The following is a 57,671-nucleotide window of genomic DNA, read 5'->3' on the forward strand; positions in this document are numbered from 1 at the left end:
CTATATATAGAGGACCCAATAGAGATAAACCAAGCAATTAGTATAGCTGATAACCTACTCTATCGTGGTAAAAATCAAGGCAAGAACCAAGTTGTATCGGAAAAATATGAACCTAATCAAAGATAACCTAACCTTTAATTTTAAATTTATAATAACCCTATTTTTAGTTGTAACACTTCTATATTCTATAGTATTTTATCTAATTGGTATGAGTGAACTATCAGTTATATCATTTCTTGGAATTTTTATCTATTTTATCTCACTTAAGGCTATAGATGATAATAATTATGATAGAGCATTTTTCTTAGCACATCTTCATATAGTAATCTCATCGATGCTTGCTACTACTATACTTGGATGGGATTATGGATTTTACCTTATTATTATTGCAATTGCTTCGACTACATATCTAAATATTTTTAGAAAACGTATCATAAACTATCTATTAGCTGGATTTGATTTTATTGGTTTTATAATTGTCTATATGATCTCAAATGTATATTTTCCAAAAGAGCCAGGCGACTTTTCACAAATATTTTATCTTAGCAATCTTACTTTTTTATTGTTTTTGTTTATGATAATTTTTAAAATTTACAATACTGTAAATCAGATAAATATCAAAGAACTTCACAAGCACAAAAATGAATTACGAACTGCTTCACAAACAGATCATCTAACTGGTCTAATTAATAAACGAGCTTTGCACTCTATTTTAACTAGAAAAAATAATAAAACAATTACAATTGCTATGTGTGATATTGATAATTTTAAAAGTATAAATGATAAATTTGGTCATAACATCGGCGATGAGGTTCTAAAAACTTTAGCTAAAATATTCACAGATAACGCTAATAAATCTGATATAGTCTGTCGCTGGGGTGGCGAAGAATTTGTCATTGTAGCTACAAATACTAGTCGTAATAACTTTATTACTCAAATTCAAAATATCAGATTTATTATAAATAAAACACCAGTTAAAGTCTCTACCGATCGCTCAATTCACTTTACTGTGACATTTGGGATTTCTGATAGTGGAACTGACCCAGACAAACTCACTGACCAAGCTGATAAACGCTTATATAAAGGCAAACGAAGTGTCAAAAATTGTATAATCACAAAATAAAAGCAAATTTCTAAAAGCTTTTATAATTTCAATCAAATGCCCAAAGAGCAAAAATATTAAATTTGACTAAATTTATCTAGCGTCGCTGCTTTGAGCTTAGCAGCGACAAATATAAATTTATTTTTTCATACTACCTGTTTTGTTAAATCTATCATGCCAACTTAGAGCTTCGCTTAATATATGTGGCGTGTGGCCTGGTTTTGGCTGAGCGCACGCTCTATCGAAGTAGTCTTGTAGCATATCTCTATAATCTGGATGAGCTATAGCTATCATTTTTTGTGCCCTTTCTCTTGGACTACAACCCCTTAAATCAGCATATCCATACTCGGTTACTACCACCATAGTATCATGCTCAGTGTGATCTACATGGCTCACAAAAGGCACAATAGCTGATATCGCCCCACCCTTTGCTACTGAAGGAGTCAAAAACAAAGATAGATAGCCATTTCTAGCAAAATCCCCGCTACCGCCGATTCCATTCATCATCTGAGTACCCATAACATTAGTTGAGTTTATATTGCCATAGATATCGGCTTCTAACATACCATTCATAGCTACAACCCCAAGGCGTCTTACTAATTCTGGGCTATTTGATATCTCTTGTGGGCGAAGAATTATATGCTCTTTATAGAAATCAACATTTTTCCTAAATTCCTCCACAGCAGTTGGACTAAGTGAGAGAGCTGAAGCCGAAGCTAGATCGACTGTGCCATCTTTAACAAGGTCTAGCATACCATCTTGGATAACTTCTGAGTAACACTCAAGTCCTTTATATCCAGCCTTGCTAAGAGCGGCTAAAACAGCGTTAGCTACATTGCCGATACCACTTTGAAGTGGTAGCAATTTACCCTTTGGTAATCTACCAGCAGCCTCTTCAGCAGCGAAAAATTTAGCCACATTATCACCAATGGCTATTGAAACCTCATCAAGTGGAGTAAATCTATTTAGCCTATCTTCAGTAGAGCTTAATACCACACCTACAACCTTATCAAAATCCACGCTCATATATGGAGTTCCTATGCGATCTCTAGCAGTTTTAAGTGGAATTGGTTCACGAAATGGCGGTTTGGCTTGGACATATATATCATGAAATCCCTCTAGCTCTTTTGGTTGATGGATATTTAACTCCAAAATCACCTTTTTAGCAGCATTTAACCAAGCTTGGTTATTGCCTACTGAGGTGGTAGGGATTAATTTGCCATCTTCTGTGATACCTGAAATTTCAATCACAGCAAAATCCATATCACCAAAATATCCACACTCTACTTGCCACGCAAGAGATGAGAGATGGACATCTAAATATCTAGTTTCACCAGCATTAATACGGCCTCTCATATTTGGGTCTGTATTAAATGGAGTTCTAAACTCAACACAATTAGCCTTAGCCAAAATACCATCTAAATCCACATCAGTACTAGCACCAGAATATATACTAATCTTATATTCTTGACCAGCTTCATGTAGCTTTTGAGCTCTATTGGCAATTGCGATTGGGATATATAAAGGGCTTCCAGCGCCGACAAATCCACTAAATCCTATTTGAGCCTTATGCGGGATGAGAGCTGCTGCTTCATCTGCTTTGATAACCTTAGATAGATATCTAGCGTCTTTGATACGACTAGTATCATTTATAGTATTGTCAATCATTTTTATCCTTTAATTAAAATTTAGCTTGATTATAGGCAAAATTTCTATAATTTCTCTTATAATATTAATAGTAGAAATTTATTTTAAGCAAAATTTAAAATTTAAATTAAAGGCTTCACCATACCAGCCTCAGCTAAAAAACAGCTTGGCTGATACTCGACTTTTCTTATCTTGTCATATTTGGCATAGCTTAGCACCAATTCATCCTTTGCCCTTGTTACAGCGACATAAAATAGCCTTCTTTCTTCTTCTATATCACTCATTAATCTTGAATTTGGAAATCTACCTTGAGCTAGATCCACTATAAAAACAAGGCTAAACTCAAGCCCCTTACTAGCATGGATTGTGAGCAAATTCACCCCTTCGCCCTCGCTCATTTCGCTCTTGCCAAGGGTTAAAAAGTTGTAAAAATTATCAATATTATTGTGTCTTTTACTAATCTCTAAAAGCACCTTAGCCTTAGATATTATCCGCTCTATTGCGTTGCTTTTAAGCTCATTATCTATATTACCATTTTTTAGGGTTGCTCTTTTGGTTGCTAAGATATCAACTATAATATTATAAATTTGAGATTTTATCACCTTATCTATAATTTGATATGGCGAGCTATTTTTATCTAAATTCAATATCAAATTCCTAAGCTCATACAAAAATATCGCACCATTTTGATTTAAATTTGAGTAGTTTAAAACAGGAGATTTCATAAACTCATCATCAAATCCAAGCTCACAAAATCTATTTGATGGCATAAATTCACTAAAATCATCAAATAACCCAAGCTGATGATTATGCCTTTTGGGGGCTAATTTAGCGCTATTTTTATCCGGATTTATAAGGCCTTTTATGATGCTACCATCCCCAGATGAGATTAAAATTTCAAAAATCTCCTTAGCATGAGCGTTGCCAACTCCTTTAGCATACTCTAAAATATGTATAAATGACATAATATCTTTAGGATTTACCAAAATCGATATCAAATCTATAAGTGCCTTAATCTCACGAGCCTCAAAAAAGCTCACTCCGCCTTTTCTTTTACAGCTTATACCATACTCTTTTAAGGCTATCTCTAGTCCATCAGCACTTGAGTTATTACGAAAGATTATAGCGATATCATTTTTATTATATCTGCTATTTGAGATTAACTCTGCTACTGCGTTATACTGGATAAAAAGCTCATCATAAACAAGTAAAATAGGCGATTTAAACTCCCCCTCACGGCTTACTTCAAGCGATTTTGGATATAATCTAGGATTATTAGATATAACTTTATTTGCCAAAGCCAGGATTTTAGCACTTGAGCGGTAATTTGTATTTAATGAAAATATATTAGCATCCAAATATCTATCTTTAAAGCTACCAATTATCCCTATATTTGCCCCATTAAAGGCATAAATACTCTGATCAAAATCCCCCACGCAAAATAGACTTTTGGTATTAAAAGCATCTATGAGTGAGCCTTGAAGTGAATTTGTATCTTGATACTCATCAACCAAAATTTCATCAAAATAAATTCTAGCACCCTTTTTAAGCTCATTTCTCATCTTAATTAATAGATCATTGAAATCAGCATAGTTAAAATTGCTCTTAGTCTCTTCAAACTCACGCAAAATATCATCATAAATTTCAGCAAATTCCACCTGATCTGGATAATTAACACTAAACCAATCTACAAAGCTCTCGCCACCTACACAGCTATTACAAAATAAAGAGTATATATCATACAAATACGCCCCGCTATATCCTTTAATATCGCTAATTCTATAAAATTGTCTTCTATCTGTGATACTCTTTAATAGTGTTTTTAACTCGCTAGGTTGCTTTAAAATCACCCCTTTATCAAGGGATTTTAGAAGTGAATTTGATACAGAGTGAAATGTCCCGGCTGTGATTTGAGATACTATATCACTATCAAAGTAACGCCCCAATCTCTCTATCATCTCACTAGCGGCTTTATTGGTAAATGTTAATAACAAAATTTTATTAGCCTTTATCCCTGAGTTTAGAAGATGGGCTATCCTAGCTACAATTGTGCTTGTTTTGCCTGTCCCTGCGCTAGCTATGATGAGATTATGCCCCATAGACGCTGTGGCTGCTCTATACTGCTCTTTATTTAGCTTTGAAAGTGGCATTATTTAGCCTTATTAGAGCGATCAATTGCTTTTGTATGCGCTTCATAAGTAGAGCTAAATATATGAGCACCTGTGCTTTTATCTCTTACAAAATATAGATAGTTTGTCTTTTTAGGAAAAATTGCTGCTTTTATCGCATCAAAGCTGACATTACAAACGGCATTTGGTGGTAGCCCTGCGTATTTATATGTGTTATACCTAGTGTTGTCTTTAGCTATTCTTTGTGGGGTAATCTTCTCGTGAGAATATAGATCATAATTTAGCGTACCATCCATTTGGAGTTTCATACCAATTTTTAACCTATTGTATATAACAGAAGCTACTAAAGCCATCTCGTCTTTGTTAGCAGCCTCTTTTTGCACTATAGAAGCTACAGTGATAAACTCATACCATCGTCTCTCATCCCATTCGCCAAAAATCTTTCTACTTAGGCTCTCATGCTGTTTTTTAGATGTGTTAATTAGATAATAAACTAAATGTGCCTCCCCAATTCCAACTGGAACTTTATATGTCTCAGGGATTAAAAACCCCTCTTTTATAGGTGCATTTTCTAAGTAGCTTTTCATTAATTCATTATAATTTAGCCCTAAATTTTTAGAAATTTCATAGAAAAAATATGCTGTAGTTTCACCAGGAATGAGTGTAATATCTCTCATTGCAGCTTTAGCAGTTGTAAGCTTGTACAAAAAATCAAATTTGCTAAGGCTAGTCTGCCCAATTTCAATCCATCCAGATTGTGGAAATCCCATCAAAACTAAAATATATTTATCAAATTCATCAACCTTAAAATTTAGCTTAGCTAAATAAGATATAATTTCGCCTACACTTCCCTTTGGCAAATATACCGCCTTGCTGGTATTCATCGTTTGAGATAGTGAAGCAAAAATCGATAGGAAAAATATGAGTACAATTTCACAAATGATAAACAAAAACCGCTTTTTAGCTCTGTTTTTAATGCTATTTATTTCCATTTTTGTTGCCCTTTTTATATGGTTAAAAATTGGTATCAAGATAGAAAGTTTAAATTTTAGCCAATTTAAAATTTCGCAATTATATATAAAATTAGATAACAAAATTACACTAAGAGTAAAAAATATCGATATTTTACCATTGACTAATGAAAAAAATAACACTAAACCATCCTTAGAACTTTTACATTATCTAAGCTGGATTGATATGCTTTTTGAGACAATTGAACTTACAAATATTACAAATGGTGAGTATAAATCATACTTTATCTATGCTGATAATAAATTTAATCTAAATAATAAAGATTTATATATAAATGCAAATTTTGCTAGACAAAATCACAATCTAAATGTTGCCGTAAATGAGATTAAATTAAAAGATTTTAACACTACAATTAATGGATATTTAGAGCTAAATTTCTATAATGATAGACATAAATTTAGTGGAAAATTTAATTCCTATGAGCTTAGCGGAAATCTAGGACTAAACATAGAAAATGATATTTTAACCTATGAACTTAGCGATGTGAGTGCTAGTACTATTGAGCAGTTTATGAACGCTTTAGCTAATATTACTGGGCTTGATAATGAGATTAAAAACTGGATTTATGGGTATATAAAAGCTAAAGATTATAGGGTTGAGATTTTACGTGGTAAATTTGATTTAAACTCCAATGATCCGCTAATCTCAAAGCTCTATGGTAAAGCTACAGCAGTATCGCCAGTAGTAAAATTTCACCCAAATCTCCCAGCAGCCACTGCTAGTAGCGTAGATGTGATATTTGAGAATTCTGGACTTAAATTTGATATAAAAGATCCAAAATATCAAGGTTCTAGCGCTATAATAAATTTAAGCATAAATGAGTTAATTAATAAACCAAATTTAATACTAGATATTTATACTAAAACATTATATAGTAATGATATAAATAATATACTAAAAGCCTACAATATAAATATCCCAATCACGCAAAATAGTGGCAATATGAACGCAAAGCTTCGCTTAATCATAGACCTAAGCAATATAATTGTACAAGCCAATGGGGAGTTTATACTTGATGGCGATATTGATATCTCTGGGGCAAAATTTAATACCAATCATGCTAAAATAATTTTAAAAAACGATAAACTCACTATAGAAAATAGCCATGTAAAAAATAGTATTTTTGATGCAAATTTTAGTGCTTTTATTGATGCAAATACACAACAAGCATGGTTTGATACTAAATTTAACTCTATTGCTATTCCAAATCTACTTGATATTAAAAATCTAGATGATAATATCACACTCGAATTTAGCAAAGCCCCAAAAATCAACTCCAAAACTTTAGGATATGAACTAAATATTACCAATCCAATTACGCTAAATATACCTAGCATAGAACCGCTTAAGCCCTACTCTACGCTTATAAATGATTTAAATATCACTAAAGCTGCAATTAACATCACAACTAATAATTTTATAGATATCAATGCAAGAGTTAATGATGCTAAATTTAATATTCCAATGCTAGCTAAAAAGGATGGAAATTACACCAATGATAACTTTACCATTAATGTTAGCAATATTATTAATGTAAAAAGCGATAGTGGCATAGTAGAGGCTAGCATAATTAATGATGAGGTAAATATATTTTTAAATTCAGCCAAAATTACTATAAATTCTAATGCTGCCAAAGGTGATTTTGATAAAAATCTAAACTTTATAGCCAATGATACTATATTAAATATAGCCGATGTTAATAAAAGTGTATCGTTTGATCATTTTAGCGGAAATAAAACTAGCGATACTATTAAATTTGATGGGGAATTTGATGGAGGATATATATCTATTACCGAAGGTAAAGATATATTAAAGATAAAAGGAAATGGTATATCAGCTACAGCTGTCAATGGTATTTTAGATTTAAATACATTTAGCGAAGGGGTTTTTGGATTAAAAGTTATAGGAAAAAATAGCAAAAATTTTAAAGCTGACCTAGAATTAAAAGATACATATCTAAAAGATTATAAAATTTACAATCAACTTCTAGCATTTTTAGACTCTATTCCGAGCTTGCTTATTTTTAAGGTACCTGATTTTAATAATAAAGGCTTTAGTGTTAAAGATGGAATTATAAGGATTGGACGAATCGATGATAATCTAACAATTCATGCTATTGATATCGAAGGTGCAACCGCTGATATAATTGGCAATGGAACGATAAATCTAGCCACAAATCTCATTGATATAACTTTGGAATTAAAATTATTAAAAGATGCTAGCTCAATCATTGATAAAATTCCATTAGTCAACCACATACTATTAGGCAAAGATAAAAGCATATCTACAATTATAAAAATTAGCGGAACAATTGATGAGCCAATTATTAAAACACAAGTAGTGACTGATGTCTTAAAAACCCCATTTAGTATAATCAAAAATACACTAACCTTACCATTTGTGATTTTTGAATGATGATTAAATTTAGTTAGTTATAATATCAAGACAAAGGAGAAAATATGCAAAAACATCAATTTCAAACACAAGTGAGCGATCTTTTAAATTTAATGATCCACTCACTCTACTCTAATAAAGAGATATTCTTAAGAGAGTTAATCTCAAACGCAAGCGACGCACTAGATAAGCTAAATTATCTATGCTTAACTAATGATGATTATAAATCACTTCAATACACCCCTAGAATTGATATCAAACTAGATAAAGAGGCCAAAACATTAGTAATCACAGATAATGGCATAGGCATGGATGAAGATGATCTAATCAACAATCTAGGTACCATCGCAAGAAGTGGAACAAAAGGCTTTATAGAATCTATGAGCGGAGATGCGAAAAAAGATAGCTCATTAATAGGTCAATTTGGGGTTGGATTTTACTCAGCATTTATGGTGGCAAACAAAATAGAAGTTATCAGTCGCAAAGCCCTAAGTAGCGATGCATATAAATGGAGTAGCGATACAAATGGATATGAAATTTCAAAATCCACGCTAGATAGCTACGGCACACAGATCACTCTATACCTTAATGATGATGAGTTTACAGATAGTTTTAGAATAGAAAATATCATTACAAAATACTCAAATCACATTCCATATCCTATCTATATGGATAGAGATGAGTGGGTAGCCCCACAAGATGAGAACAAAGAGGGGCATTATGAGAGCAAAAACTCTCAAATCAATAAAGCAAGCGCCCTATGGAGAATGAGTAAATCTACTTTAAAAGATAGCGATTACAATGACTTTTATAAGCAAATAAGCCACGATAGTAGCGATCCACTACTCCATATCCATACAAAAGCAGAGGGCAAAATAGAGTATTCTACCCTATTTTATATCCCATCAACTCAACCATTTGATCTATTTAGAGTAGATTATCAAAGTGGTGTAAAACTCTATGTTAAGCGTGTATTTATCACTGATGACGCTAAAGAGCTTCTACCGCCATATCTTAGATTTGTGCGTGGGGTTATGGATGTAGAAGATATCCCATTAAATGTAAGCCGTGAAATTTTACAAGAGAATAAAATTCTAACCGCAGTCAAAGACCAAAGCGTCAAAAAAATCCTAAGCGAATTAGAAAAACTACTAAATAACGATAAAGAAAAATACTCCAAGCTCTACTCTCTTTTTGGTAATGTTATCAAAGAGGGCCTATATGGATTTAATGCTAATAAAGATAATATCTTAAATTTATGCCTATTTAAATCCACTCTAAACGACAAGCCAATCACGCTAAAAGAGTATAAAGCCGCAATGAAAGAAGATCAAAAATCGATATATTATATCAGCGGCCAAAATGAGAGTATGCTACGAAACTCACCACTTTTAGAAGGGTTTAAATCCAAAGGGATAAATGTCCTAATCTGTGATGAAGAGATAGATACAATAGTCTTGCCTATGGTAAATGAGTATGACTCCACACCATTTAAGAGTATAAATAGCTCTGATATAGATAGCGAGATAACTAGCAGTGAAATTTCAACTAGTGATGAGACAAACGCCCTAATAAGCAAAATCAAAGAGATCTTAAAAGATGAAGTCAAAGATGTCAAAATATCAAATCGCCTAAGCGACTCCGTAGCGTGCCTAATCTATGACAAAAACGACCCAGATTATGCTATGCAAACTCTATTAAAACAGATGGGTCAAGAAGCACCAAAAATCAAGCCAATCTTAGAGATCAATCCAAATCACGAAATCATCACCAAATTAGCTAATAACGAATTGATGATAAACGATGTTGCTATACTGATCCTAAATATGGCTAAAATCAGCGAAGGTATGAGCATAGAAAATCCAAGCGAATTTAGCTCTAAACTCGCTAAAATTATATCCAAAGCTCTATAAATTTACTCTGCCCTACTCTGGGCGGAGATACTCTATCAAACTGAAATTTATAAATAAAATTAATTATAATGTTACGATTATACACACCCAAACGATTTTTTAAACAATTTTTATAATTTATCTTAAATTTAATAATAATTTACGCTAAAATGAAATTTCAAAAAATTTTTATCGATAGGAGTCTATATGCAATGGACACAGGTATATGATCCACTTGGCAATATATGGCTAAGTGCGTTGGTGGCGTTTTTGCCAATTTTATGTTTTTTGGTTTCGCTTTTAGTTTTTAAGCTAAAAGGCTATATGGCTGCTTTTTTAACAGTTATTTTGGCTTCTGTTTTGGCGTTATTTGTATATGATATGCCTTTTTCTCTCATCGGTGCTAGCTTCGTTCAAGGCTTCGCACAAGGTATGTGGCCGATCGCTTGGATTATCATCGCTGCGATATTCTTATACAAACTTTCAGTTAAATCAGGCTCATTTGAAGTTATCAAACAAAGCGTTATTAGCATTACTCCAGATCACAGAATTCAAGTTATCTTAATTGGATTTTGTTTTGGCTCATTCTTAGAAGGTGCTATCGGTTTTGGTGGCCCAGTTGCTATCACTGCTGCGCTTTTAGTTGGTCTTGGACTTAAGCCTTTATATGCTGCTGGATTGTGTCTGATAGCCAATACTGCTCCTGTTGCCTTTGGTGCTGTGGGTATTCCTATTATTGCGATGGCAAATTTAGTTGGTGTAGAACAATATGAAGTCTCAGCAATGGTTGGTAGAATGCTAGTTCCACTTAGCCTTACTGTTCCATTTTTCATTGTATTTTTAATGGATGGATTTAAAGGTGTTAAAGAGACATTTCCTGCAATTTTAGTAGCTGCAATTAGCTTCACTGCTACACAATTTATCAGCTCAAACTACCTTGGTGCCGAGCTTCCTGATATTGTTTCTGCTGTTGTATCTCTTATTTGTACTACTGCATTTTTGAAAATTTGGAAACCATCTAATATATTTAGACTTGATGACCAAACAGACTTTACAAGCAAAACCGAACTTAGTAACGGCCAAATATTCAAAGCTTGGCTACCATTTATCCTATTAATCGCTTGTATAATTCTATGGACTCAACCATGGTTTAAAGCACTATTTGCTAAAGGTGGAATATTTGATTACACAGTTGTAACTCTAGCTGCCAACAATGTAGGCACAAGCATAGTTGATGCTACTGGTAAGGCTATTGGGTTAAATTTAAATATCAGCTTTGTAGGCCTTCAAGCTGGCACCGCTATATTACTAGCTGCTTTCTTATCAATTTGGTTTTTAAAAATCAAAGCCAACGACGCTGCAGATTGCTTCTGGGATACACTAAAAGAGATGGCGATTCCTTGTATTACAATCGGTCTTGTTGTATCATTTGCCTTTATCGCTAAAAACGCTGCTATGAGTACAACTCTAGGTCTTGCCTTTGCTCAAACTGGCGATGCTTTTGCTTTCTTTAGCCCTGTGATTGGTTGGATAGGCGTATTCTTAACAGGTTCAGATACAAGCTCAAATCTTCTATTTGGCCCACTTCAACAAGTTAGCGCTAGAGAGCTTGGTGTTGGTGAAGCACTATTTTTGGCAGCTAACTCTGTTGGTGGTGTCGTAGGTAAGATGATAAGCCCACAAAGTATCGCTATAGCGTGCGCTGCTGTTGGTTTAGTAGGTCGTGAGAGTGAGCTATTTAAATTCACACTTAAATACTCAGTTGCTTTCATTATCTTAATTGGTATTTGGACTTTAATCATCGCATTCTTTATGCAAGGAATTATCCCAGATATCGTACTTAAGGGTTAATATCTATGAGAAAAGTATATTTTTTCGCTACTTGCCTTGGTAGTGCTGCTATGCAAGATAGCGTTTTAAATGCTATTAAACTTCTACGCCGCCAGGGCGTGGAGGTGATTTTCAAAAAAAATCAAACCTGTTGCTCTCAACCATCTTTTAATAGCGGATATTTTGATGAGAGTAGAGCTGTAGCTATGCATAATATAAATTTATTTGATGAAGATATCCCGATTATCGTCCCTAGCGGCTCTTGCGCTGGTATGATGGGGCATGATTATTTAGAGCTTTTTGAAGGAAGTAGCGAATTTGACAAGATTCAAAAATTCGCCGCTAGAGTATATGATCTAAGTCAATACTTAGATGAAATTCTAAAAGTAGATTACCAAGATAAAGGCGATAAAATCAAAGTCGCATGGCACTCTAATTGCCACGCTTTAAGAGTAGCTAAAAGCGTAGAATCTAGCAAAAATTTAATCCGCAAACTATCAAATGTAGAGCTAATCGAGCTTGAACATGAAGAGGAGTGCTGTGGATTTGGTGGGACATTCTCAATCAAAGAGAGCGATATCTCAAACGCAATGGCACTAGCCAAAATAGAAGATATCAAAAATACAGGTGCTAGCTACTTGATAAGTGGCGATGGTGGTTGCTTATTAAATATTTCAGGCACAATGAAACGAAATGGCGTAGATATCAAATGTCTTCATCTATATGATTTCTTGATTAAACGCTTAGAAGGAGTATCCCTATGAGTAAAAAAATGCCACACAAACAAATCGTAAAAATCAAGCTTGGCGATACTCAATTAAGACAAAATCTCACAATCGCTATGCACACCTTACAAAAAAACCGCCTAAATGTGATAAATGCGAAATTTAATAATTGGCAAGGATTAAGAGATAAGGCTAAAAAAGCTAAAAATAACGCCCTAATGTCTCTTAGTGATAGATTAATTGAATTCGAAAAAAACGCCACAAAAAACGGCATTAAAGTCCATTGGGCTAGCTCAGCTACTGATGCTTGTGAGATAATATATGAGTTAATGCGCCAAAACAATATCAAAAAGATATTAAAAGGCAAATCTATGGCTAGTGAAGAGATAGGACTAAATCACTATCTAGCTAATAAGGGATTAAATGCTGTTGAGACTGACCTTGGTGAGCTAATAATACAATTAAATGATGAAGCACCAGTCCATATAGTCGTCCCAGCAATCCATAAAAATCGCAATGAAATAGGCAAAATTTTTCAAGAAAAATTAGGCTCAAATTTAGAAAGCGAACCAGAAAAACTAAATCAAATAGCTAGAAAACATTTAAGAGATCAGTTTGAAGGCTTAGAGATGGGGCTTAGTGGTGTAAATTTCGCTATGTCTAAAGAGGGCGCATTTTGGCTCATTGAAAATGAAGGAAATGGTAGAATGTGTACTACCGCTCCTAAAATTCATGTTGCACTTTGTGGGATTGAGAAGGTTATGGAGAGCTTTGAAGATGCTGCTACTATGGTTCATCTACTCACACCATCAGCCACGGGACAATTCATCCCTACATATAACAATATAATCACAGCCCCAAGAAATGATGAATTTGATGGGCCAAAAGAGGTTCATTTGATACTATTTGATCATCACAGAAGTGATATGCTAGCTCATCATGACTACTATGAGGCTCTTAGATGTATTAGATGTGGGGCGTGTATGAATTTCTGCCCTGTATATGACAAAATCGGCGGCCATAGCTACCAAACTGTATATCCTGGGCCTATTGGCGAGGTTATTAGTCCAAATATCTTTGGCATGGAAACAACCGGTGATATACTTACATTTTGTTCGCTTTGTGGTAGATGTAGTGAGGTTTGTCCTGTTAGAATCCCACTAGCTGATCTAATTAGAAAGCTAAGAGCAAATAAAGTTGGCCAAGGCAAAAATCCACCACTTAGCACGCAAAATAGCCATAAAAATAGAGCCGAAGCATTTGCGATGAAGCAGTTTGCTAAGATCGCTACAAATGGCGCTTTATGGAGATTTAGCCTTAGTCAAACTCATCTATTTAACTCAGTTTTACATAAATTCCAAAACTCAATCCCAGTTATAAAAAGCTGGAGCCAATACAAAGAGCTACCACAGATTAAAAAAAATCTATATAAAGAGCTTGAAAATATGGAAGGAGTTCGCTATGAATAGAATAGATGAAATTTCAGCTAAATCCAAAGAGATGATCCTTTCTCGCTTAAAAGATAGCTACAAAATCACAGGCCATGAATCCACTCCTAGCATAGATCCAGTAGAGCATATCCAAACTACAGATAATGCTCTTACTGAAATGAAGCAAAAAATGAGCGATAACAAATATATCGTCCATGAATGCGAGCCATCAGCTCTAGAAGATACGATAAATGAGATTGTAGCTAGCTATGGATACAAAAAAATGATCTATGGAAGTGGGTTGAATTTAAATTTAGATAAGATTAAAGCTGATCAAAAAATCTGTTTCGATAAGCCTATAGAAGAGCTAAGAAGCGATGTATTTCATAGTGAGTTCTCTATAGTTCATGCCGAATATGGTGTCAGCTCTCATGGCGTAGCATTGCTAAAATCTAGCCAAGCTCAACCTAGAATGTTAAGCCTAGCGCCAAATCTTTGTATAGTTTTACTTAAAAAAGATAGAGTCAAAAACTCACTAGTAAGCGCTCTAAACGCCCTAAAAGTCGATCAAAACGGCAAATTACCAAGCAATATTTTATTTATCGCTGGGCCATCTAGGACAGCTGATATAGAGCTTATAACCGTTTTTGGCGTTCATGGCTCACAAAAAGCACATTTAATTTTATATTAAAATCGCATGGAGAGACTCTCCATGCCAATTATCTATCTTTAAAATCTCTTAAAATCACTCTAAATTTAGTTTGATTATCGCCACTTTCACACTCGATACTAAGCCCAAGCTCATCACAATATCGCTTAACCAAGCTAAGCCCAATCCCAAAGCCGCCATTTTGCGTATCAAAACGGCTGAATTTATCATAAATTTTATCTATATTCTCTTTAGAGATAGTAGCTCCAAAGTTGATTATCTCAAAGCTATTTTGGTCTAAATTGATAATAATTTTGGAATTTTTGTTACTATATTTTATCGCATTTGATATGAGATTATCCAATATTTTACCAACTTTTTGTATATCGCTAGATAGCTCAAAAGAGTTAGAATTAATCTCAAATTTAAGCCCCTTTGAATTAGCTGAAAGCTCAAATAGCTTAATGCGACTCTCAAGCAGAGTTTGGATATTAAATTTACTAATAACATTTGGATTATTCTTTAAATTCAAAGCCAAATCATTATAAATTCCACTTAGAGTTTTGGCTGCTATTTTGATATTTTCTAAATATTTTGGCGGATTTTTATCAAACATCTCACTACTCATAAGTATCACGCTCAAAGGGGTATTAATCTCATGCGTAGTATCTGTAATAAAATTATTAAGCGCTTTTATCTGCGCTAAAAGTGGCAAATACGCAAGCTTAACCAAAACAAAAGCAATAAGCCCAACCAAAACAAAAACCGCCCCAGCAATAAGCCACACACGCCAAAAAAGCTGATTTATATCCTTAATAGTATCTTCACTTTTTAACTCTACAAATAGCTCTATTGTTCGTCTTTTTGAGTGGATATTCTCTCTCATATACAAAGCATCTAAACCTTCATAAAATTTGCCTTTAAATTTAGGTGTATCAAAGCTTTTATAGATATATTTACCTGTTTTGATATTATAAAAATTAATTGGATAAAAAGATTTTAATTTCATTATATTATCTATATTATTATTTAAGCGAAGTATATACTCAAGCTCTTTAGCAAAGGCCTCTAGGCGGATCTTATCTCGTTTGATTATATCAAATTTCGCCTCTTTATAATACATAGTGGCAAATCCGACTAAAAATATCATACTAGAAAGAGTATATAGCAAAAATATTGGCAAAATATACTTTTTGCTATACATATTCATAGCCTATTTTTGGATGTGAGATTATCTTTTCTTCGCCAATTATTTTACGCAAATTTCTGATATATACTCTTAGACTTAGCTCGCTTGGCACCTGACCATAATCCCATAAATTCATATATATCTCATCTCTGCTTAAAATTTTGCCACGATTTTTTAAAAATAAAACTAGCAAATCAGCCTCTTTTTTGGCTATTTGGACTATAGCATTATCTTTGATTAATCTCTTTTGTATTATATCAAACTTTATATTTGAAGAGATCTCTACATAGTTATCACTACTTGAGTGGCTAAATTTGCGTTTTAGGATATTATCTACTCTTAGATGTAATTCAGCTAACTCAAAAGGCTTTTTGATATAGTCATCACAACCACTCTTAAAGCCCTTAACTAGATCATTTATATCATTTAATGAGGTGATATAGATACAAGGAGTATTGATCCCAGAGTCTCTAAGCTCATTAAGTAGATCAAAGCCATTACCACCTATAATCTTAACATCAAAGATAAAAATATCAAATTTACCCTCATACGCTAAACTCAAGCCATCTTCATAGTTATCACTACTTACAACTTCAAAGCCCTGCTCCATAAGATAATCACTAACCATCTCACAAAGCATAGGCTCATCTTCTATTAGAAGTATTTTGCTGCTCATCTCATTGGACAATCTGGATTTATACCATTTGGGCAATTAGGCGCAAATTTACCTGGGCGATCAGAGCGATTATTTGCTTTTGAACCTCTTATATGCGGACCACAAATTCCATTATAAAACTGCTCATCTTTGCCTAGTTTGGCCATATTTTGACGCATTTGATATCTAAATTCTTTATTGAATTCCTCTTTTTGTTTAGAATCCATATTTTGAGTTGCTTTAGCTATTTTATCATGAATTTGCTCGCAACCTTTTTGAATTTTATAGTACTCCTTACTAGCCTCTTTTTTAAACTCAAACATCTCTTTGCTTAAACTAGTCGCACTATCAGCGCCAAATGCCACACTACTACTTACCATAGCCGCTAAAGCTATACTTAAAATCTTTTTCATTTTAAATCCTTTCTATATAAAATATAGTGAAATTATATATAGCTTTTGTTTAAAAAATGTGAATTTAAAAAATTGAGTTGAATTTTTCTATAAAAATCAATGGATCAACTTGAGTATTTCGCACTATAATCCCAAAGTGCAAATGTGGCCCACTCACCCTACCGCTCGCACCGCTTAAGCCAATTTTCTCACCTTTAGCAACCTTTTGGCCAACTTTGACATCTATCCTATCTAAGTGATAATATTGTGTATAAATACCACCACCATGATCAATCACAACACTATTTCCAGCATAATATCTATCTTTAGCGATTCTTACTATCCCATCATTAGCACTCACCACCTTTTGCCCTATCGCCGCCCTATAATCAACGCCACCATGATAGCTCTTAATACTACCATTAAATACCCTAGCATTTCCATATTCACTAGTGATAAAGCTACTCATAGGCGATATAAATTCGCTATTAACTAGCAAATTTGGGCTAGAAGTCTTATATATCTCAATTGCCTCTTTTCTCTCTTTTTCTATGCGATTCGTCACACTTTTTGGTGGATTAGCCTTTGCGGGGGCTACTGTGATACTCTCTTTTTTATAGTTTTTTTGCTTAACTTTTAATATTGTTAAATTGCTTTGGTTATTTAGGCTATTTGTGATATTAATATCATCTTTAGCGTAGTATCCAATAGGGATAATGGCTATCTTTACCCCATCTTGCGTAGGATGATCTAGCCAAGCTGTGGTTTTATCATTGATTTTTAGCTCACCAGCGTAATTAGAATCAATGCTAAAAATCTCCACACTACCATTAAAGGTATCCTCAGCCCAGCTAAAAACAGCAAATATCAAAAGAGCTAAAACTACTCGCATAATCAAACAGAGTATAGAGATAAGAATCTTTTTCTACTAATTGGCGAATATCCATTTAGCTGTTCATAAGCCTCTTCAGTATCGCCATCTGTTAATTCTTTGATCTTTTCAATAAGCTCATAAAGCTCCTCATCATCTAAATTCTCAAACTCTCCACACTCTTCTAAAACCTCTTGTATAATAGCTTCTAGCTCTAATTCATCGAAACTCACTATATCTCCTTAAAAAATTTTCGCAATAATACCTAAAATTCCTTAATTTAACTTTGAAATTTATATTTAAATAATGCATTTTATGATAAAATCTAGGATAAATTTTTGGAGTTTGTATGAGAATTTTACATCTACTTTTGCCATGTTTATTATCGCTTGGTAGCTATGCACAAAACAATAGTGAGCCTACTGAACTAAATATACCTCTATCTACATATAGTATAGATGTTGATTTTATGGGAGCTGATGAGCATAATCAAAAAGATATTATGCTTGGATATAATGATATCTTACACGATGTCAAAATAGACTCAAATAGCGATAATTTAAAGCTTATAATAAGCGGTAAAGAGTCTATAAATAGAGTTAAATTTGATGAAATTTCAAACAAAATAGCCAATTATTTGAAAAATTATAGAGGCGAAAATAAGATAGCAATCGAGTATCACCTAGACTCCAAACTGCTCTTCGCTGGTATCTTTTAACCCTTCTTAATCCAATTTTTCAATCCAAGAGTGCCTTTAAAGCACTCTAATGATTATATAGTTATCTCTTTTATATCAGCGACTTTTAAAAATGCTTGATAAATTTGCCCAATTATGGATATGCGATTAGATTTGATCTTTGGATCATCGCTATTTATCATTACATTATCAAAATAGCTATCAATATAAGGTTTTAGATCAAATAACGATAGCAAATATCCCTTTGTATCATTGATATCTAATTTTAATGAGTTAAATTTATTATACAATGCTCTTTCGCTCTCATGCTCCATTAAGCTCTCATCTACACTATCAATCTTGCTATCTTTGATTATATTTGCTAGGCGTTTGAATGTGGAGAAATTCTCTTTAAATTCGCTATCTTTGCTTATCTCATCTAAGGCAATTATAGCTAGATTTAGCCTTTTAATATCCCTTACACCACTATCTAGACACGCTTTTATCACAGATGGATTGGCATTATACATAGTGTATAATCTATCAGTTATAAATAGCTCCAAACTACCCAAATCAAATTTAGCATAATTTTGAGCTATTAGAGATAGAATTTTTTTGATATCAAACTCTATATTTAAATTCAAAACAATCCGTATAACCCCAGCTGCAGCTCGCCTTAGAGCGTATGGGTCTTTATTGCCTGTTGGGATTTTATTTATACTAAATAACCCCATTAGCGTATCAAGCTTAGATGATAGTGCCACCACGCTAGAAAAGTAGCTTTTCGGACACTCACTACCCTCTTTATTAGGCAGGTATTGCTCTTTGATCGCTTCTACTACAAAGTGATTTTCTTTTCTATGCTTAGCGTAATAACTCCCCATAATCCCTTGTAAATCTGTAAATTCATATACCATCGAGGTAGCAAGATCAGCCTTGCTAAGCATAACAGCCCTATCAAGCTCATCTATAAACTCACCACCAAATTCATCTTTTAGCTCTTTTTCATAGATTTTAGCTAACTCCCTAGCGATCTGGCGCTCTCTAATCTCTTTATCATACATTGAGCCAAGAGCGGCTAAATAGGTGATATTTTTTAATTTCGCTGAGCTAAACTCACTAGCTAGATCGCTCTCCCAAAAGAACTTCGCATCACTTAGCCTAGCTCTTAGCACCTTTTCATTACCTTTGATTATCAAATTCGAATCACTACTAATAGCATTGCTAACTACCACAAAATGATTGCTTAATTTGCCATTTTGATCTCTTAATGGGAAGTATCGTTGATTCTCTTTCATTGAAGTTACTATAACCTCACTAGGCACTTCTAAAAACTCTTTTTCAAAGCCACCCATAAGCGCAGTAGGCATCTCGGTAATAGCCACAACTTCATCTAATAAATCCTCATCTAGCTCGATTTTCAAACCGCTATTTTGCTCAATTTGCTTAAATTCATTTAGAATTTTCTCTCGCCTTTTATCAGCACTAAGGATAATCCCATTACGCTCTAAAGCACTATAATACTCATCTATAGTAGCGAATTTCACCATCTCATAGCCGTAATTTCTATGTGGATAAAAGGCCATTTGCGACTTCACACCATAAATCTCCATATCCACTAATTCATCATCCAAAACCGCTACAATAGACCTAATCGGACGGATAAACTCATACTTACCATCTCCCCATCTCATAGATTTACCGAAATTTAAAGATGATATAAACTTATTTATAACCTTAGCAAGCAGATTTTTACTCAAATCCCCCTTAATCACGCTCTTATGATACAAAACCTCTTTGCCATTGATATTTTCAAATTTCAGCTCATCTAAACTTATGCCACACTTTTTGGCAAATCCTATCGCTGCTGCGGACCAATTGTGATCACTACCTAGCGCCACATGCTTTGGTGCGCCGATACTCTCGACCACCTTATCACCAGCGAATTCATCCATATCACCATGCAATACAACTCTTCTAGGGGTATAATCAAGCTTAAAATCACACTTAATATTATACTCATCTAACGCAGATTTAAATTTTGGCTCAATATTATTAAGCTCTTTTAAAAAAGGTATCGCAGGAAGCTCTTCTACTCCAATCTCAATTAACATTTTCATTGCTATCTCCATCTATATCTATTTTTTGCTTTTTATCCTTAGCGGCTTTTCTAGCAGCTGTTATCTCATCTCTAATTCTATTTTTCTCCATCATTTGACGATTAAACCCAACGACAAGAACAAAAATAATAAACACAACAACAACCCAACCCATAAAAGTCAAAAATTCACTCAATTATCAACTCCTTTTGTCCCTTATAACTCCACACAATAGCCTTTTTAATCGAGATTTTACCATCTTTTATCGCCCTATTTGGTGAGTAAATTTTAAATTTAGTATTAGAAATATTAGCAAATCCACCCTTAATATCTAAGACAATATCCCCAATCACATCGCCGCTTGTAGCCATATCTATATCATTTATATCCATCATATAGCTGCTCTCATCACCCTTAAAATCGCTATCTAAGCTTACATAAGAGATACTACTAATTTGCATATTACCCTTATAATCTTCAATCTTATTTGCCACCGCATCAACTCTCATACCAATACCAAGAGATGGATTTTTCTCATAGATATAAATTCCACGCCGACTCTCATCGGCTAATATATATCCATTTTTATCCTTATATATCACAACGCCTGATATCTTGGCTCTTTGATTAGATGATTTAAGCTCATTAATTGATAGAGTTGGCAACTCTTTAGAGTTATTTTGCGTAGTTATTGTAGCATATATAGGGTAGTGATCAGAGTAACTATCATCCATAAAATTTGCTTTGAAAATACCAAAACTCCCATTTTTATAACTCAAATTCCCACTCATCAAATCCCTACTTAATATTATATGATCAATTGCACTTTTTCCATTTTTATAGCTACTTCTTTGACTAATAGGGATAAACTCCCACAAATTCGTCCATCCATCAAGATTATTAAGCAAAAATTTATATCCATAATTGCTATTTAAATCGCCTAAAATCACCCCATTTTGGCTATTTTTAATAGCTCTTTTCATTGTATCAGCTGCGGCGATTCTGCTTTTAAGTGGATTTTTAGCCGCTGGGAAGTGAGCTACAAAAAACTCAATATCATAACCATCAAATTCCACCCTACTCATCAAAATCGGCCTAGTTTTGACATTTGGCACAAGATAAACTCTACTATCACTAATCCTATATCTACTAAGTAGCCCAAGTCCAACTGGCGCACCCTTTGTAGTAGCAAATTTATAATATCTATATCCGCTCAAATCAGCTAGCGCCTTCATTACATTTTGATTTTCAATCTCATTTAATGCCACCACATCGGCATCTAAATGCTTTAAAACTCTAGCGATTTTTTGTAGTTTTTGCTGATATTTTGCCTCGTTCCATCTATTTGATTTAAAATCGCTATATTCACTACCACTAATCCTATCATCAAAGAGATTTTCGACATTATATGTAGCGATCTTTAATTCTGATGAAAAAAGCAACCCAAAAAACAGAATAATAGAGATTAAAATTCGCATACCATATCCCTAAAATCGAATTTATCTATATTTTGGCGGATAGCCTCATAGGTGATAATCCCAACGCTAGTGGCTAAATTCAAGCTCCTACCTTGACTAGTCATAGGTATAGTGATACAATTATCCCTATTTAATCGCATTAAATCAAGTGGCAATCCACAATTCTCACCACCAAAAAATAGATAATCCCCCGGCTTAAACTCAGCTTCAAAATATAGCTTATTACACTTAGTAGTCGCAAAGAAAAATCTATCTTTAAATTCCAAATTTGCTTCTAAAAAACTATCCAAACTCTCCCAAATCACGGGATTTAAGCTCGCCCAATAATCTAGCCCCGCACGCCTTAAATGCTTATCATCAATCTCAAATCCCAAAGGCTTAACTAAGTGTAATTTAGCTCCACAATTAACACACATTCTACCGATACTTCCGGTATTTGTGTGAATTTTAGGATTTACAAGTACGATATTAAACATTAAAATATCACCGTTTTATTATCATAAACAAAAACTCTCTCATCAAAAACTAACTCCAAAGCATTGCTAAGCACCACTTTTTCGACATCTCTACCAGCTTTTTGCATATCTTTCCAATTCATCTCATGATTTACTCTTATTACATCTTGCGTGATGATTGGCCCTTCATCTAAATCATCAGTAACAAAATGCGCCGTAGCTCCGATAATCTTCACACCACGCTCATAAGCTTGTTTATACGGATTTGCCCCTATAAAAGCTGGTAAAAATGAGTGATGAATATTGATAATCTTTTTTGGATATCGCTTGACAAAATCAGGGCTTAAAATTCTCATATATTTTGCCAAAACCATATAATCAAATTTATATTTTTCTAACTCTTTTAAGACCAATTTTTCATGCTCAACCCTATCTAGTCCATCAGCACTAATACAGGTAAATGGGATATCAAATTTATCACTCAATGGACGCAAGGTATCGTGATTGGCTATGATAGCTAAGATATTTGCGTTTAGATCCTTGCTACTATGTTTAATAAGCAGATCACCTAAGCAGTGATTCTCTTTTGTTGCTAGGATTACTATATCTTTTTTCTTTATGGATTCAAAAAATATTACACTATCACTTGGCAAATAGGCACTTAGAGTGTTTTGAAACTCAATTGTATTTACCTGTCCTACAACCACCGCACGCATATAGAATCTACTATTTTCATGATCTACAAACTCACTAGTGCTAACATAGTTTAATCCATGCTTAAATACAATCTCGCTAACTCTTAATATAAGCCCTTTTTCATCATTACAATCAATCTTTAAAATATAATCCACTCTATCTCCAAAAATTTTATAAAAATTCTGCCAATTATACAATTTTGTTGCTAAAAATTAGCCAAAATCGCTACTTTGGTTATATTAAAAAATTTAATTATTTTTCACAATTTTAGCTAAGAAAAATGCGTCCATATCGCAATCTGGCAAAATCCTAAGCCCAAATTCACTCACAATCTCGCTTTTTAAACCAAAGCTAATAGGCTGGATACTAATATCAAATTTAGATCCCAAGGCATTTTTAATCACCTCTTCATTCTCACACTCAAAGAATGTACAAGTGCTATAAACCACGCACCCACCCGGCTTTAAAGCTATTAACGCTGAGTTTAAAAGCTGTTTTTGCAGCTTTGAGAGAGATTTTATCTCTTTGGCTGATTTTTCTACAAATCCATCACCAAAATGAGAGTAGCTAGAGCATGGCGCATCAAGCAAAATCTTATCAAATCTGCCCACACAGCTCCTTGAAATGCTCCTTGCGTCTTTATTGTAGGTTCTCACCCACTCACAACCATATTTATTTAAATTTGCTTTTAAGGTATAAAATCTCTTGCTATCGCTCTCCATCACCGCCAAATCTGCCCCATATCCCATCATATTTGCTAGCGCAATGCTCTTTCCACCTGGACTAGCACACATATCTAAAACGATATCATTTTTAGCTGGATTTAGAGCTAAAACTGCTAGATAGCTACTTGGATTTTGGATATATATCGCTCCTTTGTTAAATAACTCAGAGTGAGTCAAAATCTCTTTAAATTCAGCCTTACATAGATAAAAATTTGGCAAAATCTCCCTAAATTCAACCCCCAAATCATCTAAATTTGAGATAATATAATCCTTATCAAATTTCAATAAATTTAGATAAAACCCAACACTTTTAGGCTCAAAAAAGCTATCCCAAACCCTTTGAAAATCAGCCTTATTTAAACTAGATTTTAGATAATCTTTAAAATTCATCTTTTTAAAAATCTCTCCAAAATTATCATCGCCGCTACGCTATCGAATTTGCCATCTCGCCTATCTCTTACTAGCTCGCTAGCTTCAACGCTACTATAAGATTCATCTTGATAATGCACTTCTCCATCGAAATTTAAAAGAGAGATAAAGTGAGTAATCCTACGCTCCATCTCATCTTGGCAGCTACCACCCTTTGGCAAGCCTACAACTAAGATTTTGGCTCCATTATCTCTTAGCATATTATCAAGATCTCTTGCGGCTTGATTGCGATTTTTACGCAAGATTGGTATGGTTGGGATAGCAATTTTGCCATCTGGGCTTATAGCTACGCCAATTCTTTTAAGTCCTATATCAACCCCAACTATCATAAAATTCTCACATAAATTCCATCAATAGCGATTTTGCCATCTAGCTCATAATCATAGATAATATCTCCAAATTTAGAATAACACTCATCAAAATTTGAATTTTGTTTGATAAATTCAATGATCTCATCGCTATTTTGATCATAATTTTTCAGCCCAAATTTCATAGCAAATTTATCAAAATCAGTAATAATCTGCGCTTTGCCACTTGCTAATAACTCATTAGTCCCACTACTCTCACCAAGTCTTTGAGGCAATACATAGAGCGGAATTCCAAATTTAATAGCCGCCCTAGCACTACTCATAGAGCCACTTTTAATATCAGCTTGAGCTACTACAACTGCGTCGCTTAGGGCTACCGTGATTAAATTTCGCTCCAAAAATTGCCACCCCTTTGCTACGATGCCTGGCTCATATGAGCTTAATGCTAATGAGTTTTTATAGATATCTTTTATCATTTTGGCATTTTGTAATGGATAAATTTGATCTAATCCATTACCAAAAACCGCAATTGTATGCGGATACGCACCGGTGTGAGCATGGATATCTACGCCAATCGCTGCGCCGCTAACTACACAAACTCCATATTTTTTTAGCGTTGAAGCGAGATTTAGGGTTATGTTTTTGGTATAAGATGAGCATTTTCTTGAGCCGACAATTGCTACTTTTGGCGAATTTAATAACTCTAAATTTCCTTTATAATATAGCTTTTGTGGTGGGTTTTTGAAATTTGAGTTGAGATTAAAGTCAGTTATAAATTTCATACAAATCTCTTAAAAATATTATATCAACTTGGCTCTCTAACTCACTTTTAAAGCTCTTTAAAGCCTTAAAAGTCTGCTCATATGGATGTCCAATCGCTATAGCAAAGCCACTTTTTTGAGCTATTTTTATAGCCTCTTTTAGCTTATTTATTATAGCTTTTTCATCTTTGGTATTATCTATAAAAACATCTCTTTTTAAATATTTATTCCCAAACTCACTGCTTAAAATCTTAGCCTTAGAATCTTTAGTCGTGTAGCTATCTATAAATATCATATTGTGTTTTTTAAACGCTATAAAGAGCTTTTTTAAAGAGTCATAATCGCTTGTAAATTTGCTTCCTGTGTGGTTATTTATATATATTGCCTTTGGAAAATTTGATCTAATTTTGCTAATTTCAGACTCTATTTTAGCACTGCTATCACCTACTTTTAGAGTATTTTTCTCTTGCGCTTGATAATTCATAGCTTCAAGTGGCAAATGTATCATATAAAACTCAAATTCCCTAGCTACTCTTGCGCTATTTGGATAGTTATCATTCGGTGGAAAAATTGATGGTGTGATATTTAAATTTAGTGATTTAATCTTTTTAGCATGATAAAATGTAGAGATATCATCAATTATTATAGCCAATTTTGGTTTATTAGATTTTGGTTTATTAGTTGGCTTTGGTTTTATGTTCGTATTTTCACTAGAATTTATGGCTAATTTTTGACTTGGATTTGCTTTTAAATTTGGATTAGAATTTAGATCTTTACTATTATTTATTGTTGAATTAGTATCATTGTTAATTACTTCATCAACTCTTTTAATCTCAACAAACTCACCATCAAATTCATCGCCATCTAACTTAGTAAAATTTGGAGTTGGCAACATTTGTATTTTAACTTCATCAGTGATATTTAGCTCTAAATTTCTAGGTACATCAAATATGGTAAAATCCTGTCTTCTACTCTCAAAATATCTATCTATATTTTCTATTATACGTGTTTGATTATGAGCTTTAGAAGGATTTTTATAGTTACTAGCAATTGTATAAATAGCCATAGCAACTACTAAAATGCAGAGCAAAATACCAACATATAAAAGCACCCTACTTCTTTGGGCGCTATTTTTTTTATCTTGTTCCAATTAATTTTTATCTTTATTTACTAATTTACCTTTATTGATCCAAGGCATCATAGCTCTTAATTTTTCGCCAGTTTTATTTAGTAAGCTTTCATCGCTTAATTTGCGTTCAGCATTCATCTTAGTATAACCAGCTTTTCTTTCTAAGATAAAGTTTTTAGCGAATGTACCATCTTGGATCTCTTTTAAGATCTCTTTCATAGCTGCTTTTGATCTCTCATCTACTACTCGTCTGCCGCTTACATAATCCCCAAATTCAGCAGTATTAGAGATAGAATATCTCATATCAGCCATACCACCTTGGTAGATTAGATCTACGATTAATTTCATCTCATGTAAGCACTCAAAATATGCCATTTCAGGCTCATATCCAGCCTCTACTAAGGTCTCAAATCCAGCATTTATAAGCGCACAAAGTCCGCCACACAATACAGCTTGCTCTCCAAATAGATCGGTTTCAGTCTCGGCTTTAAAAGTAGTTTCTATAATACCAGTTCTACCACCACCAATAGCGCTAGCATAGCTTAATGCTATATCCTTAGCCTTGCCTGATGCGTCTTGCGCTACTGCTATTAGATCTGGGATACCGCCGCCATTTACAAATTCATTTCTCACAGTGTGGCCTGGGGCTTTTGGTGCTATCATGATACAATCAATTCCCTTTGGTGGGACGATTTGACCATAATGGATATTAAATCCATGGCCAAAAGCGATTGCGCTACCGCTTTTTAAATTTGGCTCAATCTCAGCTTTAAATATATCAGCTTGTAATTCATCAGGAGTCAGTATCATCACAACATCAGCTGCTTTTGTCGCTTCACTTACGCTCATAACTTTAAAGCCCTTAGCCTCGGCTTTTGCCCAACTTTTGCCATTTGGATGTAATCCTATGATAACCTCTACGCCACTATCTCTTAAATTTTCAGCATGGGCGTGACCTTGAGAACCAAAGCCTATCATTGCGACTTTTTTAGATCTAATTAGGCTTAAATCACAATCTTTATCGTAATAAACTGTTATTGCCATAATCTTCTTCCTTTTAGTAAAAAATAAAGGGCAATTATACATTATTAAAATTTAAATTTGATAAAATTTTCAAAAAATTATCAAAAATTTAACTTCAATGTAGTAAAATTACTCAAATCAATCAAAAACACGAGAAATATAATGAACGATGCAATCTATAAGAGTATAAAATCTCTACCACCACTTGATGAGACAATTATGAAAATTCAGCAAATTTGCAGCAGCGAAGATAGTGATATTGCTGAGTTAATTAGCGTAATCCACCAAGATCCAATGTTAACAGCAAATATTTTACGCTCAGCAAATAGTCCATTATATGGGTTTAGCAGAGAAATTGCTGATATAAATAGAGCTGTAGCACTATTTGGAATGGCGACCATTAGAGGTTTTGCTCTAGCTGGCACAATTAGTAAAAGCTTTAAGATAAATCTAGAACCATATGGAATATCTAGTGCTAAATTTATGGATTTGGCAATATTGCAAAACGCTTTAGCATTTCACTGGTGCAGCAAGATAAATCGTGAACTTTTAAACATTATTTCACCAGCTAGTTTTATGATGGATATAGGCAAGATTATAATTGCTAAAGAGTTAATTGATTCTAAAAAATCTACCAAATTCAAAGATAAATTACAAAACATCTCCACAACAAACGAACTATCTAAACTTGAGATAGATATGGTAGGTATCTCAAGTCAGATGGTTACAGCTCAAATCTTTAAAAACTGGAATCTAGAACCTGAGATTGCAGAAGTTATAAAATACTCTTTAAACCCAATTGATGCCCCAGAAAATCTTAAAAAGCACTGCTATATCTTAAGCGTGATAAGTAATAGCATAAATGTATTTGGCACACTCTTACCAGACCAGATAAATAGTACTATTGAGCTTTTAAAACTCTATAATTTAGATACTCAACTATTTTTCAGTGCTATTGAAAAAGTACAACATTGAAAGCATTTTTAAACTCTTTAACTACTGGATTAGAGAGTAAATATATCAAGTCAAGCGAACTTGAAATTTTAAGAGTATTAGAACAGATAAAAGCCGTTACAAAATATAAAAATCGATATTATCTCAATGACGGCTTTGTCTGTGGGAAACTAGATATATCTAGTAATGGGACTGGATTTTTATATCCATACGATAGCAAATTTAAGCAAGATTTAATGATAGAAAATCGTGATTTAGGCGGAGCTCACTTTGGCGATATCGTTCTTGCTAAACTAACTAAATTTAAAAAACCACGCCAAAAAGCAGCCGTGGTGGCTGTATTGCTTATGGCAAATGAAACAAGTGTAGTATATACCAAAAAAATTGGCTCCATTATAATGGGCGTAACTATCCCAAACTCCATCACAATCGCCCTAAAAGCTAGTCAAAAATCCCTAAAAGAGCTTCCATTAGGCACTGTTTTAAAGATCAATAATTTAGATAATGATATTGTAGAAGTCTTAGGCGTATTAAGTGATGCTAATGTAGATCAAAAAATCTCAATGGCACTATATAATAAGCGTGAAATTTTCCCAAAAATAGCCATAAATGAAGCCATTAGCTTTGGCAATGAAGTGGATAAAAGTATGTATCCTAATAGAGTTGATCTAACTCATTTGCCATTTTGCACCATTGATCCTGTTGATGCTAAGGATTTTGATGATGCGATATATTTTGATAAGCATAAAAATGAAATCTACATAGCTATCGCTGATGTCAGTGAATATGTAAGCCCATATAGCGGCATTGATAAAGAGGCTAGACTTAGGGGTTTTTCTATATATTTTCCACACATTGCTGTGCCGATGCTACCTCGTGAGCTTAGCGAAAATATCTGCTCTTTAAAACCAAATTGCGATAGACTCGCTTATCTTTTTAAAATTACTTTAAACTCAAATTTAGAAGCCATTAAAGAGGATTTAATAAGCTGTGTGATCCACTCTAAAAGAAGATTTAATTATGATGAAGTTGATAGCTTGCTTAGCGGCGAATTTGATTGTCAAGACGAGATAAAAGAGTGGCTAATACCACTTTTTGATCTCACACAAAGATTAAAAGAAAAACGGCTTAAAAATGGCTTTGATTTTCATACATTAGAGCTTAGAATGAGCCTTGATGAAAATAATGAGATTAAATCAACTAAATTTGAAAGCTCAACTCCATCACACTCTTTGATAGAAGAGTGTATGCTCCTAGCTAATAAAGCCGCAGCAAAAAGAGCAAGCAAAGGAATATTTCGCAATCACGAACCAGCAGATATAAAAAAGATTAACGCACTCTTAGATGATCTTGCCGCCCTTGGCATAGAAGCCGAAAATCACGGCGATTTGGTCTTTATGATAGCGCAAATTCAAGCCAAAGCAAGTGAGCTAAATATCAGAGAAGATGTCGATAAGCTCATCATAAAAGCACAAAAAAGAGCCGAGTATTCTAGCAGCTCTAGAGGGCATTTTGGGCTTGGATTTGAGTTTTATACGCATTTTACTAGCCCTATTCGCAGATACTCAGATCTCTTGCTTCATAGAATTTTAAAAGCTCAAAATGACTCTAAAATCAGTAACTACCTAATGCTAGGCATAGATGAACTTTGTGCTAATTTAAATATCTTAGAAAGAGAAGCCGATAAGGTAGCTTGGGATTTTATGGATCGCAAATTTGCTCGTTGGGCAGCTAAAAATATAGGCCAAACATTTAAATGCTTTATAGAAGAGAGCACCAATCAATCAATAGCTAGATTAGATGATGAGTTAAAAGGCGCTAGAATATTTTTAAGCGATTTTTGCGAAATTCTAACCCCAGTTATGGTTCAAATCACAGATGTCGATATCCCAACAGCTAAGATAATCGGAAAAATAGTAGAGATTTTAGATGTATAAAAGAGATTTTATAACGCTTTTAAATTCTGCTAATATCCCAAATTTTTTCTTGCTTTATGGGGCTGAGAGTTATCAAGTTGAGTTTTACGCTAAAGAAATTTTAAATAAATTTAATAAAGATAATATGCTTAGCTTATACTATGATGATTATGATTTTAATCTTGCTATTTCGCATCTTAGCGAGCCTTCGCTATTTGCAAATTCAAATTTATTACATATCAAAAATGACAAAAAAATCCCCACCAAAGATACAAAAGAGCTAATAACCCAATGCCAAAATAATCCAAATAATATATTTATCTTTGAACTACACGAAGGCGATGAAAAATCCATAAGCGATTTAAAAAAGCATTTTGGATCAAATTTTGTTAGATTTTTCCCACCTAGCACTGCTTCAGAAGTCAATCAAATCCTATCTAATCACGCCAAAATCTTAGGCCTAAATATAGATAGTCAATCTCTTTTATACATTTATAACTTGCAAAATGAGAATCTATATCTTAGTGCTAGTGAGCTAAATAAACTAGCTAATATCGCAAATAAATTTAATCTTGAAGAGATAAAAGAGCGAGTTTATGCCTTAAACGGTATTGGATTTGATGCGCTTTTTGATAAAATCATTAGCAAAAAGAGTATTAATAGCGATTATTTTGAGTTTATAAATGATAGCTCATTTAATGAAATTTCGCTTTTAAATATGCTATTTAGGGCATTTTATAGACTTTATCTGATACATAGTTATATAAAAACTAATGGCAAATTTGATCCAAAAATTGTCTTAGGATACACGCCTCCACCACAAATTTTAAATAAACTCGAATCCCAAGCAATATCTATAAAAATTGATCAATACACTAAAATATTTAAATTTTTAAATGAGATTGAATTTGATCTAAAGTGCAAAAACAACATAGACAAAGAGTGCTACCTACTCTCAGCCCTTTTAAATTTACAAGAAATTTTAAGTCAAAACAGCAAATTTTAAGCATATTTTTAGTAGAATGCCAACCGCATTTTGTGCGAATTTCCTTGCTCTTTTGTAGAAAAAGAGCGAAATCCATAAGGAGAATATATGAGACATTATGAGCTTTTATTCATCTTAAAACCAACACTTACAGAAGATGAAGTTAAAGTTAAGGCTGATTTCATTAAAGAGATCATTACAAAAAATGGTGGCGAAATTGCTAGTGTAGTTGAAATGGGAACACGCAAATTAGCTTATAAAATTGATAAATATGAGCGTGGAACATACTTTGTAATTTACTTCAAAGCACCAACTCAACTAATCGCTGAATTAGTAAGAAATTTAAGAATAACCGAAGAAGTTATTAGATTCTTGCCTGTAAAATATGAAAACAAAAAAGAGATCGCAGCTTGGGACAAACTAAGCAAAGGTCAAAAATTAACCCAACCTAAAAAAGAGTCAAAAATAGAAGAAAAAGCAGCTCCTCAAGAGTAATTTATAAAGGCTAGATTATGTTTAATAAAGTAGTTTTGGTAGGAAATTTAACTAGAGATATCGAGCTTAGATATATCCAAAGTGGCACCGCCGTAGGTAGTGCTGGTATGGCTGTTAATCGCAAATTTAGCGTTAATGGCGAAAAGAGAGATGAAACTTGCTTTATTGACATAACCTTTTTTGGTCGCCAAGCCGAAATAGCAAATCAATATCTAAATAAAGGTAGCAAAGTCTTAATAGAAGGAAGGCTAAAATTTGATACTTGGCAAGACCAAAATGGCCAAAATCGCTCTAAACACTCAGTAGTAGTAGAAAATATGGAGATGCTAGGCGGACAACAAAATCAAGGTGGATTTAATAGAGATAGTGAGCCAAACTACAATAGCGGATATCCTAATAACAGATCAAACTCATACCAAAGAGAAGATAATAGTGGATATGGGAGAGAATTTAACCAAAATAACAGATATCAACAAAATAGCAATTACAATCAAAAACAGCAAGTAGAAGAGCCTTATCAAGAAAAAGTCCCAGAGATAGATCTCGATGCTGATATAAAATATGATAGCAAACCAAGCAAATCAAATTTTAATGATAGTAGCGAAGATGAAATTCCATTTTAAAGGATAAACAATGGCAGAAAAAAGAAAATATAGTAAAAAATATTGCAAATTCACAGAGGCAAAAATTGATTTTATAGATTATAAAGATACGGCACTTTTAAAACAATGCCTATCTGAAAGATTCAAAATTATGCCAAGACGCCTAACTGGTACAAGCAAAAAACATCAAGAAATGGTAGAAAAAGCGATAAAAAGAGCTAGACATGTTGCTCTTATACCATACATTGTAGATAGAAAAAATGTAGTTACAAACCCATTTGAAGGTCTATAATTTAATGCCCCATTATGGGGTATTAAATTTACTCACACTCTTTTACTATAATCTTTTTTTATCTTAATAACTTCAAATATAAATTTAACATATCCACCTTTATACCAATTTTTATTAGCTTCTATTAAAGCTTTACCTAAATTATAGCTTAAATGATTTTTTAATCTTAAGGCATCTTCATAATCACTATATGATTTAAGCTCTGGCACTTTTAAATTTGGATTATGTTTTATATTTTCTTTATATATTTTTTGTTCCTTTTTATATTTTAATAATACATCTATCAATCTAAATGGTAATTTAAAAATACCTATTGTACTTTTAAAACTCTCTACCATAGTATAGCCTAGTCTATATTCAAGTCCATTTAATATTTGTAATTTTGCACTACCGTAGGTAAGCTTCGAGCTTGGCTTTTTTACTATATTAGATGGCTCAGATATATTGCAATTTAAAAATTGCTCTTTAAATTTAATATTATTAAATCTTTTTTTATACTGTGTTAAAGAGATATCATAAGGATAATTTTCAAAATAAGCAAATCTATTTTTACTCTTATTATTATAGATTACATCATATAAAAATTCCAATTTATCTTTTGCATTAATTAGGCTATTTAGCATATTTTCAATAGCTTTTGGTGAGATAAACTTATCTTTATCATAAATATATTTAAAATTTTCATTTGACATATTTAAATTTTTTAGTGTCTCTTCTTTACTCCATTTTTGTTCAAATATATCATCTCTTAGCCAAAATATATCATTTTTTATCTGTTTTGCTGGATTTCCTGCATTTATAGTATTTGAATAGCACTGCTTAACAACCATACTTTTAGCACCAATTACTGATCCAGATGCTATAAATACGCCTTTTGAAATACCAGCTTCTTGTCCGCACCAAACATGATCGCCAATATAAATACTTTTTGAAAAATTTAATCTATTATTGCTATTAATATCCATTATAGGATGATAATCACAAGTACCAGCCCATATACTCCATGAAAACATACAATCCCTACCGATAATAATATTTGTAGCTTCATAAATACGCAGACTAACTCCGCCAAAACTACTATCATCGTCTATATAACAACAGCAATCCTTTGTAAGAGAGATTGAGCCATTTACCCTAACACAATTGCCAATAAAAACCAAATTATTATCTGAGTGAAAAGTTATATTAATATTTTTGCTTCTTCCAGCAAAAAATATAATATTATTTTTACCTTTAAAATCACATTTGAAATTTAACTGTTTTGATAGATCGCCATATATAATATTGCCATTTTCACCAATATTTTCTAGCATAATTTCTCCAAATTTTATATCAATATAAAAATTGACAATATATTAAATAACTATAAAATCGCAAATTCAAATAAGCGATTTTATAGTTATAAATTTAGCCATAAAATTTTATGAAAACCAGCTTTTAATCTTATCCCAAATTCCCTTATCAGTAGCCATTTCGCCACTTTTGATACTAAAACTATTTTGAAGTTTTTTCAAAAGCTCTATTTGCTCATCGTTTAGCTTTTTAGGCGCTTGAATTGAAATTTGAACGATTAAATCGCCTAATTGCTTGGTTCTAGCGTTTCTAACTCCTTCTTTAGCGATAATAAATTGCTGTTTATCCTTAGCTCCTACTGGTAAATCCAAAGTCGCCTCTCCTCTAAGCGTCGGTATTTTGATACTATCACCTAAAATAGCTTGAGTGAAAAATACTGGAATCTCCACATATACATCATCTCCATTTCTATGGAAATGCTCATCATCTTTAACAGCTATACGGACATATAAATCTCCGGTTAAATTTTCATATCTATTTCCCTTTTGGCTAACCCTAATTCTAGTACCATTATCCACCCCTTCAGGGATATTGATTTTAACGCTATCGCTTATTTCATTATAGCCACTAGCATTACACTCAGGGCATCTGTCTTTGATAGTTTGGCCTGTGCCTGAGCATTCTGGGCAAGTTTGGACAAATTGCATAAAGCCTTGTTGAATTCCTATCTTACCATTTCCGCCGCATTTGCTACAAGTCTGCTTTTTGCCATCTTTTGAGCCTGTTGCGTTACAGCTTTTACATGGAATTTTATACTTATATTTTATCTCTTTTTCACAACCAAAAACCGCTTCATTAAACTCTAACCCAATACCAACTTCTATATCTAAAGCATATTTATACTGATTTTTAGATCTACTTTTAGTACCAAATCCGCCGCCAAAAAATGAGCTAAATATATCACCCAAATCATCAAAATCAAATCCACCGCCAAAGCCACCACCGGCCATGCCTTTTAGCCCATCTTTGCCATATCTATCATATATTTCTCTTTTTTCAGCGTTGCTTAAAACCTCATAAGCTTCATTAATCTGTTTGAATTTCTCCTCAGTCTCTTTATCGCCTTGATTTCTATCTGGATGGTATCTTAGCGCTTGTTTTCTATAGGCTTTTTTAATCGTATCGCTATCAGCATCCCTTGAAATCTCTAATATCTCATAATAATCAAATTCCAAAATATCTTCCTTGTTTATAATTTTAACTGGCGATTTTATCCAAAAGTTACTAAATTTATACATAAAAAGCAAATTTATTATTAATTTTTGGTATAATAGTGCCAAATTTTATACTAGGAGCCAAATATGATAAATGTATTAATGATAGAAGATGATCCGGAATTTGCTCAAATTTTATCTGAATATTTAATAAAATTTAATATCAAAGTTACAAATTACGAAGATCCATATTTAGGCCTTAGTGCCGGTATCAAAAATTATGATCTTTTGATATTGGATTTGACGCTGCCAGGTATGGATGGGTTAGAGGTTTGTAAAGAGATTAGAGAAAAATATGATATCCCTATCATCATTAGTTCAGCTAGAAGCGATGTAAATGATAGAGTTGTTGGCCTTCAAATTGGCGCTGATGACTACTTGCCAAAGCCATATGACCCAAAAGAGATGCACGCTAGAATTACAAGCTTAATCCGCCGTTATAAAAAGAGCAATGAAACCCAAGAAGAGGTCACAGATACGCTATTTAAAGTAGATGATAAAAGGCATGAGATATCATATAATGGAGCGCCACTTACGCTAACACCAGCCGAATATGAAATTTTAGAATACCTAATCAAACAACATAGCTTTTCAGTATCAAGAGAGCAGTTAGTATATCATTGCAAAAGCCTAAAAGATAAAGATTCTAAAAGCTTAGATGTTATAATCGGTCGCTTAAGAACCAAAATCGGTGATAACTCTAAATCTCCTAAGCATATCTTTTCAGTACGTGGCATAGGGTATAAATTAGTCGGATGAGATACTCTCTAACTACCAAAATCACGATAATTTTCGCTATTGGATTTATCGTGATTTGTACTCTATTTTTTATGTTTTTTAAACTCCAGCATGAACGAATTCTAGAAAAAATCAGCGAAAATCATTACAATTCAATTAGCTGGTTGCTCTCACTATATCAAAAATCTAACATGCCAGAAGACTGGGAGAGATATTTTAAAAATTTTGATCTAGCTTATGTTAAAAATGCAAATTTGCAAAAGGCAATTTTTGACCACGGCACACTAGTTAGTAGAAGCGATACATTAATTGGCATAGTTGATACCATTAGCTACAAAAATAATCTTTATCTACGCATTAAAAATCAAAGCGTAACTATAATTTTAGAATCTACTTTACATAGTGGAAATGATAGCATATTAGCAAGTTTCATAATTGTTATGGCGCTATTTATCTCGCTTTATGTATCGATTTTTAGAAGTCTTGTACCATTAAAAAAACTACGTAGTGATATACGTAAATTTGCAGCTGGTAATATGGATGGAGTTTGCGTAGTCAATTTTTCTAAAGGTAACGATGAGATAAGCGAGGTTGCATATGAATTTAATAACGCAGCATGCAAAATTAAAGATCTCATTATGTCTAGACAATTATTTTTACGCACCATTATGCATGAGTTAAAAACACCAATTGGCAAAGGTAGAATCGTTAGTGAAATGATCGAAGACGACACTCAAAAAGAGCGCTTAATAGCAATTTTTGAGCGACTCAATATCCTAATAAATGAATTTGCTAAAATAGAACAACTTTTAAGTAAAAGCTATAGCTTAGATTATGCTAAATATCGTTTTAGCCTCATATTAGATCAAGCTAAAGATATGATGCTCTTAGATGATTTTAATAGTAATGTTAAAGTTAATTTAAATTCCGATCCGCTTTTAAAAGTAGATTTTCAACTATTCTCTCTTGCTATTAAAAACTTAATAGACAATGCATTAAAATATTCTGATGATAAAAAAGTGCTTATAACATGCGACAATAAGACTATTTCTATAAAAAATCATGGTAAGCCATTAGATCGCTCTATTGAACATTATAAACAAGCCTTTATAAGAGATAATAGCTCAAAAGCTAGTGGAATGGGGCTTGGACTATATATCATAGAACACATATGCTCTATGCATAAATTTAGCTTAGATTATAATTATGCTGATGGATATCATGAATTTTTGATTAAATTTGGAAAATTAGATAATGAAAAAGCTTGAGCAGTTTGATAGACTTGTAGAAGCCTTTGGTAAAATTCCTGGTGTAGGTAAAAAATCAGCGATAAAATACGCTTATTATGTAGCATTACAAGATCCATTTTTTGGGCTAAATTTAGCCCATACAATAGAAAATTCCATTCAGAATCTAAAACATTGTATAATCTGTAGCGGTATTAGCCAAAATGAAATTTGTGATATCTGCAGCGATATCAATCGAAATAGTTCCATAATATGCGTAGTTGAGAGTCCTAAAGATATTCTAACTATAGAAGATTCAAATTCATTTGACGGATTATATTTTGTCTTTAATGATATAAATAGTGTAGAAAATTTAAAAGATATGATTAGTAAATTTAACTCAAAAGAGTTAATTTTTGCTTTTAGCCCAAGTATAAATAGTGATGGTATTATGCTTTATATCGAAGATCAATTAAAGGAATTAGGAATTAGCTTTACAAAAATCGCTCAAGGTATCCCAACTGGAGTAAGTCTAGAAAATGTCGATATGCTCTCATTAACTAAAGCAATAAAAGATAGAAAAGAACTTTAAAGCTCAAACACTCCACGCATTAACTGTGTAATCTTATCTTGATTAAATTTATTATCAAAAAATATATTAAATGCCAAAACCGCTTGATAAAGCAACATATCCCTACCATCTTTGTTTTGTACATTCAACTCATTAGCAAGGCGTAAAAATTGAGTATTTTTATTATAAATAACATCAAAGGCAAATTTTGAATTAGAAAAAATATCACTTAGCAAATGTTTATCACATGGCAATTCATCACCACAAAGCCCTGCTGAAGTGGTATTTACTACCAAATCGTAACTACTTGGAGTAAAATTTGTATGAGTATGGAATTTATAGTTATTAAACTGTTCGCTTTTATCGCTTCGGTTTAAAATCTCAACGTCCACTCCGCTAAGATCTAAAATATATGCAAGTGCTTTAGCAGTTCCACCAGCACCTAATATTAGCGCCTTATTAATTTTGCCAAATTCAGCAATTGCCATCATAAATCCAGGTGCATCGGTATTATAACCTTTAATCTTATCACCTATGCGAACTAATGTATTAATCGAGCCAATCTCCTTTGCGATACTATCAAGCTCATCGCAAAGGTTGATTACTGACTCTTTAAATGGAACGGTGATATTTGCCCCTTGAAGGTTATATTTTTTAAATTTATCAATTATATCACCACCTTGCTCTAGTAAAATCCTACCATATATTCCATTTATACCTAATCCGCAAAGCGCACTATTATGAAGCCTTGGCGAGATAGAATGCGATACAGGATTACCAAAAAGAGCAAAATATTTCATTATTATTTAACCCTATAAACAAAGGCGCCACTTGAGACATCTTGGCGTATTTTTTGAATATTTGATTCAATGTTAGAACCAAATGGACCAATTAGAATTTTTACTACTTTGTTACCATTTACAACAACTTCATGAGTTGTGTATTTATAGCCATTAGCTGTAATTCTTTTAATCAAAGCACTATTTCTATCGAGTTTAGATACAGATGCAACTTGAATATATGTTCCCTTAGCTAGGCCGTTTGTAGTAGCTGGCTCTTTTTTAGGTTCTACCTTTTTAACTGGTTCAGATTTTTTAACAGGTTCTTTTTTAGGTTCTACCTTTTTAACTGGTTCTACCTTTTTAGCTGGCTCTTTTTTAGGTTCTACATTTTTAACTGGTTCTTTTTTGTTATCTTTAACAGCTGGAGCAGTTGCACCAAATGGCTCTTCAACTTTTGGAGGTAGCACTGGCACAATCATACTAGGTGTAGTATCCATAGCAGCTTGAGCATTTTTATACTCATTTACTATATTTTCAAAACTCTCTTTAGAATTTGAATTATCACTAACAATTGGCACTTGTTCAAAAAGGTCATTTGAGCCACTATTATCTGATGTATTAGCAGGCAACTCAGCAGGTAGTAACAGACTATCAGATATATCGTTACCCTTTTTAGTCTCATTTGAATTTAAAAACTTCACAACAATCAATACTACAACAAAAATGATAACTAGCAACGCCACACCAATTAAAATTTTGCGTATACCACCAGACTTTTCCTCTTCGTTTTTATCTAGCAAGATATCTTGTAAATTATTATTTTCTTCCATAATTTATCCTTTACATATGTTTTGACCAGCTAGCACCACGCTCTTTTTGATAGAGCTCATATGGCAAGGCTAGAATATTATACTCTAATGGCATATCCATAGTAGGAAACATTCTCCACTCTTGAGGTAACTTTTGTGATAGCATCACTGATAGTTTATTAGCTATTTGACACCCTTCCATAAAGGTTGTATGACCTTTATGGACGTATAGATGTAAATGACCAGGGGTTTTGGTCTCATAAGCTGTGAAATTTATAAACCCTTCTTCTCTTAGTAGTAGCTGAGCCCTATGCCAAAAGCGTTCAGGCATTCTGCCATTATAGTCAAAAACAATATTTTCAACCTTATTTAACCTATTGATCAAAGAGTGTGCTACAATTATTTTACGCTCGGCATGTTCTCTTTGTATTGCTAGGCTAAGCGGTTCATCTACTCTTTCAAATTTATCAAAAAAATACCTACCCTTATGCTCAATCTTTTTTACAGTTAGATCACGCTTGATATAGTAGTGATCTGTAATCATCTTAATAAGCGATAAATCCATACGCTGCATTAGAATGTCGCTTTATTATAGATGATAAATTGATGAGCTAAATCTTTCAATTCGGCTGCGATTTTGCGTTGTTTATCAAGATTATTTATATCATCTAATACATCAGCAATGCGATTTGCAATTAACTCAAATTCAGCCTCTTTCATACCTCTAGCAGTAAGCGCTGGGCTACCTACTCTAATACCGCTTGTTATAAATGGACTTCTAATTTCGCCTGGGACTGTATTTTTATTTACCGTAATTCCTGCATTACCTAAAGCTATATCTGCATCTTTACCGCTAAAATCTTTATTTAAGAAACTAACAAGTACAAGGTGATTATCAGTACCACCACTTACTAGATCATATCCACGGCTAATTAAAACTTCACCAAGTTTTTTAGCATTTGCTTTGACTTGTTTGGCATATACTTTCCACTCATCGCTTAAATTATGCTTAAAGCCTACAGCCTTACCGGCTATAACATGCATTAATGGCCCACCTTGAATTCCTGGGAATATAGAGCTATTGATCTTTTTAGCAAATTCCTCATCGTTTGTCATGATGATACCGCCTCTTGGGCCTCTTAGAGTTTTATGTGTTGTGGAGCTTACTACATGGCAATGTGGAAATGGATGAGCATGCTCGCCAGCTACAACTAACCCCGCTATGTGCGCCACATCAGCAAATAAATACGCACCTACGCTATCAGCAATCTCTCTAAATCGCTTAAAATCTATCTCTCTAGTATAGGCACTCGCACCGCAAACTATCATCTTTGGTTTAACAATATTTGCAATATCAGCTACCTTATCATAGTTGATTCTACCATCTAGCTCAACACCATAAAAAAAACTCTCATAATACTTACCAGAGCTTGAAACCTTAGCACCGTGAGTTAAGTGACCACCATGGCTTAAATCCATACCTAAAATCTTATCACCTGGCTTTAAAAATGCTCCATAAACACCTTGATTTGCTTGGCTACCGCTATTTGGCTGAACATTAGCAAATTCACAACCAAAGAGTTTTTTACATCTATCAATTGCAATCTGCTCAATTTCATCTACAAATTCACAACCACCATAATATCTCTTACCAGGATACCCTTCGGCATATTTATTAGTCAAAATAGAACCCATAACTTCCATAACTTCAGGATATGTAAAATTCTCACTAGCAATCATCTCCAAATGATCGCACTGACGCTCAAGCTCTTTATTTAAAAGAGCGTAAATCTCTTTATCATAACTTTCTAAATTCATATTTACTCCTTAATTTTTTGGTTTCATCGCTGGAAATAATATAACATCGCGAATTGATTTTTTATTTAATAGTAGCATTACCAACCTATCAACACCAAGACCCCAACCAACAGTTGGTGCCATACCATATCCAAGAGCCCTACAATAATCCTCATCCATCTCATGAGCTTCATCATTGCCAGCATCTTTGCTCTGTATTTGAGCCTTAAATCTCTCATATTGATCAACTGGATCATTAAGCTCATTAAATGCATTTGCTAATTCTCGACCAGCGATAAATAGCTCAAATCTCTCTGCGATTTCAGGATTTTCATCACTTCTTCTTGAAAGTGGTGAAATTGAAATAGGGAAATCTGTTATAAATGTAGGATTAATTAGCTTACTTTCAACATAATTATCAAAAAGTTCAGCTTGTAAATGACCAAGATCTAACTTATCATTTGCTTCAAATTTATCCTCTTTTAATTTAGCCAATATCTTCTCTTTATCGCTTATAATTTCTCTATCTAACCCACCAATTTCTACAAGTGCATCAAGATATTTGATCCTTTTAAATGGCTTAGAAAAATCGATATTTTGACCATCAAATTCGATTATTTTATCCAAATTTAATTTATCAAGTAGTGTCGCAAATAACTCTTCAGTCAGATCCATAACCTCAAAATAATCATGCCAAGCCCAATAAAACTCAATACTAGTAAATTCAGGATTGTGAGTTAAATCCATCCCTTCATTTCTAAAGCAACGATTCATCTCAAATACTGCTTCCATACCACCTACGATAAGCCTTTTGAGATAAAGCTCTGGGGCAATTTTAAGATATCTATCTACGCCTAATGCATTATGATGAGTGATAAATGGCTTGGCATTAGCCCCGCCTGCTATTGGATGCATCATAGGAGTCTCAACTTCTAAAAATCCACGCTCTTCAAAAAACCTTCTGATAGTGCTAATGATGATTGAACGCTTAAGAAAATCATCTCTAACATCTCTATTCATAATCATATCTAGGTATCTTTGGCGATATCTTGTCTCTATATCAGTTAATCCATGAAATTTCTCAGGTAATGGAGATATGGCCTTAGTAGCAAGAGTGATATGGCTTGCATGTAGGCTAAATTCACCTGTTTGAGTTATAAAAGCATAGCCTTTAACAAGGATTATATCACCAACTTCAAGATTTTTTTTGAATTTAGTATAATCCTCCTCGCCTATACTAGCTAATGAGTAATAAATTTGGATATTATCGCTCTCATCTTCTATATTGGCAAATGTTGATTTCCCAGCTACTCTTTTTAGTTTTATTCTACCAGATATAACTACCTCTTCTTGGGCTTTTCTCTCACCTTCAGGAAGTTCTTTTATATATCCAAATTTGCTCTTAAACTCAGAAATATTCATCTCTCTTTTTAAGAAATGCGGATAAGGGCTAACTCCCATTTGTCGTAGCTCATCAGCCTTAGCTAGACGAGTTAATTCTAATTCAGTATCAAAAATCAATTAAATTCCTTTTATCTTTTGTTTATTGCATTCACTACAAACACCATATAGTTGCATAATATGGCCAGTAAGCTTAAAGCCATGCTCTTTAGCAATTGCTAGCTGGCGCTTTTCTATAATCTGGTCTTCAAACTCAACTATCACACCACACTGCCTACAGATCATATGGTCGTGATGAGGCTTATTGGCTAGTTCAAATTTCTTACCCTGCACACCAAAACTAATTGATGTTACCATACCTGATTCTTCAAGTAAATTTAGACTTCTATAAACTGTAGCAATACCGACATTTAGTCCTGGATGGCGTTCTTTGATATACAAATATAACTGCTCTGGGGTAAAATGCTCACTATTATTATATAATGTTTGTAAAAGTACTTCACGCTGTTTGGTATATTTTAAACCATTATCTCGTAATACCCTCTTAAATCTCTCTAGCAACGCATCATATTCAATATTTTCTATCATTGCTCCACCTTAGTTAAATTTTCTTCTACTCCCTCAGCACTATCTAAAAGCTCAGGAACGACAATCTGACCACTCTCTACACTCTCTTTAACTTTACTAACATCCATTGCCATAATAAATTGACCAGCGCTTAATAATATTGGATAAACCTTACTGCCTTCAAAAAATGGAGATATTTTCTGATTTAATACTGAAATTTTTGATACAATCGCAGCTAAAATGGCAAGAACTAAAAATATCTTTGCTGCTCCAACAAAAAATCCCAATAATCTATCCACAAATCCCAATCCGCTCATTTTTAACATCTTTGATAGTAGATTACCAAGCATCAAACATACAAACCAAAATACTAATAAAGCAAGTAAAAATCCAAAGAAAAATTCTGCCGAATCACTGAGTTGATATATATAAAGACTTATTAAATCTCCAACTAAATTTGCATTTCTACTAGCGATAATCACACCACCAATAATACCTATAAGGCCAAAAACTTCCTTAATAAGGCCATTTATAATACCCTTAATTCCTAAAATAATCACTACAGCGATAATAATAATATCAAACCAAGTAATAAAATCCATCAATTTTTCTCCATTAATTTAAATTTGTCGCATTAAATTGCATCGCAATATCTTTTGTTATTATATTTTCATTTAGTGCTTTTTGTATCTCGTTTGCCATAATTCTCATACCACTTTGTGAGCTACCAAGTTGCATTTGAGAGAGGATTTGATGAATTTTCCCCTCTCTTATTAAATTTGAAATTGCGATATTGTTTAGCATAATCTCAAAAAGCGCAACCCTACCTCCACCAATTTTTGGAAGTAAATTTTGAGAAATTACAGCTATTAATGATGAGGCTAAAGAACTTTTGATATATGCTTGATCACTTGTAGCAAAACTATCTATTATTCTATTTATAGAGCTTACAGCTGAGTTTGTATGTAGTGTTGCAAAGACCAAATGCCCTGTTTGAGCCGCTTCAATAGTCATTGCCATAGTCTCTTTATCACGCATCTCTCCAACTAAAATCACATCTGGATCCTCTCTAAGAGCATATTTTAACGCTCGTGAAAATGAGCTTGTATCGCTTCCAACATTTCTATGCGAAAATAGTGAGTTTTTGCTAGTATGAATAAATTCTACTGGATCTTCAATAGTAATGATGTGTTTATTTTGACTGTGATTTATCTCATTTAAAATTGCTGCTAGCGTAGTACTTTTGCCACTTCCTGTAGCTCCAGTTATTAGAATTAGTCCCTTTTGTTTCTTAGCTAAATCAAATAATATATCGGGTGCGCAAATATCATCGAGTGTTGGTATCTCTAGCGGTATAGTACGAAATGCAGCCGAAAGCTCACCATTCATAGTATAATAATAATTTACTCTAAATCTACTATTGCCAAGATCAATAGAAAAATCAAGCTCTTTAAATTTTTTTAATTCAGCTTTTTGCTCTTCATCTATAAGTGGTAGGCAAATTTCTTCTATATCATTTGGTGTTAGAACTACATTTCCTGTAGAAACTAGCTCTCCATCAATTCTAATCTTTGGCATACTTCTAGCTACTAGGTGTAAATCACTAGCTTTCTTATCTATTACCAAATCAAGCAAAGATCTTATAGCCATATTCTACTCGATAATTTTTGGAACTTCAAAACTTTTGCCCTGTTTTTGTGGAGCATTTTGTAAAATTATATCTATTACATCACTCTTGCGTGGTTCATCATCTCTAAGTGGAGTTCCACCGCTTACGGTACTTACTGCAGCTTCTATGCCATCTAAATTTAACTCATTTAAAACATCAACAAAATCGACAATCTTGCTAAGTTGACCCTTAAACTCTTCACGCTTATCATCCGGAATCTTTAGTGCGCTTAATTTCTCTAATTTTTCAAGCATTTTATCATCAATTTGCACAGTTTCACCCCAAATTTAAAATTTTTGAGCGATTATATCATAAGTTTTCTTAGATAGAAATTATCAATATTAGGAACTTTTTAATAATTACCTTTTTATTTGTTAGATTTAAGATAATTTATGATAAAATTAGCAAATTTTTTATTTTTAAAGGATATTACTTTGGCAGTTAAAGAGAATATTGACTATATTAAAAATGAGATTAGCTCTCAAGAACAACTATTAGAAAGCGCTATAAAAAGTGAGAGATTTTTTAAACGCAATAAAAAGAGCTTTATCGCTGCAGGAATTGTTATAGTTATTGCACTTGTTGGTTATAGCATATCAAATGCTTTACAAGAAGCTAGTAAAGCAGAAGTTAATAAAGCCTATAATACCTTAATAAATCACCCAGACGATAGTAATGCAAAACAAATTTTAATATCTAAAAACCCATCTTTATATGCTCTTTTTGTAATTAAAACAGCTGATTTAAGCTCAACTACAATTATAGATGAGGCGATCAATTTAGAGATCGATCCGCTTTTAAAAGAAATTTTAATAAATTTAAAAGGCCAAGAATCGGCTAAAATTTTATCAAATTATAATGCTTTAATCGATGGTTATGAACTATTAAAAGATGGCAAAACCGATGCTGCAAAGGCTGAATTTGCAAAAATTCCTCTTAATTCACCACTTCAACAAATTACTAAAAATTTAGAGCATTATCAAGGAAAATAGTATGAATTACAAAGCTTATATTCTATCATCTTTAATACTTTTTATGCTTGTTGGTTGTTATACTAAAAGAGAGTATTATAAACCTGAGAGTGTATCTAGTAATATAGAATTTACTGGCTCATTAAGCTCAACCATTCAACAAACTAGCAAATATGGTGCTGTATTAAAAAATGGTAGTGTGCTACTAAAAAGTGGAAAGATTATAGAGCTAAATTTGCTTAAAGATGATAACTTTTTAGGAGAGTATCAAGATAAGCTTTTAGTTGCTAATATTGATGGCTCATTTAAAGTCTTAGTTGATAGTGATGAGTATTACACAAATAAATTTAACACTCGCATAGTCTCAGCCTCTATAAATGATAATCATCTAGCTGCTCTAAGTGCTGATAATACTATATACCTTATTGATATGATTAGTGATACAATTCTTTTGGAGTATAATATCGGTATAACCTATGCAATCGATGCAAAGATGGCAAATCCAATATTTCTAAACTCAATTATAGTATATCCAACACTTGATGGTAAAATTATGATTGTTGATAGAGCTAATGGAAGAATTTTACGTGATGCAGTTGTTAGTAGTGAGCCGTTTTTTAATAATATTATATTTCTTGATTTGCTAGGCGATAAAATGTTTGCAGCGAGCGCTACAAAATTTATGGCAATTGACCCTAATGGTGTTAAATATTATGATGGCCAAATAAAAGATGTTTTAATTTACTCTGGTAAAATTTATATTTTCTTAAAAGATGGAGTGGTAGAGATTTTGGATTTGGAGCTAAATAAAATTGGCAGTCAAAACTTTAAATTTGCCATATTTGCAGGTGCAATTCCACAAGATGATAAGCTATATATCTTTGAAAAAACCGGATATATGTTTATAACGGATCTAAATTTACAAAATACTCAAGTAATTGAGCTAGACTCAGAAATTAGCAAAAAAAGCTTCACAGGTGCGGACGCTTTCTACTATGATAATGAGATATTAAAATTAAAATAATGGATAATAGAATTTGTAATATTTTTAACCAGCGTAAAATTTTACTTAAAAATTTACGCACTCTTGATATTAAAGAATTTAGTAAAAAGCGTAATTATCAGCTATTTTTAGGAATAGATAAAAGCGGATTTTATAATCTTATCTTTTTTAGGGATTCAAAAAGTAGATTTGTGAGTAAAGAACTTGAGGAGCTAAGAGAAATTAGCGAACTTGTTAAGAGGAAATTTGATACAAACATAGTTAAATTTGGACTTTTTTACAGCTCGCCGATCTGTTCAAAGGTTCTAAAATCAAATTCAGATTGGAAATTTTATGATTTTATGTGATATTGGAAATACAAATGCCTCATTTTTTGATGGTAGAAGAGTTTGGAATTTAACCATTGATGAATTTATGGCTTATGAGCCAACAGAAAAAATTTACTACATTAATGTAAATGATAAAGCTGAACAAAAACTTTTAAACCATTTATTTATCGATATTTCATCATATATTAAGTTAAATAGCACATATATTGGTTTAGGCATTGATAGGGCTGCTGTATGCTATGCTATAAATAATGGCCTAATTGTAGATGCTGGAAGCGCTATAACTCTTGATTTAATGGCAAATGGTTGTCATATTGGTGGTTTTATAATTCCTGGGATATCTACAACACTTAAAAGTTTGCAAAATATCTCACCACGACTAAATTTGCCACTAAATACAAATATAGATCTAGATTGCCTACCACAACGCACACAAGATGCTATCAGCTATGGAATAATCAAACCAATTGTAAGTTTAATTAGCGATTTTTCAAGCCAAAAAACGATATATTTTACTGGCGGAGATGGGGAGTTTTTGTCTAAGTTTTTCTCTCAAGCTATCTATGATAGAATGCTAATATTTCGTGGTATGCAAAGAGCGATAAATGAAAATAAGGAGATTTTATGCTAAGTGTAGCATTACCAAAGGGTAGAATTGCTGAGCAGACTTTAGAAATTTTTAGCAAAATTTTTGGAAGTGAGTTTAAATTTGAAGATAGAAAACTCATTATGACAAAGGGTGAATTTAAATTTCTAATGGTACGAAATCAAGATATCCCAACTTATATCACCGAAGGTGCTGCAGATATCGGTGTAGTCGGACTTGATGTATTAGAAGAGCATAGATGCGATGTGCTTAGATTGCTTGATCTTGGACTTGGGCGATGCAAGGTTTGCATTGGTATTAAAGAAAACCAAAGACTAGACTATAGCAAACCAGAGCTAAAAATTGCTACAAAAATGCCAAATATTACCAAAAATTATTTTGACCAAAAAGCGATTGCAGTTAAGATTATTAAACTTTATGGTTCTATTGAGCTAGCTCCACTTGTTGGACTTAGCGATGCTATTGTGGATATTGTTGAAACTGGCACTACAATGAGACAAAATGGCCTAAAAGTAGCCGAAGAAATAATGACTAGTAGCGCTCATTTGATTGCTAATAAAAATAGTTTTATAACTAAACGTGATGAAATTTTATCACTTTATCATCAGATAAATAGTATAATCCAAAACTAAATTTAAGGCAAAATATGAGTCCATATATTTTTATTCCACTATCTACGCTGATTTTTTTGGGAATAAATTTATATACTTATAAACGTCTTAAACAAAACTTGATATTGGTCAAATTTAAATGGAGTTTACGAGTAGTTTTTGGGTTAATATTTTTATTTGAAGTAGCCTATTTTATATCTATTAAAAGCTCTCCACTACCATCGCTAATCTATCAAATTTCTATCATCTGTATTGGCGTGAGCTTTATGCTTTTTTGTACCATTTTACCATTTCATATTGCACTACTTTTTATTAGTAAACTTAGTAAAAATTCTCAAAAAATTGCCAAATTTATAATAGATATCTGTGTAATTTTTGGCTTTTTTATGTATATTATAGTAGGTGCTTATAATGCTAATTTTAACACTATTATTACTACCAAAGAAATAAAGATTAAAAATCTTAAAACTCCGCTAAATTTAGCCATAATTACTGATGTGCATATCGGACAATTTTATCAAAAAGATTTTATGGCCAGCCTTGTTGATAGGATAAATTTACTCCGTCCAGATGCTTTACTAATCGTAGGCGATTTGGTTGATTTAAAAAGCGATGAGTTAAAAGACTTTCTTGAACCACTCAAAGGTGTTCAGAGCAAATTTGGTACTTTTATGGTTGTTGGAAATCACGAATATTATCATGGCCTTAGTGGGTTATTGAATAAATTTAAAGAGCTTGGAATTAAGGTTTTAGAAAATGAAAATCTTAATATTGGTGGAGTAAATTTAGCTGGTGTTTATGATATTACAGGCTTTAAAATGGGTGAGTTTGTTCCTGATTTTGTCAATGTATTTAATGGCATTAATCCAAATTTACCTACAATTTTGCTTACTCATCAGCCTCGTTCACTCAAATATTTAAAACGTGATGTAGATCTAGTTATTTGCGGACATACGCATGGTGGGCAGATTTTTCCATTTTCGTTCCTAGTATGGCTAAATCAAAAATATGTCTATGGATTATATAATATCAATAATAATATGCAATTATATGTTAGTAGTGGTGCTGGGCTTTGGGGGCCACCTTTTAGAGTTGGATCAAATAGCGAAATAGTATATTTAAAGCTTTTAGGAGATTAATATGGATTATAATAAATTTTCAAACTACTTTGGTCTGATAGCGCACTATAAATTCCCAAAATTACTTCAAAATGCTATAAATAACTGGTATGTTAAAAAATTTCAAATAGATATGAGTGAGTTTAATCCAATTGGTAGCTATGATAGCTTAAACGCCCTATTTACAAGAGAGTTAAACTCACCAAGAACGCTTGGCGATGGATTTGTTTCACCAAGTGATGGATTGTGCTTTGAGTGCCAAAAAGGTGATAATCTAAAAGCTTATAGCATCAAATCCAAAAGCTATAGCGTAGATGAGTTGCTAGGCAAATCTCTTGAAAAAGGCGAGTTAGATGGTGAGTTTGACTATCTAAATATCTATCTATCACCACGAGATTACCATCACTATCACGCACCTTGCGATATGGAAATTATAAGTCTAAACTACACCCCTGGAACGCTTTTTAGCGTAGCTAGAAGCGCCCTTTTAAAGCATGATAATCTATACGCTAGAAATGAAAGAGTTGTATTAAAAGCAAGATTAGCTAATGATAAATTAATCTGGATGGTATTTGTAGGCGCTTTAAATGTAGGAAAGATGAAATTTGATTTTGAACCAAGAGTTAGCACCAATTCAAATTTATCTCCCGCTTTTTATAATTACAATAATTTAAGCTTAAAAAAAGGCGAACATATAGGCAATTTTGAGCTAGGCTCAACCATTGTTATAATCAGTCAAAATGGTGCTATAAACTACCAAATAAAAAGAGATATGACTCTAAAACAAGCCCAAAGCATAGCCCAAATAATAGGCTAAATCAACTGCTAGATTTTAGCTTAGCTGCTAGGGTTTGTAAATTTTTTATCCTATTTTCATGACTTGGGTGAGTGCTTAAAAACTCCAATCCACCATCACCTGAATGCTCTTGCATCTTCATCCATAATGACGCTGCACCATCTGGATTAAATCCCGCCATATACGCAAGCTCTAGCCCTATTTCATCGCTCTCATTTTCATGCGAACGACTAAAAGGCAGAGATATCCCCACATTAGCAGCCAAATTCGCAACTCCTAAAATAGTATTATCCACCCCAAAAACCGAAGCTACATTGATTAATCCACTCTTTATCATCTCTTGGCTTTGTTGCTCTCTTACATGCTCTCTTAAGGCGTGAGCAATCTCGTGAGCTAGGATAAATGCTATCTCATCATCATTTAAATTCAACTTCTCTATAATCCCTGTATATACAGCTATCTTGCCACCAGCCATACACCAAGCATTGATAGTATCACTCGTAATTACATTTACCTCCCAATCCCACTTTGTGCTATCTTGTCTAAAATATGAAGTTTTAGCAATTAATCTATTTGAGATATTTTTAACCCTATTTGTAAGATTTGGGTCTTTATTTAGAGTATTTGACTCCCTTGCTTTTTGTATCACCTCGCCATAAGCTTTAGCAGATGCTTCATTTATCTCATCGCTAGATATCAGCATTAGCTGCGTTCTATCAACTTCTGAGCGACCTACATTTGTGGTATTTTGCATACAACCAACAAAAAATATAAGAGCAAATATCAATATAAATTTTTTCATATTTTTCCTTAAAATTTATTTTGGTGATTCTATCCAATTTTATCTAGTAAAATCCTAAATTTGCTAGAATTTAAGATTTATTTGGCTATAATCACGCATTTTATAGAAATTCAAAAGGTTAAAAATGAATAAATGGAATAAAGATAGTTGGAGAGATTATAATATTTTACAACAACCGGTGTATCCCGATACTAGCAAGCTTAGAGAGTGTGAAGATAAGCTGAGCAAACTCCCACCACTTGTATTTGCAGGTGAAGTTAGAAATCTCAAAAATGAGCTAGCTAAGGTCACTCAAGGCCATGGCTTTTTACTTCAAGGTGGAGATTGCGCTGAGAGCTTTGCTAACTTTAATGCGGTAAATATCCGTGATATGTTTAAGATTATATTACAAATGGCGATTGTCCTTACCTTCGCTGGTGGCTGTCCTGTAGTCAAGGTCGGTCGTGTAGCAGGTCAATTTGCCAAACCTAGAAGTAGCGATTATGAAGAGATAAATGGGGTTAAGCTCCCTAGCTATAGAGGCGATATCATAAATGGATTTGAATTTAATGAATCAGCTAGAGTCCCAGATCCTAAAAGAATGATAGATGCCTACTATCAAAGCGCATCTACGCTAAATCTTCTAAGGGCATTTTCAAGAGGTGGATTGGCTAATTTACACGAAGTTCATAGATGGAATTTAGGATTTGTAAAGCGAAGTGAATTAGATGAAAAATTCGAAAAACTAGCTTCCGAGCTTACAAATGCTCTTAAATTTATGGAGGCTTGTGGGGTTACAACCTCTAATACCCCAACACTAAGCGAAACCAAATTATACACTTCTCACGAAGCACTTTTACTTCCATACGAAGAGGCTCTTACAAGGGTTGATAGTTTAAGCGGAGATTGGTATGACTGCTCTGCTCACATGCTTTGGATAGGTGAGAGAACCAGAGGAGTCGATGATGCTCATGTCCATTTCTTAAGCGGAGTTAAAAATCCAATCGGATGTAAAATCGGCCCAAATGCCACAGCCGATGATGTGATAAAATTAGCCAACAAACTAAACCCAAATAACGAAAATGGCCGCCTAAATATCATCATCAGAATGGGAGCTGATAAGATAGAGAGTCGCTTGCCAAATATCTTAAAAGATATTAAATCCGAAGGGCTAAATATCTTATGGAGTATTGATCCTATGCATGGCAACACGGTAAAAGCGTCAAATGGATATAAGACTCGTGAATTTGATAATGTTTTAAGAGAGGTTAAGAGCTTCTTTGATATCCATCACGCTTGTGGCACCATACCTGGTGGCGTCCATTTAGAGATGACAGGTCAAGATGTTACAGAGTGTACTGGTGGTGCATTTAAGGTGACTCAAGAGGCTCTTGCTAGTCGCTATGAGACTCAATGCGACCCAAGACTAAATGCCGATCAAGCCTTAGAGCTTGCCTTCTTAATCGCAGATGAAGTGAAAAAATCTCGCTCATAAGCTATGGCCTTTGCCATAGCTTTTATTGATATAATTTAAATTCCAAATAACTATATAAGCATATTTTTGGTATAATCCATCACTATTTTTACACAAGGTGATATATTATGGATTATCTACAAATCAAAAGATCAACAAATTTAAAAGGCAAAATCACAATTAGTGGCGCCAAAAATGCCGCTTTGCCGATAATCGCTATGACAATTTTAGCCAAAAATAGAGTAACAATCCAAAATACACCTCAAGTTGCTGATATAAAAACATTGATAAAACTACTACAAAATTTAGGCGCTAAAGCTGAATTTAAAAACTCAACCCTACAAATAGATACCGCAGATATAAACTCCACAAAAGCGACATACGATATTGTCCGCACTATGCGTGCTTCAATTTTAGTCCTAGGGCCGCTACTTGCTAGATTTGGTCATTGTGAAGTCTCGCTTCCTGGAGGGTGCGCTATTGGGGCTAGACCGATTGATCTTCATCTAAGCGCTTTAGATAAAATGGGTGCTAAAATTGAGATAAAAGATGGCTATGTGATAGCCGATGCCAAAGATGGATTAAATGGAGCTAATATTGTTTTTGATAAAATCACAGTTACAGGCACTGAAAATATCATAATGGCTGCGGCCCTAGCAAATGGAGTTACTAAGATATTTAACGCAGCCAAAGAGCCCGAAGTCGTCCAACTATGTGAAATTTTAAACCAAAATGGCGTCAAAATAGAAGGCATTGCAACAAGTGAGCTAACAATACATGGAACAAATAGAAATCTTATAAATTTAGATGAAATCACAGTAATACCTGATAGAATAGAAGCTGGAACCTACATGTGCGCTGTGGCGATTGCTGGTGGGGATGTTACAATAGAAAATATAAATCCCGATCACCTAGTGGCGATCACTTCCAAGCTTTGTGATATGGGAGTTGAGTGTAAGCTTAGCCAAAATTCAATAAGAGTAATTAGCGATGGCAATTTAAAACCATGTAATATTATCACAACCGAATTCCCCGGCTTCCCTACCGATATGCAAGCGCAGTTTATGGCTCTAGCATCTATCGCTGATGGTGTATCTAGCATTGATGAGAGACTTTTTGAAAATCGTTTTATGCATGCTAGTGAGTTATCTCGCATGGGCGCTGATATAAAACTAAATGGCCATATAGCCACCATAACCGGAGGCAGTTTAAATGGCGCTGATGTGATGGCGACTGATTTAAGAGCTAGCTCAGCACTCATCATAGCAGCCTTAAGAGCAAAAGGAACTACAAGAATTCACCGAATTTACCACCTAGATAGAGGTTATGAGAATTTAGAATCCAAACTCACAGCAATCGGAGCTGATATAAAAAGATTAAGAGAGTAAGATATGAGAGTTGATGAGATATTTGAATTTGCTAGAAATTTAAAGTCACTAAATAGTAGCGAAATTTTACCGCTTAATTTAGCCGTTGGGCGAGTGCTCTTTGAGGATATTATCGCTACTAAGTCCTTACCGGCTTTTGATAACTCTGCTCTAGATGGATATGCCTTTGCTTATGCTGATATCGCAAATCCACTTAAGATAAAAGGCATTATCTTAGCTGGAGATAAAAATAGCTATGAAATTAACAAAAATGAGTGTTACAAAATTATGACCGGAGCAGCATTCCCTAAAGGCTCTGATAGTGTCGTAATGATAGAAAATGAGTCTTTTGATGAAAATGGAAATTTAATAGTCCCACAAGATACTCCTAAAAATAACGCTAGAAAAATAAAAGGCGAAGAGATAAAATCTGGCGAACTTTTATTAGCCAAGGGTGCTATGCTAACGCCGGCTAATATAATGCTATTAGCCGCTCAAGGAGTTAGCTATATTAAGGTGCTTAGAGAGCCTAGAATCGCTATTTTTAGCAGTGGAGATGAGATAAATGAACCGTGGGGAGAGTGCGATGAATTATCCATATATAATGCAAATGCCTTTGGGATTATATCAGCATTAAGTCAAAATGGATTTAAAAGTGAATATAAAGGGATTTTAAAAGATGAATTTTCATCTATAAAAGAAGCTATTAATAACTCTTTAGATTATGATATCATCATCACAAGCGGTGGCGCTAGCAAAGGAGAGGCTGACTATATGAGTGAAGTATTAAATTCGCTCGATTTCAATCCACTATTTAGCTCAATTGATGCACGCCCAGCTAAACCAACAAAATGCTATAAAAAAGATAATAAACTTATCTTTGTATTACCTGGCAATCCAATGTCGTGTTTATTAGCAACATATATCGCCGTTATACCATATATCAAGAGAGTAGCTGGATGGAGTAACTATATGCTAGAGTCGCAAATTGCCAAATTCAAAGGCAACTTAAAACTCAAAGCTAGTAGAGCAAATATAGTAATAGGCCAAGCAAATAATGGCGAATTTAGGGCTACAAATAATAATATTTATAGCCCTTCCATGATAAAACCAATATCTTTATCAAATTTTATATATATCTCTGATATCGGTCAAAGTGAAATTTTCGATAATCAAGAGATAAAAATTTATAAAATCTCTTGACAAATAGGTAAAAATATGATAATATTCCGTCTCAATTTTACAAAATGCGGGAATAGCTCAGGGGTAGAGCACAACCTTGCCAAGGTTGGGGTCGCGAGTTCGAATCTCGTTTCCCGCTCCATTTTTTTACTTCTTATTTTTTCTATTCCTCTTTTTAGTAGCTCTTTAATTGATGAACTTCATAAGGCTATTTATGATGAATTTCCATCAGCTAAGATAAATTCTATTAATATAGATAATCACAATGAACTACCAGTAAATTTTAATGAGTTAAAATTAAAAAATATTATCTTGCTTGGCTTACGTGATGATAGTGGAACATTTAGAGCAGTCTATACTACACCAAATTCTACCAGTAAAAGTATATTTTATAAATTCAAAATCGATTTTAAGCTCCCAGTATTAGTTGCTACTAAAGACATTGGGCGAGATCATATACTAAATTTAAGTGATTATAAACAAAAATTTGTAAGTCTCAAGGATTATGATAAGCAAGCTATCATAAATCCATCCAATCACCAACTTATAACTAAAAGCAAAATCAAGCGTGGCAAAATTCTAACTAATCGCCAATTTAAAACCCTAAGCGATGTCAAAAAAGGTGATAAGATTACTGCTATTATAGAAGATGGATCTTTAAAAGTAGAAATATTAGTAACCGCACTCAATGACGGCAATATCGGACAAATAATCAGTGTTAAAAACCAAAATAATCAAACCCTAAAAGCCCAAGTAGTAGGCAAAAACCAAGTCATCATAAAATAGAGGTAAAAATGAAATCATGCATATATCCAGGAACCTTTGATCCTATCACTAATGGTCATCTAGATGTTATTAGACGAGCTTGTAATGTCTTTGATAGAGTTATTGTAGCAGTAGCACTAAATGAGTCTAAAAAGCCGTATTTTAACTACGATCAACGAATCGAACTTGCCCGCTTAGCGACTAAGGAACTATCTAGTGTTGAGGTTACAGGATTTAATAATCTCTTAATCGATTTTGCTAAATCACAAAATATTAATACTGTTGTGCGAGGTCTAAGAGCTGTGAGTGATTTTGAATATGAATTACAAATTGGTTATGCAAATGCTTCGTTGTGGAGCGAATTTGAGACGATTTATTTTATGCCAAGTCTTAAAAATGCCTTTATTTCTAGTTCTATTGTCCGCTCAGTTTTACGCCACGATGGTGATATTAGTTCACTTGTCCCATCTAAAGTATATAAAAAAATAAAGGAAGAATATGCTAATTAATTTTGAAGGTGTCGATGGAGCTGGTAAATCTACTCAAATAAATCTGCTAAAAGAGATTTACAAAGATGCTATAATAACTAAAGAGCCAGGTGGCACAGAGCTTGGATTGATGATTAGAAATTATTTAATGAGTAGTGCGAGTAAAATATCACAAAAAGCAGAAATTTTTCTATTTTTAGCAGATCGTGCCGAGCATTATGAAAAAGTTTTAAAACCCAATTATGGAAATTTGATTTTAAGCGATAGAAGCTTTGTATCTGGTCTTGCATATGCTATGGCAAATGATGATAATCTAGATATAAAAACCTTAATTGAACTAAATAAATTTGCGCTTTGTTCGGATTTTGGAGATAAATTTGTATTTTTAAAAGCAAATGAGAATTTAATCCGTCAAAGGCTTTTTAGTAGAGGTCAAAATGATGATATTGAAAGTCGTGGAATTGAGTATTTAATGAGAGTTCAAGAATTTATGAGTATAATACTCACCGATTTAAAATTTGAAGTCTTAGAGATCGATGCCTCACTAAGCCCAGAAATTATACATAATAAAATAAGGAAATTTATATGATTAATGCTCTTCGTGGTATGAAAGACCTACTTGAAAACGATGGAAAACTATATAAATTTATAATTGATACCTGTGAAGCTGTGGTTAAAAACTATGGCTATGAGTTTTGCGAAACACCAAAACTAGAAGAGACCGCACTATTTAAGCGAAGTGTTGGCCAAAGTAGCGATATAGTCGGTAAAGAGATGTATCAATTCACAGATAAAAGTGGCAATGATGTCTGTCTTCGCCCTGAAGGAACTGCTGGAGTTGTAAGAGCATTTATAGAGAATAAATTTGATAGAGCTGGTGGAGTTAAAAGATATTTTTATCACGGTAGTATGTTTAGATATGAGCGTCCTCAGCGTGGACGTCTAAGAGAATTTCATCAATTTGGCGTAGAGTGTTTTGGGGAATCAAGTGTATATGAGGATGCATCTGTAATTTTAATGTTAAATGAGATTTTCAATAGGCTTAAAATTAAAACCACACTAAAAATCAACTCACTAGGCGATAGTCAATGT

The 57,671-nt window shown here is 33.3% G+C and carries 61 protein-coding genes, 1 tRNA gene and 1 pseudogene (2 of these 63 cut by a window edge); 33 read left to right on the forward strand and 30 right to left on the reverse strand.

Features of this window, described 5'->3' with window-relative positions; all coding sequences use genetic code 11:
• On the forward strand, positions 1-126 hold the end of the coding sequence (locus CIGNP103_RS01025; RefSeq protein WP_179187527.1) for a GGDEF domain-containing protein. 846 nt of this gene lie to the left of the window's left edge; the window shows 126 of its 972 coding nt (coding positions 847-972); the start codon falls outside the window, past its left edge; its stop codon occupies positions 124-126.
• Positions 107-1,123, forward strand: coding sequence for a GGDEF domain-containing protein (locus CIGNP103_RS01030; RefSeq protein ID WP_086241261.1), 1,017 nt, complete (start codon positions 107-109; stop codon positions 1,121-1,123). The genes CIGNP103_RS01025 and CIGNP103_RS01030 overlap by 20 nt, the downstream gene beginning before the upstream one ends.
• Positions 1,124-1,240: 117 nt before the next feature.
• Here CIGNP103_RS01030 and CIGNP103_RS01035 read toward each other — a convergent pair whose 3' ends face one another.
• From CIGNP103_RS01035 to mltG, 3 genes are all read right to left on the reverse strand, one after another.
• Entirely contained in the window at positions 1,241-2,770 is a 1,530-nt protein-coding gene (locus CIGNP103_RS01035) for a succinate CoA transferase (protein ID WP_180381635.1), read from the reverse strand.
• 101 nt (positions 2,771-2,871) lie between these two features.
• Positions 2,872-4,899, reverse strand: a complete 2,028-nt coding sequence (locus tag CIGNP103_RS01040) for an ATP-dependent helicase (protein WP_086268433.1) — start codon at positions 4,897-4,899, stop codon at positions 2,872-2,874.
• The gene (gene mltG, locus CIGNP103_RS01045; protein WP_442861921.1) at positions 4,899-5,912 is read right to left on the reverse strand and encodes an endolytic transglycosylase MltG; all 1,014 of its coding nucleotides are present in this window, start codon (positions 5,910-5,912) and stop codon (positions 4,899-4,901) included. Before mltG ends, CIGNP103_RS01040 begins: the two co-directional genes overlap by 1 nt.
• Between mltG and CIGNP103_RS01050 the strand changes: the two genes are divergently transcribed.
• From CIGNP103_RS01050 to CIGNP103_RS01075, 6 genes are all read left to right on the forward strand, one after another.
• Positions 5,800-8,325 carry a YhdP family protein gene (locus CIGNP103_RS01050; RefSeq protein WP_086268434.1) on the forward strand — a complete coding sequence of 842 codons (2,526 nt, stop codon included), beginning with the start codon at positions 5,800-5,802 and terminating at the stop codon, positions 8,323-8,325. The genes mltG and CIGNP103_RS01050 overlap by 113 nt on opposite strands.
• A 44-nt stretch (positions 8,326-8,369) precedes the next feature.
• Positions 8,370-10,217, forward strand: a complete 1,848-nt coding sequence (gene htpG, locus CIGNP103_RS01055) for a molecular chaperone HtpG (RefSeq protein WP_086227950.1) — start codon at positions 8,370-8,372, stop codon at positions 10,215-10,217.
• Between the two features lie 186 nt (positions 10,218-10,403).
• Positions 10,404-12,047 (forward strand): lactate permease LctP family transporter, encoded by a 1,644-nt coding sequence (locus CIGNP103_RS01060; RefSeq protein WP_434780849.1) that lies wholly within the window; start codon positions 10,404-10,406, stop codon positions 12,045-12,047.
• Between the two features lie 5 nt (positions 12,048-12,052).
• Complete coding sequence (locus CIGNP103_RS01065) at positions 12,053-12,790, forward strand: (Fe-S)-binding protein (RefSeq protein WP_086268435.1); 738 nt, start codon at positions 12,053-12,055, stop codon at positions 12,788-12,790.
• Positions 12,787-14,220, forward strand: a complete 1,434-nt coding sequence (locus tag CIGNP103_RS01070) for a LutB/LldF family L-lactate oxidation iron-sulfur protein (RefSeq protein WP_086241257.1) — start codon at positions 12,787-12,789, stop codon at positions 14,218-14,220. Before CIGNP103_RS01065 ends, CIGNP103_RS01070 begins: the two co-directional genes overlap by 4 nt.
• Positions 14,213-14,872 carry a LutC/YkgG family protein gene (locus CIGNP103_RS01075; protein ID WP_086241256.1) on the forward strand — a complete coding sequence of 220 codons (660 nt, stop codon included), beginning with the start codon at positions 14,213-14,215 and terminating at the stop codon, positions 14,870-14,872. The genes CIGNP103_RS01070 and CIGNP103_RS01075 overlap by 8 nt, the downstream gene beginning before the upstream one ends.
• 28 nt (positions 14,873-14,900) lie before the next feature.
• On the opposite strand, the gene CIGNP103_RS01080 is transcribed toward CIGNP103_RS01075, so the two are convergent.
• From CIGNP103_RS01080 to CIGNP103_RS01100, 5 genes are all read right to left on the reverse strand, one after another.
• Positions 14,901-16,034: a sensor histidine kinase gene (locus CIGNP103_RS01080; RefSeq protein ID WP_086241255.1), complete on the reverse strand. Its 1,134-nt coding sequence runs from the start codon at positions 16,032-16,034 to the stop codon at positions 14,901-14,903.
• Positions 16,027-16,695, reverse strand: a complete 669-nt coding sequence (locus CIGNP103_RS01085) for a response regulator transcription factor (protein ID WP_086268436.1) — start codon at positions 16,693-16,695, stop codon at positions 16,027-16,029. Before CIGNP103_RS01085 ends, CIGNP103_RS01080 begins: the two co-directional genes overlap by 8 nt.
• Positions 16,692-17,087, reverse strand: coding sequence for a hypothetical protein (locus CIGNP103_RS01090; protein WP_086268437.1), 396 nt, complete (start codon positions 17,085-17,087; stop codon positions 16,692-16,694). Before CIGNP103_RS01090 ends, CIGNP103_RS01085 begins: the two co-directional genes overlap by 4 nt.
• Positions 17,088-17,151: 64 nt before the next feature.
• Positions 17,152-17,958, reverse strand: a complete 807-nt coding sequence (locus CIGNP103_RS01095; protein WP_086268438.1) for a M23 family metallopeptidase — start codon at positions 17,956-17,958, stop codon at positions 17,152-17,154.
• Positions 17,959-17,960: 2 nt separating this feature from the next.
• Positions 17,961-18,170 (reverse strand): hypothetical protein, encoded by a 210-nt coding sequence (locus CIGNP103_RS01100; protein ID WP_086224406.1) that lies wholly within the window; start codon positions 18,168-18,170, stop codon positions 17,961-17,963.
• Positions 18,171-18,286: 116 nt separating this feature from the next.
• Between CIGNP103_RS01100 and CIGNP103_RS01105 the strand changes: the two genes are divergently transcribed.
• Complete coding sequence (locus CIGNP103_RS01105; RefSeq protein ID WP_086235288.1) at positions 18,287-18,655, forward strand: hypothetical protein; 369 nt, start codon at positions 18,287-18,289, stop codon at positions 18,653-18,655.
• A gap of 53 nt (positions 18,656-18,708) precedes the next feature.
• On the opposite strand, the gene glyS is transcribed toward CIGNP103_RS01105, so the two are convergent.
• The 10 genes and pseudogenes from glyS to ilvC all read right to left on the reverse strand — a co-directional run bounded on the left by glyS (position 18,709) and on the right by ilvC (position 27,737).
• Positions 18,709-20,733, reverse strand: a complete 2,025-nt coding sequence (gene glyS, locus CIGNP103_RS01110; RefSeq protein ID WP_086252493.1) for a glycine--tRNA ligase subunit beta — start codon at positions 20,731-20,733, stop codon at positions 18,709-18,711.
• A gap of 64 nt (positions 20,734-20,797) precedes the next feature.
• Positions 20,798-20,887, reverse strand: a pseudogene (locus CIGNP103_RS08430) (hypothetical protein); the annotation flags it as partial.
• Between the two features lie 13 nt (positions 20,888-20,900).
• The gene (locus CIGNP103_RS01120; protein WP_086252494.1) at positions 20,901-22,190 is read right to left on the reverse strand and encodes an endonuclease/exonuclease/phosphatase family protein; all 1,290 of its coding nucleotides are present in this window, start codon (positions 22,188-22,190) and stop codon (positions 20,901-20,903) included.
• Positions 22,178-22,666 carry a tRNA (cytidine(34)-2'-O)-methyltransferase gene (locus CIGNP103_RS01125; protein ID WP_086241249.1) on the reverse strand — a complete coding sequence of 163 codons (489 nt, stop codon included), beginning with the start codon at positions 22,664-22,666 and terminating at the stop codon, positions 22,178-22,180. The genes CIGNP103_RS01120 and CIGNP103_RS01125 overlap by 13 nt, the downstream gene beginning before the upstream one ends.
• A complete protein-coding gene (purU, locus tag CIGNP103_RS01130) occupies positions 22,666-23,496 on the reverse strand; it encodes a formyltetrahydrofolate deformylase (protein WP_086227104.1) in 831 nt (276 codons plus the stop codon). Before purU ends, CIGNP103_RS01125 begins: the two co-directional genes overlap by 1 nt.
• Positions 23,497-23,589: 93 nt before the next feature.
• A complete protein-coding gene (locus tag CIGNP103_RS01135) occupies positions 23,590-24,456 on the reverse strand; it encodes an RsmB/NOP family class I SAM-dependent RNA methyltransferase (protein ID WP_086252495.1) in 867 nt (288 codons plus the stop codon).
• Positions 24,453-24,824: a Holliday junction resolvase RuvX gene (ruvX, locus tag CIGNP103_RS01140; RefSeq protein ID WP_086252496.1), complete on the reverse strand. Its 372-nt coding sequence runs from the start codon at positions 24,822-24,824 to the stop codon at positions 24,453-24,455. Before ruvX ends, CIGNP103_RS01135 begins: the two co-directional genes overlap by 4 nt.
• Positions 24,821-25,585, reverse strand: coding sequence for a DNA-processing protein DprA (locus tag CIGNP103_RS01145; RefSeq protein ID WP_086241246.1), 765 nt, complete (start codon positions 25,583-25,585; stop codon positions 24,821-24,823). The genes ruvX and CIGNP103_RS01145 overlap by 4 nt, the downstream gene beginning before the upstream one ends.
• The gene (locus CIGNP103_RS01150; RefSeq protein ID WP_086268439.1) at positions 25,569-26,714 is read right to left on the reverse strand and encodes a divergent polysaccharide deacetylase family protein; all 1,146 of its coding nucleotides are present in this window, start codon (positions 26,712-26,714) and stop codon (positions 25,569-25,571) included. Before CIGNP103_RS01150 ends, CIGNP103_RS01145 begins: the two co-directional genes overlap by 17 nt.
• Positions 26,715-27,737 carry a ketol-acid reductoisomerase gene (gene ilvC / locus CIGNP103_RS01155; protein WP_086238816.1) on the reverse strand — a complete coding sequence of 341 codons (1,023 nt, stop codon included), beginning with the start codon at positions 27,735-27,737 and terminating at the stop codon, positions 26,715-26,717.
• A 141-nt stretch (positions 27,738-27,878) separates the two neighbouring features.
• On the opposite strand from ilvC, the gene CIGNP103_RS01160 reads away from it, so the two are divergent.
• The 6 genes from CIGNP103_RS01160 to rpsR all read left to right on the forward strand — a co-directional run bounded on the left by CIGNP103_RS01160 (position 27,879) and on the right by rpsR (position 32,960).
• Complete coding sequence (locus CIGNP103_RS01160) at positions 27,879-28,691, forward strand: HDOD domain-containing protein (RefSeq protein ID WP_086233379.1); 813 nt, start codon at positions 27,879-27,881, stop codon at positions 28,689-28,691.
• On the forward strand, positions 28,688-30,607 hold the full coding sequence (locus CIGNP103_RS01165) for an RNB domain-containing ribonuclease (RefSeq protein WP_086252497.1): 1,920 nt from the start codon (positions 28,688-28,690) through the stop codon (positions 30,605-30,607). Before CIGNP103_RS01160 ends, CIGNP103_RS01165 begins: the two co-directional genes overlap by 4 nt.
• Complete coding sequence (gene holA, locus CIGNP103_RS01170) at positions 30,600-31,592, forward strand: DNA polymerase III subunit delta (protein WP_236845110.1); 993 nt, start codon at positions 30,600-30,602, stop codon at positions 31,590-31,592. The genes CIGNP103_RS01165 and holA overlap by 8 nt, the downstream gene beginning before the upstream one ends.
• Positions 31,593-31,679: 87 nt before the next feature.
• Positions 31,680-32,066: a 30S ribosomal protein S6 gene (gene rpsF / locus CIGNP103_RS01175; protein ID WP_086241244.1), complete on the forward strand. Its 387-nt coding sequence runs from the start codon at positions 31,680-31,682 to the stop codon at positions 32,064-32,066.
• 17 nt (positions 32,067-32,083) lie between these two features.
• Positions 32,084-32,689, forward strand: coding sequence for a single-stranded DNA-binding protein (locus CIGNP103_RS01180; protein WP_086232024.1), 606 nt, complete (start codon positions 32,084-32,086; stop codon positions 32,687-32,689).
• A gap of 10 nt (positions 32,690-32,699) precedes the next feature.
• The gene (rpsR, locus tag CIGNP103_RS01185) at positions 32,700-32,960 is read left to right on the forward strand and encodes a 30S ribosomal protein S18 (RefSeq protein WP_086224380.1); all 261 of its coding nucleotides are present in this window, start codon (positions 32,700-32,702) and stop codon (positions 32,958-32,960) included.
• Between the two features lie 32 nt (positions 32,961-32,992).
• Here the strand turns inward: rpsR and CIGNP103_RS01190 are convergent, their stop codons facing one another.
• Both CIGNP103_RS01190 and dnaJ read right to left on the reverse strand, forming a co-directional pair.
• Positions 32,993-34,273, reverse strand: a complete 1,281-nt coding sequence (locus CIGNP103_RS01190; RefSeq protein WP_086224379.1) for an acyltransferase — start codon at positions 34,271-34,273, stop codon at positions 32,993-32,995.
• Positions 34,274-34,381: 108 nt separating this feature from the next.
• Positions 34,382-35,488, reverse strand: a complete 1,107-nt coding sequence (gene dnaJ, locus CIGNP103_RS01195; RefSeq protein ID WP_086241243.1) for a molecular chaperone DnaJ — start codon at positions 35,486-35,488, stop codon at positions 34,382-34,384.
• Between the two features lie 126 nt (positions 35,489-35,614).
• Between dnaJ and CIGNP103_RS01200 the strand changes: the two genes are divergently transcribed.
• Genes CIGNP103_RS01200 through recR form a run of 3 tightly spaced genes read left to right on the forward strand, consistent with a single transcriptional unit; the run spans position 35,615 to position 38,083 of the window.
• On the forward strand, positions 35,615-36,286 hold the full coding sequence (locus CIGNP103_RS01200) for a response regulator transcription factor (protein ID WP_086224376.1): 672 nt from the start codon (positions 35,615-35,617) through the stop codon (positions 36,284-36,286).
• A complete protein-coding gene (locus CIGNP103_RS01205) occupies positions 36,283-37,533 on the forward strand; it encodes an ArsS family sensor histidine kinase (RefSeq protein WP_086229081.1) in 1,251 nt (416 codons plus the stop codon). Before CIGNP103_RS01200 ends, CIGNP103_RS01205 begins: the two co-directional genes overlap by 4 nt.
• On the forward strand, positions 37,517-38,083 hold the full coding sequence (recR, locus tag CIGNP103_RS01210; protein ID WP_236845585.1) for a recombination mediator RecR: 567 nt from the start codon (positions 37,517-37,519) through the stop codon (positions 38,081-38,083). The genes CIGNP103_RS01205 and recR overlap by 17 nt, the downstream gene beginning before the upstream one ends.
• Here the strand turns inward: recR and CIGNP103_RS01215 are convergent.
• The 9 genes from CIGNP103_RS01215 to gatC are packed head-to-tail and all read right to left on the reverse strand — an operon-like array spanning position 38,080 to position 45,359.
• Positions 38,080-38,862, reverse strand: coding sequence for a shikimate dehydrogenase (locus tag CIGNP103_RS01215; RefSeq protein ID WP_086241242.1), 783 nt, complete (start codon positions 38,860-38,862; stop codon positions 38,080-38,082). The genes recR and CIGNP103_RS01215 overlap by 4 nt on opposite strands.
• A gap of 2 nt (positions 38,863-38,864) precedes the next feature.
• Positions 38,865-39,674 carry an SPOR domain-containing protein gene (locus tag CIGNP103_RS01220; protein WP_086252499.1) on the reverse strand — a complete coding sequence of 270 codons (810 nt, stop codon included), beginning with the start codon at positions 39,672-39,674 and terminating at the stop codon, positions 38,865-38,867.
• A gap of 10 nt (positions 39,675-39,684) precedes the next feature.
• Positions 39,685-40,227, reverse strand: coding sequence for a DUF1882 domain-containing protein (locus CIGNP103_RS01225; protein ID WP_086224370.1), 543 nt, complete (start codon positions 40,225-40,227; stop codon positions 39,685-39,687).
• Complete coding sequence (locus CIGNP103_RS01230) at positions 40,227-41,471, reverse strand: serine hydroxymethyltransferase (RefSeq protein WP_086252500.1); 1,245 nt, start codon at positions 41,469-41,471, stop codon at positions 40,227-40,229. The genes CIGNP103_RS01225 and CIGNP103_RS01230 overlap by 1 nt, the downstream gene beginning before the upstream one ends.
• A 9-nt stretch (positions 41,472-41,480) precedes the next feature.
• Complete coding sequence (gene lysS, locus CIGNP103_RS01235; protein ID WP_236847356.1) at positions 41,481-42,968, reverse strand: lysine--tRNA ligase; 1,488 nt, start codon at positions 42,966-42,968, stop codon at positions 41,481-41,483.
• A gap of 3 nt (positions 42,969-42,971) precedes the next feature.
• Positions 42,972-43,439, reverse strand: a complete 468-nt coding sequence (locus tag CIGNP103_RS01240; RefSeq protein ID WP_086224366.1) for a Fur family transcriptional regulator — start codon at positions 43,437-43,439, stop codon at positions 42,972-42,974.
• Complete coding sequence (locus tag CIGNP103_RS01245) at positions 43,436-44,020, reverse strand: CvpA family protein (protein WP_086224364.1); 585 nt, start codon at positions 44,018-44,020, stop codon at positions 43,436-43,438. Before CIGNP103_RS01245 ends, CIGNP103_RS01240 begins: the two co-directional genes overlap by 4 nt.
• A 13-nt stretch (positions 44,021-44,033) precedes the next feature.
• On the reverse strand, positions 44,034-45,068 hold the full coding sequence (locus tag CIGNP103_RS01250) for a type IV pilus twitching motility protein PilT (RefSeq protein WP_086232018.1): 1,035 nt from the start codon (positions 45,066-45,068) through the stop codon (positions 44,034-44,036).
• Positions 45,069-45,071: 3 nt separating this feature from the next.
• Positions 45,072-45,359 (reverse strand): Asp-tRNA(Asn)/Glu-tRNA(Gln) amidotransferase subunit GatC, encoded by a 288-nt coding sequence (gene gatC / locus CIGNP103_RS08095; protein ID WP_086224361.1) that lies wholly within the window; start codon positions 45,357-45,359, stop codon positions 45,072-45,074.
• A 162-nt stretch (positions 45,360-45,521) separates the two neighbouring features.
• On the opposite strand from gatC, the gene CIGNP103_RS01255 reads away from it, so the two are divergent.
• From CIGNP103_RS01255 to CIGNP103_RS01285, 7 genes are read left to right on the forward strand one after another with little or no spacing between them, the layout of a single operon-like run.
• Entirely contained in the window at positions 45,522-46,079 is a 558-nt protein-coding gene (locus CIGNP103_RS01255) for a hypothetical protein (protein WP_086252535.1), read from the forward strand.
• Position 46,080: 1 nt separating this feature from the next.
• Positions 46,081-47,082, forward strand: coding sequence for an L-seryl-tRNA selenium transferase (locus CIGNP103_RS01260; RefSeq protein ID WP_086268440.1), 1,002 nt, complete (start codon positions 46,081-46,083; stop codon positions 47,080-47,082).
• Positions 47,082-47,408 carry a hypothetical protein gene (locus CIGNP103_RS01265; protein WP_086224357.1) on the forward strand — a complete coding sequence of 109 codons (327 nt, stop codon included), beginning with the start codon at positions 47,082-47,084 and terminating at the stop codon, positions 47,406-47,408. The genes CIGNP103_RS01260 and CIGNP103_RS01265 overlap by 1 nt, the downstream gene beginning before the upstream one ends.
• The gene (locus CIGNP103_RS01270; RefSeq protein WP_086229088.1) at positions 47,395-48,021 is read left to right on the forward strand and encodes a type III pantothenate kinase; all 627 of its coding nucleotides are present in this window, start codon (positions 47,395-47,397) and stop codon (positions 48,019-48,021) included. Before CIGNP103_RS01265 ends, CIGNP103_RS01270 begins: the two co-directional genes overlap by 14 nt.
• A complete protein-coding gene (gene hisG, locus CIGNP103_RS01275; RefSeq protein WP_086233260.1) occupies positions 48,015-48,629 on the forward strand; it encodes an ATP phosphoribosyltransferase in 615 nt (204 codons plus the stop codon). The genes CIGNP103_RS01270 and hisG overlap by 7 nt, the downstream gene beginning before the upstream one ends.
• A gap of 14 nt (positions 48,630-48,643) precedes the next feature.
• Complete coding sequence (locus CIGNP103_RS01280; RefSeq protein ID WP_086238827.1) at positions 48,644-49,747, forward strand: metallophosphoesterase; 1,104 nt, start codon at positions 48,644-48,646, stop codon at positions 49,745-49,747.
• Between the two features lies 1 nt (position 49,748).
• Complete coding sequence (locus CIGNP103_RS01285) at positions 49,749-50,543, forward strand: phosphatidylserine decarboxylase (protein WP_086268441.1); 795 nt, start codon at positions 49,749-49,751, stop codon at positions 50,541-50,543.
• A 1-nt stretch (position 50,544) separates the two neighbouring features.
• Here the strand turns inward: CIGNP103_RS01285 and CIGNP103_RS01290 are convergent, their stop codons facing one another.
• Positions 50,545-51,324: a M48 family metallopeptidase gene (locus CIGNP103_RS01290; protein WP_086268442.1), complete on the reverse strand. Its 780-nt coding sequence runs from the start codon at positions 51,322-51,324 to the stop codon at positions 50,545-50,547.
• 124 nt (positions 51,325-51,448) lie between these two features.
• On the opposite strand from CIGNP103_RS01290, the gene CIGNP103_RS01295 reads away from it, so the two are divergent.
• The 8 genes from CIGNP103_RS01295 to hisS all read left to right on the forward strand — a co-directional run.
• Positions 51,449-52,798 carry a class II 3-deoxy-7-phosphoheptulonate synthase gene (locus tag CIGNP103_RS01295; protein ID WP_086268443.1) on the forward strand — a complete coding sequence of 450 codons (1,350 nt, stop codon included), beginning with the start codon at positions 51,449-51,451 and terminating at the stop codon, positions 52,796-52,798.
• A gap of 107 nt (positions 52,799-52,905) precedes the next feature.
• A complete protein-coding gene (gene murA / locus CIGNP103_RS01300; protein WP_086268444.1) occupies positions 52,906-54,165 on the forward strand; it encodes a UDP-N-acetylglucosamine 1-carboxyvinyltransferase in 1,260 nt (419 codons plus the stop codon).
• Between the two features lie 3 nt (positions 54,166-54,168).
• A complete protein-coding gene (locus CIGNP103_RS01305; protein ID WP_086241230.1) occupies positions 54,169-55,347 on the forward strand; it encodes a molybdopterin molybdotransferase MoeA in 1,179 nt (392 codons plus the stop codon).
• A 46-nt stretch (positions 55,348-55,393) separates the two neighbouring features.
• Positions 55,394-55,468 (forward strand) — tRNA-Gly (locus tag CIGNP103_RS01310).
• Between the two features lie 170 nt (positions 55,469-55,638).
• Complete coding sequence (gene flgA, locus CIGNP103_RS01315) at positions 55,639-56,112, forward strand: flagellar basal body P-ring formation chaperone FlgA (RefSeq protein ID WP_179187357.1); 474 nt, start codon at positions 55,639-55,641, stop codon at positions 56,110-56,112.
• Positions 56,113-56,120: 8 nt separating this feature from the next.
• Positions 56,121-56,600 (forward strand): pantetheine-phosphate adenylyltransferase, encoded by a 480-nt coding sequence (gene coaD, locus CIGNP103_RS01320; RefSeq protein ID WP_086224338.1) that lies wholly within the window; start codon positions 56,121-56,123, stop codon positions 56,598-56,600.
• Complete coding sequence (gene tmk, locus CIGNP103_RS01325) at positions 56,590-57,168, forward strand: dTMP kinase (RefSeq protein WP_086234404.1); 579 nt, start codon at positions 56,590-56,592, stop codon at positions 57,166-57,168. Before coaD ends, tmk begins: the two co-directional genes overlap by 11 nt.
• A protein-coding gene (hisS, locus tag CIGNP103_RS01330; protein WP_086268445.1) for a histidine--tRNA ligase crosses the window boundary here: on the forward strand, positions 57,165-57,671 show its 5' end (the start). 723 nt of this gene lie beyond the right edge of the window; 507 of the gene's 1,230 nt are visible here — the first part of the coding sequence; its start codon is at positions 57,165-57,167; the stop codon falls past the right edge of the window. The genes tmk and hisS overlap by 4 nt, the downstream gene beginning before the upstream one ends.

Source organism: Campylobacter sp. P0103, assembly GCF_002139545.1.
In the GTDB taxonomy this organism is placed as follows: domain Bacteria; phylum Campylobacterota; class Campylobacteria; order Campylobacterales; family Campylobacteraceae; genus Campylobacter; species Campylobacter devanensis.

Bases quoted from the DNA above. Each gene is read 5' to 3' on its own strand.
- htpG (WP_086227950.1), top strand. From the start codon at position 8,370: ATGCAAAAACATCAATTTCAAACACAAGTGAGCGATCTTTTAAATTTA.
- glyS (WP_086252493.1), bottom strand. From the start codon at position 20,733: ATGAAAATGTTAATTGAGATTGGAGTAGAAGAGCTTCCTGCGATACCT.
- CIGNP103_RS01075 (WP_086241256.1), top strand. From the start codon at position 14,213: ATGAATAGAATAGATGAAATTTCAGCTAAATCCAAAGAGATGATCCTT.
- hisG (WP_086233260.1), top strand. From the start codon at position 48,015: ATGCTAAGTGTAGCATTACCAAAGGGTAGAATTGCTGAGCAGACTTTA.
- CIGNP103_RS01090 (WP_086268437.1), bottom strand. From the start codon at position 17,087: ATGAAAAAGATTTTAAGTATAGCTTTAGCGGCTATGGTAAGTAGTAGT.
- CIGNP103_RS01230 (WP_086252500.1), bottom strand. From the start codon at position 41,471: ATGAATTTAGAAAGTTATGATAAAGAGATTTACGCTCTTTTAAATAAA.
- CIGNP103_RS01065 (WP_086268435.1), top strand. From the start codon at position 12,053: ATGAGAAAAGTATATTTTTTCGCTACTTGCCTTGGTAGTGCTGCTATG.
- CIGNP103_RS01290 (WP_086268442.1), bottom strand. From the start codon at position 51,324: ATGAAAAAATTTATATTGATATTTGCTCTTATATTTTTTGTTGGTTGT.
- CIGNP103_RS01050 (WP_086268434.1), top strand. From the start codon at position 5,800: ATGAGTACAATTTCACAAATGATAAACAAAAACCGCTTTTTAGCTCTG.
- CIGNP103_RS01060 (WP_434780849.1), top strand. From the start codon at position 10,404: ATGCAATGGACACAGGTATATGATCCACTTGGCAATATATGGCTAAGT.
- CIGNP103_RS01250 (WP_086232018.1), bottom strand. From the start codon at position 45,068: ATGGCTATAAGATCTTTGCTTGATTTGGTAATAGATAAGAAAGCTAGT.
- CIGNP103_RS01200 (WP_086224376.1), top strand. From the start codon at position 35,615: ATGATAAATGTATTAATGATAGAAGATGATCCGGAATTTGCTCAAATT.
- CIGNP103_RS01030 (WP_086241261.1), top strand. From the start codon at position 107: ATGAACCTAATCAAAGATAACCTAACCTTTAATTTTAAATTTATAATA.
- coaD (WP_086224338.1), top strand. From the start codon at position 56,121: ATGAAATCATGCATATATCCAGGAACCTTTGATCCTATCACTAATGGT.
- CIGNP103_RS01205 (WP_086229081.1), top strand. From the start codon at position 36,283: ATGAGATACTCTCTAACTACCAAAATCACGATAATTTTCGCTATTGGA.
- ruvX (WP_086252496.1), bottom strand. From the start codon at position 24,824: ATGATAGTTGGGGTTGATATAGGACTTAAAAGAATTGGCGTAGCTATA.
- ilvC (WP_086238816.1), bottom strand. From the start codon at position 27,737: ATGGCAATAACAGTTTATTACGATAAAGATTGTGATTTAAGCCTAATT.
- CIGNP103_RS01220 (WP_086252499.1), bottom strand. From the start codon at position 39,674: ATGGAAGAAAATAATAATTTACAAGATATCTTGCTAGATAAAAACGAA.
- rpsF (WP_086241244.1), top strand. From the start codon at position 31,680: ATGAGACATTATGAGCTTTTATTCATCTTAAAACCAACACTTACAGAA.
- CIGNP103_RS01125 (WP_086241249.1), bottom strand. From the start codon at position 22,666: ATGTTTAATATCGTACTTGTAAATCCTAAAATTCACACAAATACCGGA.
- CIGNP103_RS01285 (WP_086268441.1), top strand. From the start codon at position 49,749: ATGGATTATAATAAATTTTCAAACTACTTTGGTCTGATAGCGCACTAT.
- CIGNP103_RS01260 (WP_086268440.1), top strand. From the start codon at position 46,081: ATGAATTACAAAGCTTATATTCTATCATCTTTAATACTTTTTATGCTT.
- CIGNP103_RS01305 (WP_086241230.1), top strand. From the start codon at position 54,169: ATGAGAGTTGATGAGATATTTGAATTTGCTAGAAATTTAAAGTCACTA.
- CIGNP103_RS01295 (WP_086268443.1), top strand. From the start codon at position 51,449: ATGAATAAATGGAATAAAGATAGTTGGAGAGATTATAATATTTTACAA.
- CIGNP103_RS01215 (WP_086241242.1), bottom strand. From the start codon at position 38,862: ATGAAATATTTTGCTCTTTTTGGTAATCCTGTATCGCATTCTATCTCG.
- CIGNP103_RS01225 (WP_086224370.1), bottom strand. From the start codon at position 40,227: ATGCAGCGTATGGATTTATCGCTTATTAAGATGATTACAGATCACTAC.
- CIGNP103_RS01040 (WP_086268433.1), bottom strand. From the start codon at position 4,899: ATGCCACTTTCAAAGCTAAATAAAGAGCAGTATAGAGCAGCCACAGCG.
- CIGNP103_RS01240 (WP_086224366.1), bottom strand. From the start codon at position 43,439: ATGATAGAAAATATTGAATATGATGCGTTGCTAGAGAGATTTAAGAGG.
- CIGNP103_RS01280 (WP_086238827.1), top strand. From the start codon at position 48,644: ATGAGTCCATATATTTTTATTCCACTATCTACGCTGATTTTTTTGGGA.
- murA (WP_086268444.1), top strand. From the start codon at position 52,906: ATGGATTATCTACAAATCAAAAGATCAACAAATTTAAAAGGCAAAATC.
- CIGNP103_RS01080 (WP_086241255.1), bottom strand. From the start codon at position 16,034: ATGTATAGCAAAAAGTATATTTTGCCAATATTTTTGCTATATACTCTT.
- CIGNP103_RS01190 (WP_086224379.1), bottom strand. From the start codon at position 34,273: ATGCTAGAAAATATTGGTGAAAATGGCAATATTATATATGGCGATCTA.
- CIGNP103_RS01095 (WP_086268438.1), bottom strand. From the start codon at position 17,958: ATGCGAGTAGTTTTAGCTCTTTTGATATTTGCTGTTTTTAGCTGGGCT.
- holA (WP_236845110.1), top strand. From the start codon at position 30,600: ATGTATAAAAGAGATTTTATAACGCTTTTAAATTCTGCTAATATCCCA.
- CIGNP103_RS01135 (WP_086252495.1), bottom strand. From the start codon at position 24,456: ATGAATTTTAAAGATTATCTAAAATCTAGTTTAAATAAGGCTGATTTT.
- CIGNP103_RS01035 (WP_180381635.1), bottom strand. From the start codon at position 2,770: ATGATTGACAATACTATAAATGATACTAGTCGTATCAAAGACGCTAGA.
- CIGNP103_RS01120 (WP_086252494.1), bottom strand. From the start codon at position 22,190: ATGCGAATTTTAATCTCTATTATTCTGTTTTTTGGGTTGCTTTTTTCA.
- CIGNP103_RS01085 (WP_086268436.1), bottom strand. From the start codon at position 16,695: ATGAGCAGCAAAATACTTCTAATAGAAGATGAGCCTATGCTTTGTGAG.
- CIGNP103_RS01265 (WP_086224357.1), top strand. From the start codon at position 47,082: ATGGATAATAGAATTTGTAATATTTTTAACCAGCGTAAAATTTTACTT.
- CIGNP103_RS01070 (WP_086241257.1), top strand. From the start codon at position 12,787: ATGAGTAAAAAAATGCCACACAAACAAATCGTAAAAATCAAGCTTGGC.
- CIGNP103_RS01160 (WP_086233379.1), top strand. From the start codon at position 27,879: ATGAACGATGCAATCTATAAGAGTATAAAATCTCTACCACCACTTGAT.
- CIGNP103_RS01245 (WP_086224364.1), bottom strand. From the start codon at position 44,020: ATGGATTTTATTACTTGGTTTGATATTATTATTATCGCTGTAGTGATT.
- CIGNP103_RS01270 (WP_086229088.1), top strand. From the start codon at position 47,395: ATGATTTTATGTGATATTGGAAATACAAATGCCTCATTTTTTGATGGT.
- rpsR (WP_086224380.1), top strand. From the start codon at position 32,700: ATGGCAGAAAAAAGAAAATATAGTAAAAAATATTGCAAATTCACAGAG.
- CIGNP103_RS01180 (WP_086232024.1), top strand. From the start codon at position 32,084: ATGTTTAATAAAGTAGTTTTGGTAGGAAATTTAACTAGAGATATCGAG.
- CIGNP103_RS01145 (WP_086241246.1), bottom strand. From the start codon at position 25,585: ATGAAATTTATAACTGACTTTAATCTCAACTCAAATTTCAAAAACCCA.
- tmk (WP_086234404.1), top strand. From the start codon at position 56,590: ATGCTAATTAATTTTGAAGGTGTCGATGGAGCTGGTAAATCTACTCAA.
- CIGNP103_RS01105 (WP_086235288.1), top strand. From the start codon at position 18,287: ATGAGAATTTTACATCTACTTTTGCCATGTTTATTATCGCTTGGTAGC.